We start from the raw sequence: 57,671 nt of genomic DNA on the forward strand, positions 1-57,671 counted from the left end.
GTGAAGTCGTAACAAGGTAGCCGTATCGGAAGGTGCGGCTGGATCACCTCCTTTCTAAGGAGACATGGTTCATGCAACTACGGTTGAGATGAATCAAATCTTTAGGTCGAAGATAAATGACAGAAAAGCTTGAGCGAAGCTCGCTTGACTGGTAATCATTATCTTAGAGTTTCTTTACAATCACTGTTTAGTTTTCAAAGCCCATGCGAATGGACTTTGATTTTTATGGGGGTATAGCTCAGCTGGGAGAGCACCTGCCTTGCAAGCAGGGGGTCATGAGTTCGATTCTCATTATCTCCACCATGGCTTTTAAAAAAGCCGAAAATACCAGTTGACATAACAATGAAAACTGATATAATAAAAACTCCGCGGTCAGTGTGGAAACACAAACAACTGCGAGGTTTGTACCTTGAGAACTGAATAATGTTATTCAAAGAATGCGTTTCAAACGAAAGTTTGAAATACGTTTTAAGAAGATGAGAAGACAAGAGATATATATTAATTATGTATTTTCTGAAAAAGTAATAAGGGTAACATGTGAAGAAGGAGAAATCCTTTGAAACACGTAAAGCAGTTTACGTTGGAAACATGCAACTCTTAGGAAATTAACTCATTGATAGGTTAAGACAATCACTTTAAATCAATTACAATGTAATTGACATTGAGAATCTGATCAATCGAAGATATTCGATATATAAAAACTATAGATGCGAGTAATACAAGAAAGATGAGTGCCGAGGAGCAGAGCATACATAGGTATGTGAGCACCGCAGGACACGAAATCTGACGAAGTAGGACGACGCATGTAGAGTTTTTAGAGGTCAAGCTACTAAGAGCATAGGGTGAATGCCTAGGCACCAGAAGGCGATGAAGGACGTGACAAGCTGCGAAAAGCTACGGAGAGGCGCAAATAGCCATTGACCCGTGGATATCCGAATGGGGAAACCCGGCCGAGTTAAACACTCGGTCATCGTAACATGAATACATAGTGTTACGAAGGCAGACGTTGGGAACTGAAACATCTAAGTACCAACAGGAGTAGAAATCAAAAGAGATTCCGTAAGTAGTGGCGAGCGAAAGCGGAAGAGCCCAAACCAAAAGATAGCAATATCTTTCGGGGTTGTGGACTAGCATAATGATCCTTAAGACATAGCAGAATGAGCAGCTGGAAAGCTGAGACCATAGAGGGTAAAAGTCCCGTAAGCGAAATGTTAAGAGGCAGGCTAGAATCCAGAGTACCACGAGGCACGTGAAACCTCGTGGGAAGCAGGGTGGACCACCATCCAAGGCTAAATACTAACTGGTGACCGATAGTGAAGCAGTACCGTGAGGGAAAGGTGAAAAGAACCCCGGGAGGGGAGTGAAAGAGAACCTGAAACCCTATGTTTACAAGCAGTTGAAGAGCGTTAAGGCTCGACAGCGTACTTTTTGTAGAACGGTCCGGCGAGTTATTGTATGCAGCAAGGTTAAGTACTAAAGGTACGGAGCCGAAGGGAAACCGAGTGTTAAGAGCGCGTTAAGTTGCATGCTATAGACCCGAAACCGGGTGACCTACCCATGGACAGGTTGAAGCGGGAGTAAAATCTCGTGGAGGACCGAACCACATGACCGTTGAAAAGGTCTGGGATGAGCTGTGGGTGGCGGAGAAATTCCAATCGAACTCGGAGATAGCTGGTTCTCCCCGAAATAGCTTTAGGGCTAGCCTCAAGGGAAAATCATACGGAGGTAGAGCACTGAATGGGCTAGGGGCCTTACCGGGTTACCGAACCCTATCAAACTCCGAATGCCGTAATGATGTTACTTGGGAGTCAGACTATGAGAGATAAGTCCCATGGTCAAAAGGGAAACAGCCCAGACCATCAGCTAAGGTCCCAAAATCACAGTTAAGTGGAAAAGGATGTGGGCTTGCTAAGACAACTAGGATGTTGGCTTAGAAGCAGCCACTCATTCAAAGAGTGCGTAATAGCTCACTAGTCGAGTGAGCCTGCGCCGAAAATTACCGGGGCTAAACTGTGTACCGAAGCTATGGATCAGCGTGCATCCAATAGTATCGCCTAGCAAGTAAAATAGAGCTAGGTAATTTCACCAAATGTATCATATGAAAAATGATTCAAAACATTTGGTCAAATTATCTCATAGCTAAACTGTGTACTAGGAGATAGTATTGGATGCACGAGGGTGGTAGGGGAGCTTACTGTTGTAGGTTGAAGCAAGATCGAAAGGACTTGTGGACGAAGCAGTAGTGAGAATGCCGGAATAAGTAGCGAGAGTAAAGTGAGAATCTTTACCGTCGAAAACCTAAGGTTTCCTGGGGAAGGTTCGTCCGCCCAGGGTAAGTCTGGACCTAAGCTGAGGCCGAAAGGCGTAAGTGATGGACAACAGGTTGAAATTCCTGTACTACCGTTAATCGTTATGAGAGAGGTGGGGACGCAGGAGGATAAGTCAAGCGATCAGCTGGAAAAGATCGTGCAAGCGAGGTAGATAATCCGGTAGGCAAATCCGCCGGATGTTTCGAAGACGTGATGCGGAGGGAAAACAAGTACCGAAGTGACAGATTCCACACTGACGAGAAAAACCACTATCCAGATTAAAGGTACCAGTACCGCAAACCGACACAGGTAGGTGAGGAGAGAATCCTAAGACGAGCGGGAGAAGCGTTGTTAAGGAACTCGGCAAATTGACCCCGTAAGTTAGCGAAAAGGGGTGCCTCAAGCAATTGAGGCCGCAGAGAATAGGCCCAAGCAACTGTTTATCAAAAACACAGGTCTCTGCTAAATCGAAAGATGAAGTATAGGGGCTGACGCCTGCCCGGTGCTGGAAGGTTACGGGAATTGCTTAGGGGAAACCCGAAGGCATGAACTTAAGCCCCAGTAAACGGCGGCCGTAACTATAACGGTCCTAAGGTAGCGAAATTCCTTGTCAGGTAAGTTCTGACCCGCACGAATGGCGTAATGACTTGGGCACTGTCTCAACAACGTACCCGGCGAAATTGTAGTACTTGTGAAGATGCAAGTTACCCGCGACTAGACGGAAAGACCCCATGGAGCTTCACTGTAGCTTGATATTGGGTTTCGGTATTTTTTGTACAGGATAGGTGGGAGACTGAGAATTGGTGGCGCCAGCCATCAAGGAGTCGACGTTGGGATACCACTCTAAAAGTACTGGAACTCTAACCTGAGACCATAAGCTGGTCTAGGGACACTGTCAGGTGGGCAGTTTGACTGGGGCGGTCGCCTCCCAAAGAGTAACGGAGGCGTCCAAAGGTTACCTCAGCGCGGTTGGAAATCGCGCAACGAGTGCAAAGGCATAAGGTAGCCTGACTGTGAGAGAAACACCTCGAGCAGGTACGAAAGTAGGGCTTAGTGATCCGGTGGTATGAAAGTGGAATTGCCATCGCTCAACGGATAAAAGCTACCCTGGGGATAACAGGCTTATCTCCCCCAAGAGTCCACATCGACGGGGAGGTTTGGCACCTCGATGTCGGCTCATCGCATCCTGGAGCTGTAGCAGGTTCCAAGGGTTTGGCTGTTCGCCAATTAAAGCGGTACGCGAGCTGGGTTCAGAACGTCGTGAGACAGTTCGGTCCCTATCTGTCGCGGGCGCAGGATATTTGAGAGGATCTGTCCTTAGTACGAGAGGACCGGGATGGACGAACCTCTAGTGCACCAGTTGTCATACCAATGGCACAGCTGGGTAGCCAAGTTCGGCAGGGATAAACGCTGAAGGCATCTAAGCGTGAAACCCACCTCAAGATGAGATATCCCACTAGCAATAGGTAAGACCCCATGTAGACTACATGGTTGATAGGTCAGGAGTGTAAGCATAGTAATGTGTTAAGCTGACTGATACTAATAGGTCGAGGGTTTGACCCAAAGAAAACAGGTATTCAAAAGTAGAAGGTCTTAACTAGACAATGAGAGCTTCACATCTTCTTAGAAGAATAACATTAATCAGTTCTGAAGGTACAAAGTACCTAATAATTTTCTGGTGGAAATGACGAGATGGCCACACCCGTTCCCATACCGAACACGGCAGTTAAGCATCTCAGTGCCGATAATACTTGGCTGGAAACGGCCCGGGAAAGTAGGTCTCCGCCGGATTTATATTCCTCAATAGCTCAGTCGGTAGAGCATGCGGCTGTTAACCGCAGGGTCGTAGGTTCAAGTCCTACTTGAGGAGCCAAAAAGATCCTTTAAGGGTCTTTTTTTGTTGCTCCAAATCTGTTATTGATTGCTTTTTTCTCTAAATGTTCTGGTGAGAAATTTTTTTCATCGAATAAAATAAAACTTATTTACATAATGCTTTTATATGATAAATTCTGCTTTATTACAGTATAAAAATATAATAAATTCCAATTATATTGGTAAATTTGAATTTCTCTTTGACATTATTAAGAACATAATATACAATAAATGTAATAATTTGCCACATTCTTGTCTTAGAATTTCTATTTCCGTTGGCTCGATATTTGGTAAGTTCTGTTCCCCTAAGCAAATAGGGCTTATTTACTTGTGACCGCATGGGGATATTTGCTTAGGGAGATGTTTAAAGAGGAGGTTTAGTATATCTTAAATCATAAATTCCCCTAATTATATTAACAAAAATTTAAAACTTAAGGAGAAATTTTATGAAAACGATTTTTAGGACTATAGTGTCAATTTTTGTGGTAGCGGTATTGCTAAGCAGTTCGCTGACTGTTTTTGCTGAAAGTGGTGATAATGCAAATACGGCCAATATAAATATCGCAGATGTGAATATAAAAAGCCGTGTAAATATAGACTATAGTAAGCCGGCAATAAATTTAAAGTCAAATAAAGCAGCAAAAGCAGTTTCTAATGTGAGTGCAAATATGACATTAGAGGCAGTTTCAAGTACTGTGTTCTTACAAAATAATCCAAGACTAATTCAAAAAGGAATATTAACAGCTGAGAAAAATACAAATTACATTTACTTTACTGTAACGAAAGATACCTTTATTTGGGCTAAATTAGTTTCAAGTAATGCTGATTATAAAATAAGTCTATATAAAATTGATGATATTACTGGTCTAGCTTTACCTACTGATATTGTTGAGAGTTCAAACAACATAATAGCAAATAGTGGACTGGAGCAGGGCGATTATTTATTTATGATATCTTCTAATGGTTCTGTAGGAGATAAATATGACTTACAAATCAATGCTACTAATCCAGCAGGCGAGTTTAGCAGTATCAATGTAATTACTCCTTCTTTACAACAATTGGTTATATCATATGCAGATCAAAAAGTTTATGCAAATGGAATATATGTATTTAGTTGGGATTCTGCAGCATCTAACAATCACTTAAATTGGAAAAGAGATGTTATGGATGTGAAAGAGTTAGTTACTGAAACAAAAAAGATGATTCTAAAAAATGTTAAAGTTAGAACAATTTCTGCTCCTGTTACATATACATCACAATTTGCTTCTTCTAATAATGCAATATTGATATACTTAAATGAAGGTACAACATATACATATTACGAAACAATAATTGAAAATTCCAATTCTTTAAACTATTCAAAATCTTTTGTAGATCCAAATGGAAGAATTACTCCCAGAGATCTTGACTCATCTGACTTTGTAAATGCCAATCATATTCTGGTTTTTGATTTAAATACCGGAAAGCCTATTGATTTCTTCAGTTCTCTTAACTATTTCTATAATGATAAAAATTCTGATAGGGAAGATGCACCAACAATAACCTATAATGATTAATAAAACAAAATAAATATATTAAAGGCTTGCTTTATTGATTCATTATAAAGCAAGCCTTTAATAATTTAATGCTGATAATTATCTTTGTTTTAAATATCTTACAGTTGCAAAGACAAATGCCAATAGTCCAAACAATAAAAGTGCTGCACCTGTGTAAAGGTTTAAAGTCCAGGGGCCTATATAATTAGTATTTGTTAACGTAGAATAAATTAATCTGCCTCCCATAACAGAATATATTATAAAGCCTGCAAGATTTATTATCAGATTTTTATTCCTGCTTAAACTCCAAGCAGCTAACAAAAATAATATTGAGGATTCCAACGCTGGTACCCACTCGACTCCGCCTACACTTATTCCAAAAAAACATATTAAAATCTCAAAATATAATGGTATTAGCAATGTAAAAAACATAGCTTTGCTATTCTTTTTTAGCATAAAAAATCCCCCGTTAAATTAGTCCCCTGAAAAGAGTTACTACTATATCAATATACAATATCTTGTTGGTAAATATCAATGTTTTCAATAGGGTACGATGGTAGGTAGATGTAATGAGTGTGGGGTAATTATTTCTACTGTTACAATTCATGCAACAGGTCATAACTGGTATTATGTTTATAGTACACAAACAACCCGCTATTATTATTGTTCAAATCCCGGATGCCAATGGGTTCATGGTGTACCTAAGTAAATCGTATGAGTAATCTGCATACATAATATTACGGCTAAACATCTCCCACTTAACATAATACTATCTACAAAAGTAAATGGAATAATTATACAATATTTTATCACATTTAATGGAAATTATTGTATAATAAGTAAAAGTATTATATTATCTCTCGCAATATATTAAACAGATAGTATAATAAATGTAAATATATTACATAGGAGGTCTTTCGAATGAAAAGATTAAAAAAACTATTAGCAAGTGCACTTATTGTATCTTCAATCTTAGTAACATCTAGTGTAGGTGTATTTGCAGAGGTAAATAGTGCACCAAGTTTTGCCCAACAGCAGTTTTCAACACTGGGTGGATTTTTACCTAGAGGAGGTTTTGTTGGGGATATTACAATAAATGAGGGGGGGAATTTCATTACATGGGATGGAGATTATAGTTATTATCAAGTAGCTGTAAAAGAGTGGAGCTCTTTAGCAGATTTTCAATCAAATCCACAGACTGGGGGATCTCCTACACAAACCTTGAGTACCACAAATAACTATATTGATTATCAGTTTACAAGTGGGTGTGTATATAGAGTATATGTTTATGGAATGTCAGGATCAAATAGAACTACTATAGGTGCATACGAATGGGAACAACCGTAAGTTCTTAATTAAAAAGGTGACTAAGCAATAAAAATAGTCTGACAGAAAGCATACTAAAACAGCTTTGTTGTCAGACTGTTTTTTGTTGGTTCACAAAAGTTTAATTCCATTTATTCATTTATGAATAGTTTTGGTATAAAATAAAAGAGCTGGATATAGTTGGGGTGGTTGTTGATTCAGGAGGGAAAAAAATTGAGTGAACTTATTAAAAGATTATCGGGTGTAAAGCTAGTAGGAAAAGAACTCCGTTATAATATGGAAGCACATATGAAAGGGGATAATCGGTTGCCCGCTTTTTGGGATAAATGTTTCGCTGACTATACTTTTTTACTTCTTGAAGAACAAACCAATTATATCTATAACAGTTCATACGTGGGTATAATGCTTGACTGGGACAAAGGAGATGGAGAATTTTCGTATGTCATTGGTATGTTAATGAAAGATGGAGTAACTGTTCCGGAAGGCTACTACTATAAGGATATAGAAGATACTCGATATACTATACCCGATGAAAATGGAGATATAATCCTTGATTATTATATCCCTATTAATGATAAATAATTAGTGAGACAACTGATAAAATGCATATTCAAAAATGAGTATGCATTTTTATTAATTGAATAAACTCTCAATATAACGTTTGCATTCAGTGGTAAACAAGGACAGATGTAGTATTCCAAACGGTAGTAAATCCTCCATTATATCCCGGAAGCTAATAGTGAATTTTGCTCTATCATGTCTGGGAGGTAAATAGATTTAGCCCTTGCAATCAGTGAACGCCATTCACATATCAATTCACCATGCAGACGAAATTCTTGGTTGTTTTCTTCAATGCAGTATTCCAGATTATCTAATAAATGTGCACCTATCATGGTATAGTTATCATTAAAACCTATTAGAATTTCATTTATAATTTGTCTTAGCCGCTCTTCTCTTTCTTTTTTTGAAGCTAAACTTTGAGAAGCTATATAAGTCCCTAATTCTTGAATATATGAATCAGTTATTATGTTTGTGCCATTGTTTTCGTCCGGATTCTTGGGTATATCTAAATACAGATTAAAGTAGTCCGCAAACTTAAGCATACCTTTCCAGTAATTTATTTTACTTTGTAAGTTAAACCTTTCGGAATGATATTCATGGAAAACCTCTCTTGAATGATGGAGAAAAGGCATACCTATGGAAGCAGCCGTATCAAAGGGAAAATAATCGGCAGAAAGCGTATATTTTCCAGGAAGAGCGGGTATATATTCATGAAGCTTATAAACAGCTATATTACCACAATCAGGATAATACTCACTGTTTACAGAGGTAACAAGATTGATTTTGTCCTTAAGCTTTAACGGCTTGTCAAATTGATAAGCTTTTGTACATATATCCTTAACGGCATCCTTTGAAAATCCTAATATTTCATAAAGTCTATAAATATAATCATAGGATTTTTTTGCAAAATCCTTTAAATCAAGGTTCCATTCGCCGAAATAATTTCCTCCGATAACCCATATCTCTTTATCATCAATTCTTGGATCAGTTTTTTTAAGACCCATTTGCTCTTTAACGTAAGAAACAGTTTTTTTCAGGTATTTTAACTCAATCTCAATGGGATACATAGTTCCGGCATGTTTTATTTCGTCGGAAATCAAGCAAGTATCAGAATCTCTCCTATGAAACATGTCCACATTAAAGGAACTGGCAAAAAGAAAAAGTTTGTTCATTGCAGTACCGTAATTTTTTTCCTTTGATACAAATAAATTTTTTAGTTGGTTAGATTCGTTTTCAAAAAGAGTTTGAAAGTATTTATTTTGGTGTTCCATGGTCATATGAATTATTTTAACTTCGGGATACTTATGTTTTAATTCTAATATAACATTGTTGTTATGTTTTACAAATTCCTCATCTGTTGTTTCTGCAATCACGATGGGAATATCAAGATTATAATTTTCTTGAGCAAAGGCTACTTCTTTTATATAGCTCCTTAGAGATTTTTCAATACTTCTGTTGGTAGGTATAAAATAAACTGAATTCATTAGTCAACTCTCCTTTGACTGTAATTAATTTTCATTTATATTTTCATTATTTGGTAAAGCCCTCTTCTGACAACAAAATCAGCCACTTAAAACATAGGCTTTTATAGTTTTGGTTTCATATGGGAAACATTTCATGAAACTATTGCTGAACATAAAAAGAAAGTAGTGATAAGATAGGAATGAAATTTTAAAGATTATATTAAGAGAAAGTATAAAAAACATATAAATACCTGCTTAAATGCCAAAATTTCCAACTAATTACAAGATTATCATATTAGTTTTTTAGCGTCAAGCAGCAAAGGCAGGAGCAAAATTTATAAAGAAAGCAAAGAGTGTTGCTAAACAAGTAACAGGGGGTATTATCAAAGCTTAGAAAGAGATTTGATGTAGATTTTGTAAAAATAATAATGATAATATAAAATGAATTAGTAAAGTAATTGATAGTAAAAACGCTGACAACATTTGTATTTACAGACCCCCAAATACTACCCTGAAAGAAGAAAATAAATCATTTCATTGGATGGAACTAAGTTCATTCATCCCATTTAACTAACGGAACTAACAGTAAGTTTGTAGCCAAGTGTATTGTAAAAACAAAAGTAATAGCTAAGGCAACATCAATTATATTTCTATAATCAATATAATTTGATGCTGTTATAATAAAGGCTAAAAAGCAACACATTTCAATAATAATAGACCAATAAGGGACTGAAACGGTTTTTTTACACGAGGTACAGATTACAGTATTTCTTGGGACAAAAAGTTTTTTTGGTCTGAGAGATAGCTTTGTTCGTAATGAAATAGTTCTTTGGTTACAATGTGGACATTTAAACATATATTGCTCCTATTGATAATAATAATCAATTATACTATACTTCTAAATATTAAGCAATTTGTAGAAAAGAGGGTATTCATATGGGCGTTTTGGCCGGAAGTGTACACACTGGGTTATTTGTTGAAGATATCGTAAAGATGGTGTCGTTTTATAGAGATATACTGGGCTTTGAAACAGATTGGGATGGAGGACCATTTGCAAGCTTCAAAGTAAAAGATGGCGGGTTGTTTATGTTCGATAGGAAACAATTTGCCGCTTCTATGAATCAACCTTATTACCCACCAAAAGGATTTAATCAGACAATGGAAATTGGCATAGGTGTTCCTACTAAAGATGATGTGGATAGAGAATATAAACGACTAACGGCACTTGGTGTTAAAGCATTGACAGGTGAGCCAGTTACCCAACCATGGGGACAAAGAAATTTTTGGATAGCTGACCCTGAAGGTAATTATATTGAAATTGGTTGTTAATTTAGCTGAATGCTATATTAAGAAGGAGCTTCTTCACATTTGTAGAAGCTCCTTGACATTTATGGTATAATTTGATAAATTCAAACCATAAATATTTTTTTTTACATTCCGAAATTAGCTTAATATCTTTTGCAACTGTCATGTCTAAATCTCAACAATAAAAATTTAAATTTTATAGAAATTATCGGATAACCAAATATATGGAGGCGATAATAATGAAGTGCTTTAAAAAAGTATGCATTACTCTGGCTGCTTTGCTTATCAGTACAGGTTTTGCTGCCGGTATGGGGACCCAATCTGTAAAGGCAGCTTCAACAACTATTCCATGCAGACAGCTTGAACGGCTGGATAGAGGAATTGTAGCAATTAATCAGGGAAATGGGAAGGTATATGTGGGTTGGCGTCTTCTTGGAACAGAACCCGGTAATATTGCATTCAATCTTTACCGAAAAACCGCAGGAGGAAGTGAAGTTAGACTTAATAGTTCCCCCCTAACTTCCAGTACAAATTATGTAGATAACGGTGTTGATACTACAAAGGATAACACCTACATAGTGAAAACAGTATTAAATGGAATTGAGAGTAGTGAAAGTGAACAATACACCTTGACTGCAAATATTCCTGTCAGACAGTATATTCCGATAAAGTTAAAAACCCTTCCCACCGGATATTATACAATGCATATAAATGTGGGCGACCTTGATGGGGACGGAAAATACGACTATATAGTAAAGCGTATGAACGATAACAGGTCTCCTGTGCAGGTAGAGGCCTATAAATCAGATGGAACATTTCTATGGCGTATTGATTTAGGACCAAATATTGAAACATATAATACAGCTATGACTTCACCTTTGGTAGTATCGGATTTGAATAGTGACGGTAAAGCAGAGGTTCTTATAAAGACCGGTGAAAGCACGAGATTTGGTGACGGGACCTTAATTGGAGACACAAATAATGACGGAATAACTAACTACTGTAATACGTCTTCAACCAGTTATCAGGTTCTGTCAGGTCCCGAGTTTATTTCTGTAGTTGATGGAATGACAGGTAAGGAGCTGAGCAGAGCAAATTTTATCGCAAGAGGAAAAGTTACGGACTGGGGAGACAACTACGGAAACCGTGCAAGCTTTATTTTTATGACAGTTGCGTATCTGGATGGTATTCACCCTAGTGTGGTAATGTCAAGAGGCCCCGGAAATGTTATGAAAGTTGAAGCATGGGATTTCAAGGATGGAAAGCTTAGTCAGCGGTGGAAATGGGATGCAAGAAATCAGGCATTGCCTTCCGGCAAGAATTTTCCTGATTTTCATGCAATCCGTGCCGTGGATGTGGACAAGGACGGAAAAGATGAAATTTCATGGGGAGGCTCAATGCTTGATGACAACGGTAAATTACTGTACGCAACGGAGCTGACACATGGAGATAGGTTTGTAATCGGGGATATTGACCCTGACAGGGATGGGCTTGAGTGTTATGCAATACAGCAGAACAACCCAAGTCTTCTTGGCGCAGCTTTATATGATGCAGGTAATGGTACAATAATTAAAAAAATGTATATGAGTGCAGTCGGCGATGTAGGAAGAGGGGATTGTGCTGATATTGACCCCAATTACAAGGGTATGGAATGCTGGTCTACATTGGAAAATCTATATAACTGCAAGGGAGAGGTTATCGGTTCTGAAAAATCTTTTCCATTCTTGAGCATATGGTGGGATGGAGATTTGCTCAGGGAATTCTTTATTGGTGCTGACTCAAAGGGCTTTAATGGGGCAATCAACAAATGGAATTACAATACAAAAACCAGCAATCGTCTATATTCAATTTATCAGGAAGGGGTTAAGTCTACATATGCAGGAAGACCGCCTTTCTATGGAGATATTATGGGTGACTGGCGTGAGGAAGTTATTCTTGAAACTACAGACAATACAGAACTGCGTATTTACACTACAACTATTCCTACAAACTACAGGATATACACCCTGATGCATAACCCTGCATACAGGAATTCTGTGGATGTTAAGGGATATCTGTCTTCTGTTTATCCTGATTATTATCTTGGTGAAGGCATGTCAACGCCACCTGCTCCAAATATTTCAACAGGAGATGGAGAATTAATAAAATTACTAAGGGTAAATGATTCCAATAATGCGGCTGACTGGTACATTCAATCAAATTTGCAGGTTGGTGATACTGTTTATGGGGACAGAACATATAAGTATACAAAAATTCCACAGAGTTTTGTCGGCTCTGAATGGATAAGAACTGCATGTGATTCTAAAAGCTTTTTGTCTGAGGAAGCGTATTTTACTGCAAAATCTGATATATCAGTTTATATAGGTTTGGATTCCAGAATGACCGCTATTCCGTCATGGCTTAGCGACTGGACGAAGACAGGCGAATCCTTAAGCGATGATAACACAATTATCTTCAACCTGTACAAAAAAGACTTTACTTCCGGTTCTGTTGTGAGACTTGGGACTAATGGAGGGTCTGCGACTTTTGTGAATTATACGGTTATTGTTAATCCAAATACAGCACCTGCTTTTATTTATGGTGATGTAAATGGAGATGGTATTGTGGATGTTCTGGATTACAGTACAATGCGAAGTTATCTTCTGCAGTTAACAAATTCGATGCCTGCTGAGTATTGGCAGAAGTCAGGAGATTTAAATTCAGACGGTGTAATAGACAGTATGGATTATTTGTATCTGAAAATGTACTTGTTAGGTACAATTAATTCTCTTCCTGTTTCGACATAAATATATTAGCACAATTCAATGGGGGTGGGAGCCTAAAAGCTGCCTTCCCCTTTACTCTAATACCTTGTTTTTATTATTTATGAATCAAAATAACCTTGATAGAACACAATAATGTAAAAATAATTGCATTAATAAACTTCGAAGGAAGGGTTTTTGTGGATATAAATAAGGAATTCAAAAAAGTAGGAACTCATAGTGGCAGATTTCATGCTGATGAAGTAATGGCAACGGCTATACTTAAACAAGTATTTGAAATTGAGCTGACCAGAACCAGAGACCCGGAGATACTTGAAAAACAGGATTTAATATATGATATCGGTAACGGAGAGTTTGACCATCATCAATTGGAAAAAGAGTATCGGGACAACGGTACTCCATACGCTGCTTGCGGACTGATATGGAGACAGTTCGGAAGGCAAGCAATATTAACAAAGCACTCTGAAGTATCAGAAAATGAAGTCGAAATTATTTTCAGATATGTAGATGCTGTACTGATAGAGGGAATCGATGCAGTGGATAACGGTATAAGAACAACGGAGAACATTATCCCTACTATGTGTATATCTTCAATCATTGGGGGATATAACCCTACATGGGATTCTCCAGAGTCAGTGGATGCGGCCTTTAATGATGCTGTAGGGTTTGCAGAAGATATCCTGAAAAATTTAATAGATCAAAAGGTTTCAACACTTAAAGCGAGAACTTTTGTAATAGAAGCATACAATAATCGTAAACGGCCTGAACTGTTAATTTTAGATAACTCATATCCCTGGGAACGTACATTAAAAGAGATTGATATAAATAAAGATGTTTTGTTTGTAATTTATCCCAAAGAGGAAGGCTTTTATATACAAACAGTTCGTGAGTACGGTGAGGTACGCAGAGACAGAAAGCGTCTTCCTGAGGAATGGGCCGGTAAAAGGGAAGAGGAACTGGGCAGTATTATAGGTATTAAAGATGCGATTTTTTGCCATTCATCAAGGTTTATAGCCAAAGCCAGTTCATTTGAAAGCATATTGAAGATGGCGGATATAGCAATCTCAAAGCCTGAACCGATAACAGAAAACAGAAAAGCAGATAAAAATGTCTTTGATATTTTACGATTAATTTTACAAAATAAATTAGTTATTAAAATAAGAAGACATAGATAAAGAGCAGAAAGGCCGGCGTCTTTCGGCGCTGGCAAATCAACCTTTGTTTACTTTTACTGCTTTAAAAATAGATTCTTCCGAGCACGCCGGACATTTAAGTCTAAGCTCGTAAATAATAGCGGTTTTAATATTATAGGTAGTATTTATATACTCAGAATCACAAATGCTTTTACAATTTGTACAGCGTAAAGTATATTTTTTTGTTAATGAAGAGTTCCATCTAAATATCATTAGAATAGAAATTATGCTTCCTAAAAGAATAAGTGCGCCTGATATTATTATGAAAGTCATAATGAACTCCTTTTGTAAAACTTCATTTCTTAAATTATTACACATTGTTTACCAATAATTCAATAGTTTGGATAAAAATATACTCATTTAATTAAACTTAAAATATGAAACTTGACTTATAAACATGCCATATGTAGTATTATTTATAGACTTGGGAACATCAGGTAAGTTCTTTTGTACGTATATTAATTCATATGGGGTGTTGAAATGAATAAATACGAAATTGATGCTAAAGCAATTATATCAAAAGGTCATGTTGTTACAGATGTGAAAAGAGAAATGCTGTACATAACAACAACTAGAAGGTTATCTACGGATTTCGAAAAAGAAAACATGTCTCTGGATTCTTATGTTTACGTTCCCAAAACTTTTCATTTACCACTACGTATTGACATAAGTGTGAAAATTGATGCTCCGGGACTATACTTGCTTTTTGGTAATGGACATATAAATTTTGGAACACCTTTTTCAGATAACAGGCGGATTGATGATTTGGTTGTACCTAATTGTAAACCCAGATTTTTTCACAATCATATTCCGATGAATCAATTTACGGATATATCTGTAATTTATGGTCTGTCTTCAATGCAAATATTAATAAATGGTGAAGAAAGATTTTATTCAGAAAAAGAAAAATATATGAAATCAAAAATATTGAAAGAGTTGAATAATGCGGGTTTTACGCTAAAAATATCCTGCAGCAAACGAACAAATTTATTAGTTAAATCATTATGTATTACCGAATATGATGAAGACCTTAATATAGTTCGCTCAAATGCTGATTTGCCAAAACCATTGACAAGTAATGAGGCTGTGGAGGTAGGGCAGAAACCGAAGTTTGATAGTTGCATATCTTTACTGCCAAACGATATACGGAATGAAATAATAAAAATGGACAGCTTTTTACTTTCATTAAGGCCATTAAAATTCAAAAGGCAAATAGACAAGTATGGTAATAAAATTTCTTATTTAGCATCGGATTATGGATTCTCATATGCTTTGTACACAAGCAACGATGTTATGTATCATTCGTTAAGCTGGTATATAGTAACGAACAGTAAACCTGAGTTCTGGCACAGAAAAGCTGACATGATGGAAGAGACCTTAAATAAACTTAATGAAACTTCACCTGAAATTGCAGAGAGAATGTTTTTAAACTTAAATGAATGTATAGCTTGCCGTCCGTGCTCAGTTAAAACATTATACGAATTTAATAGTAAAAAAAAGGTGGCCTGTCATGGAAAAATGGAATTTAAAATGAGTGTTGGCGATTTTGAGGATGTACGAGCTTTTATTAATACTGTAAATGATATTGTTTAAAAAATGTAGTTTTATGTAGATACATGGTTCCGAAGGGTTATTAATGCTGATATAGTTATAGTTTGTGAGGTGGATTTATATGGGGACTGTATATATTTTTAGAGGTAAGGCTGCAACAGGCAAAACAACATTATCAAATATGTTATCACAAAAATTATTAATTCCTGTTTTTCGTAAAGATGATATTGTAGATGCTTTGAAAAGCAGTAAAAATATACATAGTGAAAGCATTAACAACGAAGTATGCTATAACATTTTATATCGAATAATTCAGACTAATCTGGATTTAAATGCTAATTTTATTTTAGATATTGCTCTTGGCGATAGGAAAAATGCAAAGGCTTTTTTTGAAAGACTGGATTTTAAGGATAATAATGTTTTGAAATTTTTTATTGACTGTAGCGATGAAAATGAATGGAAGGCAAGACATTTGAAAAGACTTGAAAACCCTTTGCCTCATCAATCCTTTAAATCTATTGAACATGTAGTTGAGTATTATCAAAACGCAGATGTGCATCCATTTGCGGATGAATATATAATTGATAGTTCCGATACATTGGAAAAAAGTTTCGATATCATTTGTGAAATTATCAGATGATTATAGAAAAAGGTTTATAATATTGAGGTAAAAAAGTATAACAAAAAGCTAACTTCCTGATAGTTGGAAGTTAGCTTTACTACGGATTTTATCAGTGAAATAACTATCAATCTTGCTTATATAAATCCTTTTGATTGGTTGTAAAGAACATTGAGAACAAGGCAGCCATAAGGCCAACAAATCCTGTCACCCAAAATCCTCCGGTCAATCCGGCAAAGTCACTAAGAAAGCCTATTACTAACGGACCTACAAACATTCCTAATCCGTAAACTGCTTGAAAGAAGCCCATTGCTGTTGCTCTTTTATCAGTCTCTATATTTCGGATACTGATACCCATAAGTAATGGGAAAACTCCGCCCCACGCAAACCCGCCAAAAACCTGAGTGATATATAAGACGCTGATATTCTTAATATAGGGTATCACCGTACAAAAAATTGATGTTAAAATAAATCCCCATATAATCGTCTTTCTTTCGCCAAATCTCTTTGCAAAAAATGAACTGCTTAGTATCGAAGATACAATTCCCGGCATGGTTGAAAGGGTGGTGAGGATAGATATCTGAAAATTATTTGCCCCTATCTGTTTTGCCAGTATAGGTGTGAACCCGTATACTGTAGCAAATATAATAAACTGAGACAAAACACCTAAAAACGATATTTTCAATAAATTTTTATCTTTAGTAATTGATATAAGATCCGATATTTTTACTGACGTAGATTTTAGATTATTTGGTTCGTATATATATATACTAAAAATTAGTCCCAATATTGCACCGAATACAGCTAATAAAAATGATATTTTAAGTCCCAAATAATTGGAAAATATACCACCTAAAATAATTGCGAGCATAATTCCCGTTGAGTTGAATGCGTTTATTACACCTATTGCACGAGGTGTGTCCTTGACGTCAAAATAACTAGTATACTGTATAATAAATACAACCCATCCTGCAGCTGATACTCCGGATAATCCCCTGGAAATTAATACCATACTGGGACTATCAAAGAACCATAGTCCAAGCCCGGAAAAAAGTGCTATCAGAAGGGCTCCTATAATAAAAACTTTTCGCTTATTAAGACGGTCCGATATTATACCTATAGGAATTCTGAACAACATCTGTGTAAAGCCATAGGAACCGATAATCAACCCAACCATTTTATAGGATGCACCAATGGATCTTACATAGATAGGTAGTGTAGGCACGTATGTATATAATGAAAACCAATACAAAACAGTTGTTAAATAAAAAAGTGGAATTTTCTTCTTCAATTCAGTAGTGCTAAGTGCATTCATTTACTACCTCCTAGTACAATAAACCCGCAACATAATTACTTATACTTTAAAGAGTCTCTCCATAATGGTACACGTTTGTAGAATTTCGTCATATGTTATGTCATTAACAAATACACAATTCCCGATTGAATCGGGTAATGGAACTCTTTGTAGTCCGTCTCTGTGATGTGTCCTTTCAATAAGACATTCCCACAAAAGGTTTGGAATAAGGGATTTATGGCAATGGGGCAACTGCAACTTTTTAATTAAAATCAGTATACGATTTTGCTCCTCTAAGGATAGAAGTGAATGCACGTTTGCTAATACTGTTGAAAATGCAACATCAATTGCTACTGCTTCGCCATGAAGCATATTATCAACATTGTGCATTTCAAGGGCAAGACTGAAAGTATGTCCAAAGTCAACGGAACGTTCAAGGTTGTCCTCGTACAAATTAGGCTCCAATTCTTCCAGCATACCTGAAATTGATGCATCGAGTATACTGTCACCGGCAGAATTCTGAAATTTTGCTTCAATGCATTCCGGGCCATTATGTTCAAGGTATTCAAAGAGGTTGATATCCTTAATAACTGCCAACTTGATTATTTCACCAACACCATTTAATATATGGCGGTGTGGGAGGCTTTTAAGAAAGCCTTTATCCAGTATCACCGCTTTTGGAGGTTCAAAGCTTCCCATACGGTTTTTGTTTCCGTTAAAATTAACACCTACTTTAATACCAACCGATGCATCAACATATCCCATTAGAGTCGTTGGAACTTTGATGTGTGGAATACCCCTTCTGTACGAGCTTGCTATAAAGCCTATAACATCTGTTACAACCCCTCCACCGATAGCAATTATTGGTTCGCCTCGGCGGTCTATGGGGAATTTATCCAGTTCTTTAAAAACTTGAATATAGTTTTCAAGTGACTTATTCTTTTCGCCGCTATCGAAAGGCACAATTTTGCTATGTATTTCATTTTTCTCAAAATAAGTCTCCAGCTCATCCCTATACATATTGTATATAAACCGGTCTACCACAACAAAACGTCGGCTTCCATTTTTTCTTCCTCCTGCCAACAGCATTTCATTATACGGATTCAGAACTTCTTCTGTTAAAATGATATCATAGTTAATTTCCCTTTGACTATTTACAGTCCATTTTCTCAAACCTAAATCGACATTTGCCATATAAATTCATCTCCTTTGCTGTATAAATAACTTAAGTTAACTTTTGTTTAGTATCACTCTTAAAAAATTCTGGAATAAATTATTAAGTATAGTTAGTTTTCAAATATTTTTAACCATGAAGTTTTTTGCTCAAGTATTTTTTGAACCAATATTTTGGCACCTTTCAGGTCATGGTGAGATGCTTGTCCACATTCTTTGTCTGTGTTATATGGAACTTCATCCATCATTAGAATTTCCCTCAATACTCTTTCAAAAGTAGAGGTTATATGTTGTACATTACTGGAATTCAGCGTAATCAGGTAAAAACCGGTCTGGCAACCCATAGGTGAAACACTTATAAATCCATCCAGATATTTTCTGAACCCTGCCAGTAATAAATGTTCTAAAGAGTGTAATACTCTTGTTTCCATATAAACCTTGTTAGGTTGAGTAAAGCGTAAATCATAAAAGAAAACAATATCCCCTTTGTTTCCCTTGGTGTACTGCGATAACCGAATATATGGTGCCTTGACCAGCCTATGATTAACTTCACCCAGCCCCTCGGAAATCCATCCATATGTTTCTTCCTTTGATGTTTTAGCCTCATTTTCTGCATTCATGCAAGCCATTAGATACTTGCGACTTTCGGGAAGCACTTTTTCCCAAACATCAGAGTGGTTATACAGTTCAACAGTTACATAACCGTTGTAGCCGTTATCTTTGAGTGCTTTGAGAACTGCATGAAAATCGATTTCACCCATTCCCGGGAATTCATGATAATGTACTTTGCCATTGACAGTGTTGCAAACCGGCTGCTGAATAATAGGATTGCAACATTCATCATGTTTGCTTCTTAGATATTTCAGTATCGGATTGGCTTTTTGTATGATATCAAATCCAATTCCGCCTACTGAGCCTAAATACGCTTTGATTTCAAGTTCAATACTTTTTTCACTTTGGATGGCTATGTCATCAATCTTCACAAAATCAACCCTTGAGTGGTAAGGGCTCACAAAACTCACAGCTTCAGCTTTTTCAACGGATTTCAAATCGTTTTGATAGAAGTAAATACAATGCTCTGAATCGATAAAATAAAAGCAGTTCTTGTCTTCCACATGTAATAAATAACCATAACGTTCTAAATTCAGTTTTACCGACAATCTTTGCTTTTCACTCAATGATTGCAGCTTGAGATTATAGCCTTCCTTTATGTCTGCCAGATGCATATACGATACATGGGGGATTGCTTTTGAAATGGCATTAACATAATTATCTTCTGTACAAAATGTATGACAAATGTCCAAATGCAAACTAAAATTGGGTGAGTTTACTTCCTTTATAAGTGAGATAGCATCGTCGATTGTCTCAATGTACATGCCCGGCTCAGGTTCTATAACCAGAGTTACATCTCCGATATTTTCCAAACATGATTTTATGCCGTCTATTAGTAATTTCCTTGGGTCAATTGAAGGATTATCAACGTGTTCCTGTCTTAAATACCCGCTTTGAAAACTGACAATCGGTATACCGATTGTTTTAGCCATTGATATGCCTTTTTTTATCAAATCAATCCGCTGCTGTCTTTTTTCGTGGGAAAGAGAAATGATTGAAGGCTCATGTGGAATGTCCGATAGAAAAAATGTTGTTGCGGTTGAAATACAAATTGGCTTTATCCGTGATCCCTTGAAAAAATCCCTGATTTTCATCAGCTCATCTTCACTAAGTGAAAAAGGATCAAATTGTTTGTACTGAAAAGATAGTTCCACCCCATCAAAACCAGCTTTTTCAGCTTCAAGTGCAGCTCGGTAAAAGTCCAAATTCGTCAAACCGTTCATACTGTAGCTCAATTTAAACATACTGACCTCCTTATTCTGTTGTTTTTGTTATTTCAATGTATTCGTAAAAACTGTGTACTATAATTTACAAATACTGTTGTACTGAATTTAGTCGTTATTTGCTTGAAATTATTTTTAATGCTTGGAATAGTACTCAATAATATCTTTAACAGACAATAATGTCATGGAATTTTTAATGGCGAACTGCACTGCTTCATGAAGACGTGTCATTGAACCATCTGAATTTGTTAATTCGCATAGGACTCCGGTAGGCTTGAGCCCGGCCAATTTCATAAGATCAACTGTGCCTTCTGTATGTCCGGCTCTTTCCAGTACACCTCCCGGACGTGATTGTAATGGGAATACATGACCGGGTTGTGCCAAATCCTCCGGTTTAGCATTATCTGATATAGCTGCTAATATTGTCGTCGTACGGTCTGCAGCCGACACCCCAGTGGTTACACCTATCTTTGCTTCTATAGATACGGTAAATGCTGTGCCATATCGACTGGAATTCTGTTGAACCATAAGTGGAAGTGCTAATTCCTTACAGCGCTCATTTGTGAGACATAAACAAACAATCCCGCTGCATTCTCTGATCAAAAAGGCCATTTTTACTGGCGTCATATACTGAGCCGGGAAAATAATATCCACTTCATTCTCCCGGTCTTCATCGTCGGCAAGAAGAATACCGTTTCCATTCTGTAACTGGCTGATTGCCATAAGAACACGTTCGTTGTAGGTTGCACCAAAATAATCAAGTAATCTTTCTCTCATATGCATAATCCTTTCAGAAAAAACATTTTACTAAGCTATAACAGTATACTAATTCCATATGTGTATTAAAGAGGCATTTATAATTAATATGGTAATAATATACTTACGCCTATTAAAATGTATATGTTATTTTTCTCCAATAATTTCATTATAATTTATGGAATTATTGGAAAATTTTACATATAATTTTTTGAGCATTTCGGATAACCTTAAATTAACACTTCAAAGAAGTGTTAGATAAAATAATATGTGTGGATTATTTTAAGAAAAGCATTTAAGAAAAAGTATCTTTTGCCTAGGGTAAATGTAGATTTTTACAAAATTTGGGTGTATAATTGAATGTATGTTTATTTTGGTCCTAAATTTTTACATTGTAAACCTATTTGTTAGCCGATATATGTTTGAGAACTTAACTTATAAAGTAGAGGGTGGATCATTTGAGAGACAGGATTAAGTATTCTTTGCCTAATTTTTTAACACTAATAAATCTATCACTTGGAGTAATTGCCTTGCTGTTCGTAATGAAAAATGATCTTTTACAGGCATCTCTTATAGTTATGGTAGCAGCCTTAACTGATAGATTCGATGGTAAGACTGCCAGAATGTTGGACTGTACAAGTGAGTTGGGCAAGGAGTTAGATTCTCTGTCAGACTTAGTTTCTTTTGGAGTTGCACCTATAATAATCACTTGGAAAATCAGTTTTTTTGGTCTTCCAGTTATAGGCTGTTTGCTGGCAGTTATCTATCCTATTGCAGGGGCTTACAGGCTAGCACGTTACAATTTATCAACATTTAATAATGTTTATTCTGGTGTGCCGATTACAATTGCCGGAGCCCTTTTATCAGTAATTAACCTGTTTAACTACTATTCCATAGAGCATCATAGGTATAACAGTATATACACCGTTTTTACTGCTGTCATTGTTATTTTGCTTTCTTTTCTTATGGTCAGCAAAATCAGGATTCAGAAAAGGTAAATAGTATAAATACCTATTTGGTATATTGGTTTAAGGAGTTTAATTTAGTAAATGTATATACTGTTCATCTGAAGCCGTTAAAAGCCGTTCGAAAAATAACGGGCATGTGAAAAATAATTCCTTTATAATTGTGTTCAAGGAGGTGAAGTTTTGGACTGGGTTGATAGGATGAATCAAGCAATTCATTATGTGGAAGACCATTTGAACAACAAAATTGACGAAAAAGAAATAAGTAGGATAACAGCTTGTCCGTTTTCTTTGTTTCAAGGGTCGTTTACACAAATAACGGGTATACCGTTATCTGAGTACGTCCGTCGCCGTAAATTGACATGTGCCGCTTATGATTTGCAAAACACTGAAGAAAAAGTTATTGATGTTGCGTTGAAATACGGTTATCAATCATCCGATGCATTTAGTGTTGCTTTTAAACGTTTACATGGTATTACACCGTCAGATGCAAGAAAAGACGGTGTTAAGCTCACATTCTATTGCCGTCTTGATTTCGCCCTTATAATTAAAGGAGTTGATAGAATGGATTACACAATTATTGAGAGAACACCATTTAATGTTATGGGAATAAGGCGTACAACACCATACGGTGGCGGCACATGGGCAATCGTAAAAAGTGACGGCAGTAATGAGGCAATCAAAGAAACAACAGGACGTTTTTACGATTTGGGATTGTGTTTCAGTTTTGGAGAAGACGGTAGCAACGATTACATGTGTGGCATCGAATGGGATAAAGAACCGATTGAAGGACTTGATATTTTCAAGTATCCCGAGGCAACCTGGTTAAAATTCGAAGCGAAGGGCAGCATATCCAGCCAAGTTCTTGGAAGCGTATGGCAAAGAATCAATAACGAGTTCATGCCTCAAAGCAAGTATAAAAAAACCGGGCTCCCCACAATAGAAAAGTATGTCTTGTGGGATGACGCTGCCGATATTTGTAATGTTGAAATATGGATTCCTGTTGCACCTAAATATACTGTATAAAATTAGCAAACTGCGGTTTAGATTACACTTTGACTACTTTTAGAGAGAATTAAAATAAGCACAAAAATTTCTTACCCAACAACAAAGCCTCTTACCGCAAAATTAAACCGCGGCAAGAGGCCTTGTTGTATTGTTGCTTTTTTATTTCTTGTCATACTCGGGATTAAATGCGTAAAAATTCTTAGCATCTAAACTATCCTGAACTGTCCTCAAGGTTTCACCGAACCTTTGGAAGTGAACTACTTCTCTTTCACGGAGGAACTTTATAGGTTCTTTGACATCCGGATCATCTGCCAACCTAAGTATATTATCATATGTTGTTCTTGCTTTTTGCTCTGCTGCAAGGTCTTCTATTAAATCTGTAATTGGATCGCCTTTTGATTGGAAGTATGTTGCTGTAAAAGGCATACCTGAGGCAGCAATAGGGTACAATGCTGTTGTATGATCAACAAAATAGGTATCAAAACCACTCTTTTTAATTTCTTCAATACTTAAACCTCTAGTCAACTGATATACTATTGCAGATATAATTTCCAGATGCGCCAGTTCTTCTGTGCCTATATCTGAACCGAAATGACGATTTGAATTATTCTATTGACTAAATTTAGTACCAAATATAGTATAAATATAATGGTCTTATGTATTAATGCCCAGTAGTTTAAAAGGGCTAATAAACAATTTTAATGTAACACAGTGACAAAAAAGGGGTTCATGGAGAAGGTAACAATATGGAAGAATTGTTTTTAGTAAAAATTAAAAAAGAAATGCTTGAGGAGTGTGTGAATTTGTATATAGAAACATTCACTCAAGAGCCATGGAATGATATTTATGAATCGAGAGAACAAGTAGTGAAGTTTTTTAATAATCATTTTGATAATAATTACTTTATAGGTTATGCAGTTGTTTTAAATGATAAGATGGTAGCCTTGAGTATAGGTATGAAAAAACCATGGATAAAAGGTCTTGAATATTATATTGATGAATTTTGCGTTAGCTACGAAATGCAGGGCAGAGGTATAGGCAGCTGGTTTGTAAAGGCAATAGAGGAAGATATCAAAGAGCAAGGATTAAATGGCATGATATTAAACACAGAAAAAGATTATCCATCGCAAAAATTCTATGAAAAAAACGGATTCAGAACACTTGGAGACTTAATAGTTCTTGGCAAATAATACACGTAATACAAGGAGGCTTCGTTATGAAAAGAATTATCCGAAACAATGGTTATATTTTCTCAGGTCGATAATTCTAGTGCTACGAGTGGAGGATTTAATATGAAAATCACGATGATACATGGGCAAAACCATAAAGGAAGTACTTATCACATAGGAAGGTTATTGGCCGATAAGCTTGCAAGTGAGGACGAAATTACAGAGTTTTTCTTACCGAGGGACTTGAATCACTTTTGTATGGGTTGCTACCAATGCATTGAAGATGGTACAAAATGCCCATACTACACCGAAAAGCAAATCATCACCGATGCTATGGAAAAGGCAGATATGCTTATTTTTACGACGCCAAACTATTGCATGGGTCCATCTGCATCCATGAAAGCTTTCCTTGACCTGATGTTTACATATTGGATGCCACATTGTCCAAGAGAGTGGATGTTCACAAAGAAAGCTGCCGTTATTTCAACTGCTGCCGGAGCAGGAGCTAAGCATGCAATTAAGAATGTGAAAAAGTCTCTCTTCTATTGGGGTGTTCCTTATATAAAGAGCTATGGTATTAATGTGCAGGCTTCAAACTGGGCTGGCGTAAAAGAGGATAAGAAAATAAAAATCGATAAAGATATGAATAAACTTGCCCGAAGATTTGCGCATATTGAAAGGCCGAGAGTCTGTATAAAGACAAAATTAGTATTTTTTATCATGGCTAAAATGCACAAGGCGGGAGGGGACACTTCTCCTGTCGAAAGGCAGTATTGGGAAGAACGGGGCTGGCTAAATAAAGAGCGACCTTGGAAAAAAAGGTGATGAGCCAATATATCAAGAATTAGTATATTACTGCATACTCTATAATTGAAAATGTTAAACTGTCTCATTGCATAAAAAGATGGGGTAGTCTATGCTTAACTGCAGGAGGTGCATTGGTATGGCAAATGAACAGAACAAAGATTTTAATACAATGCTTCATAATAATAAGGATATGCCTAAATTAAAAATTATTACCGATGAAAAAAGTATTAAAAAGTATGGCGGCGAGCGAATGTATTTTGCTCCACCCATTGATTATGACCGGATTATGAAGAAAGTACCATTAGGTAAGGTAATTACAGTAGGACAGATTAGAGACTCCTTTGCAAAGGCAAATAATGCAGATTTTACAGACCCAATCACCGCAGGAATTTTTGTTTCTATCGTAGCATGGGCGAGCAACCAAAGAAGCAGCGAGAAAACACCATACTGGAGAACACTTAAAGCGGATGGTGAGTTAAATCCAAAATACCCGGGTGGTATTGAGGCACAAAAAGAAAAATTAGAAGCAGAAGGTCACATAGTTGTTCAGCGAGGCAGAAGTAATATCAGATATTATGTACAGAATTATGAATATAGCTTGTGTCAGCTATAACAATATGACAGATACTATGGCTATTTATCTTTTATATGGAGATGAGAATATGTTCAATGAACTTGAAAAATATACTGCGAAACCACAATTATATGCTCCAAGCACAAATAAATTTTGGGATGATGAACATATCTCCAAAGGTATGTTGGAAGCTCACCTGAATCCAAGTTGGGATGCGGCAACTCGCAAATCCGAATTTCTCGATGAATCAGTAAAATGGATTTCAAAAATTGCACCACCGCCTCAATATAAGTTTTTACTTGATTTAGGTTGTGGACCCGGATTATATGCTGAGCGGTTTAATAGCGCAGGATTTTCTGTTACTGGAGTAGATTTTTCTAAACGCTCCATTGCATATGCAATGGAACAAGCGTTACTTAATAAAAGCAGTATTGAGTACCATTATAAAAACTACTTAACAATTGATTATGTAGAAAAGTACGATGTAATAATATTGATATATTGTGATTATGCAGCACTATCAAATACGGACAGGCTCACTTTATTGAAAAAAGTATATCTTGCATTAAAGCCCAACGGAAAGTTTATTTTTGATGTATTTACACCTCAGATGAGAAAACATGAAAGTCGTTCATGGTACTACTGTGAAGAGGGTGGTTTTTTGTGCGATAAGCCACATATTTGCTTGGAATCCGTTTATCAATATAATGATGAAGATAGTACTGAATTAAGGCAGTCTATTGTGATTACCGAAGAAACTGTGAATTGCTATAATATATGGGACCATTTTTTTACTAAGGAAGCCTTGCTATCAGAGGTTCAGACTACAGGTTTTAGTACATTTGAATTTTATGGCGATATCGCCGGTAAGGAATTTTCAGATACAGGAGAAACTATCTGTGGCGTTTTTACAAAATAGTAGCAAAATAAATGTATCCACAATATCAGGAAAACTAAGGATAGGCGTTAAAAATCGTGATACCGGTACTTATGTACTTGAACTTACAGAATGTACAAAAGACAAATATAATCAGGTTGTTTCCATAGAAAAAACAGGACAGTATAGTATTGTTCTTGAGATTTCAAACCACACGGGGAGTTATGAAGTTGTAGGCAAACCTATAACTTCATAAACATGCCTGTTCGGTAAAAGTGTAAAACATTTATTTGAAAATAAATAATGTGGTAGTGATTGATATTTGATTTGATTCCAGATATAGTATTAGTATTAAGGTAATATATGGATTTTAAGGAAGGGAATTAAATATATGCCAAAAGGAGTAATGGTATATCAACTCACTATTATAGGATTAATTTTTACTATTGCATTATTAAATGTTATATGCCCTAAATTAATGTGGAAGACTTTTGAAAGCTGGAAGGCCACGAAAGAGCCAAGTAATGCTTATTTTATTTCAAGAAGAATTATAGGTGTCATTATAATTGCAGTATTATTAGCAATGTCTTTATTGCCGTACATAATGGGATAGTATTAAATAAGCTGACTTACTAAATTACACCGCAGTATGTATTTGAAAGAGAGGATTTTGCATGGATGGAGTAAAGAAAAACTTTGGATTTGGATGTATGAGACTCCCTATGAATGGTGAAGATGTGGATATTGCACAGATGAATGAGATGGTGGATACGTATCTGGATAATGGATTTAATTATTTTGATACTGCACATGGATATTTACAGGGCAAAAGTGAACTGGCTCTGAAAGAGTGTCTTACCCGCAGGTATGCCAGAGATAAATATATCTTGACTAATAAACTTACAAATATTTATTTCAAAAAAGAAGAGGATATTCGTCCTTTTTTTGAAAATCAGTTAATTTGGTGTGGAGTAGATTATTTTGATTATTACCTGATGCATGCACAGGTAGCAGAAAGTTTTAAATTCTTTAAAGACTGCAACGCGTACGAGACTGCATTTGCACTGAAGGCTGAAGGAAAAGTGAAACATGTGGGAATTTCTTTCCATGACAGGGCTAAAGTATTAGAGCAGATTTTGACAGAGTATCCGGATATTGAAGTCGTACAGATTCAGTTCAATTACGCAGATTATGAAGATCCTGCTGTTGAAAGTCGCAAATGTTATGAGGTATGCAGAAAATACAATAAGCCTGTACTTGTAATGGAACCGGTGAAGGGTGGCAATCTTGTAAACCTTCCGGAAGACGCAAAAAAAATTCTTGAAGATTTACACAATGGAAGTTCTGCAAGCTTTGCAATTCGCTTTGCCGCCGGGTTTGAAGGAATAGAGATGGTATTATCCGGCATGAGTTCTTTGGAACAGATGCAGGATAATATCAGTTTTATGAAAGAGTTTGAACCACTCTCTGAGAAGGAACTGGAAGCGGTCTCAAAGGTACAGGAAATTCTTCATAACATGAATCTGATTCCCTGTACTGCGTGCAGATATTGTACAGACGGATGTCCAAAGAACATTTCTATTCCGGATTTGTTTGCTTGCATGAATACCAAGAACATGTACCATGACTGGAATGCTGATTATTATTACAGCGAAGTACATACTAAGAATAACGGTAAAGCGTCCGATTGCATTAAGTGTGGTAAATGTGAAAAAGCATGTCCACAACATATACAGATTGGAGATTTGCTTGTGCAGGTAGCAAAAGAGTTCGAAAAATAGCTATGAAGAGGGGAACTGTTGTTGGAGCGAAAGAACCGCAAGAACCGCAAGTAAACATTGACGCCAGCAGGAGAACATTACTATAAAAAGAGAAAAATAAGATAAGAATCCAGTAAGATTGCTCATGCAGTAACAGTGTGAATTATTTTGAGTATTTCATCAGGGCTTTTTTAAAGTCGCCTTTTACTAAAACGGCTACTTTTTCAGCAATTTCACCGGGATTTTCTTTCATACCTGTTCGAATCCAATCCATACCTATTGCCACAACTGCCAGACTATAAAAATGCGCAATAAACTCTTTATATTTGTCATCAACAATCAATCCCTTGGATTGGTCTTCGACAACGGGATATATTATTTCATACAAAACCCTGTACATAAACGTCTCAAGATATTCGCGGCTGATTGAGCGGTAAACGTTATAAACAAAGTTCCTGTTCTGACGCATTCTTTCAAGTATATTATGATAACCTTGCTGCCATGTATTAATATCTTTGTTATCAGCCAATGCTTCAAATGTTTGCTCTTTAAATATCCATTCGACGAGCTGGTAAATATCATTAAAATGATAATAAAACGCTTGACGGGATACACCACAGTCTTGAACAATATCTTTTACCGTAACATGATCAAGTGTCTTTTTTTTCAGCATTTTCTCTAGTGATTCCGCAAAGACTTCCTTGGCATTTTTTAGCATTTATATCACCTTCATTTATTCTAGATTGTAATTATGGTATCATTTTTTTGACTTTTTAACAAATCTAATAAGATAAACTTAACAAATTGTTACAAATGTAAAAATTTTTGACAGTTCGGTCTATTTGTAAATTTTCGTTTAAAGATCATTGTGTTTTAATTTAATAAAAGCAATCGGTTTTATTAAATTTCATATTGAAAGGATGAAGACAATGAATATTTATTCGACAATGTATCACCCCAAAAAACCGGAAGGTATTGAACAGAGAAAAGCATATATCGTTGGTGGCGGCCTCGCAGGGCTGGCAACAGCAGCTTTTTTGGTAGATGACGCCGGTATACCCGGAGAAAATATAACCATTTTGGAAAAGCGTGATGATGTGGGCGGCAGTATGGATGGTATACGCGGAGAATTCGGCTATCTTTGCCGTGGAGAACGTGAAATGGAGCCGTATATGGAATGCCTCTGGTATCTGTACAGTAAGATTCCATCACTTGAAAACAAAGGACGTACCGTACTTGATGACATAGTTGATTTTAACAGGGAGGAGCCAATCCATTCGGAATGCAGGGTACTCGTTAACCGTGGAGAAAGATACAGTAAGGTTCACGACTACCGCTTTTGTCCCAAAGACATGGCGGATATGCAGCGGTTTCTAAGCCTTCCGGAATCTGCTTTGGAAGATAAGAAAATATCAGACTTTTTTGATGAATCATTCTTTAAAAGCAGCTGCTGGATAAACTTTCACAGTTGTCTGGCCTTTAAAACATATCACAGTGCTTTGGAGTGCCAACGATATTTCCAACGGTTTGCTCTTGAGGTTCGCCATGAGTACCTTGAAGGAATCATACACACAAAATATTGCGAATATGATTCCATGATCAAGCCTCTTATGACATGGCTATGGAGTAAGGGCGTCAAAACTGTGTACGGCTGTTGGGTATATGACATTGATATGGACGATGCCTGTAATACCGCTAAAGCATTGCTTCTCAGGCAGAACAATAAGGAGGTAGTTATTAAGATGGAGCCGAAAGATTTTGTATTTGTTACAAACGGCTCCATGACAACTAACAGTGCATTCGGCGACAATAAGACAGTTGCACCGACCAACTATGATACAGCTGACCTAGGTGCTTTTACGCTTTGGCAGAACCTTGCCGGAAAGAACGAAAAGTTCGGACACCCGGAAAAATTCATCGGTCACATAGACAAGACAAAGTGGGTTTCCTTCATGCCTACAATAAAAGGCTATCCGGAGCTTGTCAACCGAATTGAAAAGCTAACCGGAAGCAAGGCAGGAACAGGAGGGGCCATCACGATTTTGGATTCTAACTGGGATATCTCATTTGAGTTACATCACAACCCATTTTTCTTAGACCAGAAGGATGATGAGCAGGTAATGTGGGGATATGGGTGCTATGGCGAGAATGTAGGCAATTATGTTAAGAAGCCGATGCATGAATGCACCGGTGAAGAAATTATGACAGAGCTGTTGTATCATCTGAACATGCTGGACATCAAGGATGAGGTGTTGTCCCATTCCTACATCTCGACCTGTATGATGCCCTATATCACCAGCCAGTTCATGCCTCGTAAGGAAACCGATCGACCGAAGAATGTACCGGAGGGCTGCACAAATATCGGCTTTCTTGGGCAGTATGTGGAGGTTCCGGAGGATGTGGTGTTCACAGTTGAAATGTCAGTCCGCACAGGGCTGGAAGCCGTATACAAGCTTACCGGTCTTGAGAAGGATGTATTAGAGGTATATCCTTCCAAATACGATATACGCTATACTGTTGAGCGACTAAAAAAGTTCGCCGGAAAAACAGCTGCGGAAAAATTAACAGAGGATGATTTGCCGTCAATCAAATCGTTGGATGCCAACCAGATGAAACAGATGGCCGTTAACATGTTGAACTCTTACCCACCGTACTATAGCATGTATCTTGGGCGCGACAAGACTGTTTCCCTGAAAGTATCTGTGTTACATCCTGAGGCTCCAATGAGTAAGTAAAGGATATTATCTGATTTTCTAAGGATTAAAAGATATGAAAAGCTGAGATATTAAGGATTATTTATCTTGATATCTCAGCTTTTTAAGTATTTTTTTAGTTCAAAAACGTAGAATGATTATTAATTTGCCGGATAAGCTGTACCTGTAGTCGGTTTATTAAATGTACAATAGAGCATACCACAATCATCAGCTGCAAGAACCCAGTTAAAACCGAATGATGTACTATTCGGAAGTTTTATAGATATGTAACCAGGTTTTTGTACGCTTACTGTCTTCCAAGTTGATGTGTAAGGGTCACGTATTGTATAAAATTGATAATTATTATATGTAATATTGTCCCAATCCGGAACTAAGTAGAGTGTCTTATTGGCAGCATTTTTCATTATGATATTATACATAATCCCATAGCTTCCTTGAAGCAACCCAGGGCTGACTGGAGGTCTGGGGCTGACTTGTGGGGCATTAGATTGCCATCCACTATAGGGTAAATATTGATCAGGTATTTCAAATTCATTTTCATTATACTTCGAAACATAATCGCTAAAACAATCTAAATAAAAAGATTTATAAACTGAAGTATTATAATCAAATGTAGCCATTCTTCCGTCATGGCCATATAACCCAGTACCTGTTGCTTTACCAGTACCAGATCCGTTTGAACTGCCTGTATTCATGCAATCGAATACTGGAAGACCTAAAACTGTTGCCAAACTAGTTCCTGTTTTGAAAATTACTACTTTACATTCTACATTTGAAGTATTTGCTTTAAGAAGAATTTTACCTACTCCTGCTGAAGCATTAGCAGAATTCAAGTCTGATCGTAAGTAAATTTCTGATGTACCAGCATTAAGATCTTTGGTAGAATATTTTGCAGTGCTCCAATATTCCGTTTCAACTGCTGAACCCATTACATAGTACGATCCATTAGCAGCGGAGGAATTATTCATTTTTGTTATCGTAGCGCTGCCAGGTCCTTTATTAGTTAATATTACAGCTACTGTTAATGGAACACCAGAATAATTTGCATGACTGTATTCAACATCATAAGATTTATTAGCCGTTAGCTTTACTTTAATAGTATATGCACCAATCCCATTTTTAAGGTAAGATGAATAGATTTTTTCAGGGTTATTTGAATAGATGTAACTATTGTTAGTCTGAGTGAAGGACAGTGAATCATACGAACTACTATATACTGCAAATACTAAAGTTGGTAATAGTGAAATTGATATGATTAATGCTAAGCAAATCAATTTTTTAATATAATTTTTTTTTGACATAATTTACAATTACTCCTTATAATTTATTATATTATTTTTTATTCATTCCTATTTATATTTAACCAATCTTTTTCTATCTCGAGCTAGGAGAAAACTGGATAATATCTTTTAATAACATAATTATAGTATACCTAACTAGGTTGTCAACCACTATTTTACATTATTTACAACCATATACTGTTTTTAGAGCTATGGGCTTTAGGAAAAATAAGATGTGCTGTGAAAATGAATTAACCATTTTTTTAATTTCGAATAGAATGTATTGGGAGTTGATAGAATGACTATTAAAAATAAAAGGATTGAACTTACTACAGAAGAAAGTAACATATTTACTCGCCAGTTTAAAATAGGAGTAATCAAGCAGCTGTATAAAGAGAAGCTGCTGACGGGTGAACAATGTGATAAGGTGATTAAAGCAATTAATAGCTATTGATTTATACATCAGAGGTATAGGTATGAAAGTAAAAGTTGGTGCTTATTGCAGAGTTTCAACAGAAAAGGATGATCAGGTAAATTCACTACAGAGCCAAAAGAAATATTTTGAAGAATATATAAGGAATAGACCTGACTGGGAATTTGCTGACATTTATGCTGATGAGGGAATTAGCGGGACTCAAGCCGAGAATAGAATGGAATTTCAGAGGATGATTTCTGATGCTAAAAACAAAAGGCTGGATTTGATATTGACTAAAGAGATATCAAGATTTGCAAGAAACACTAAAATCAGTATTGACTACACACGTATGCTTAAAGAGGTTGGAGTAGGTGTTATTTTTATTAATGATAATATTAATACTCTTGACGGAGATGGTGAATTGAGGCTTACAATTATGTCGGCCATTGCGCAGGATGAAAGCAGAAAAACATCTGAACGGGTAAAGTGGGGACAAAAAAGAAGAATGGAGCAGGGGATCGTTTTTGGACGTGAGCTGTTAGGATACAATTTGTATAAAGGCATTTTAACGGTTAATGAGGAAGAAGCTGAAATAGTAAGATTGATTTTTTACAAATATACCATCGAAGGAAAAGGTACTCATATAATTGCAAGAGAGCTTTATGAAGACAATATACAATTTGAAAGATATAAAAAAAGGTGGTCAAATACCACAATACTGAGACTTCTAAAAAATGAAAAATATGTTGGAGATCTGACTCAAAAAAAGACCATAACTCCAAATTACTTAAATCATAAAAAGAAATACAACAGGGGAGAAGAAGAGACTGTATATATAAAAAACCATCATAAACCTATCATATCAAGGGATTTATGGGATGCAACACAAGAACAGCTCAGTCAGCGAGCAGCACAAAAGGAGCAAAAAAGTAAATACAGCAATAAATATTGGTGCTCAGGGAAGCTGTATTGTGGGGAATGTGGAAATAAATTTGTGGGAAGAAGTAAAAAATTAAAAAACGGGGAAGTTTACAAGGCTTGGATATGTAGTCAGGCTAAAAGCTATGGCACTCTCAAGACTGATTTCAATGGAAATAAGGTTGGCTGCAGCAATAAGAGTATAAATCACATAGTACTGTGCGAAATAGTAAAAGCTGTTATGGACTCAATTAATATAAGTAAGGAAAAAATAAAGTCCGAACTGGTATCTGAAATCAGGAAATTGAACGATTTAACTGATATAAAGAGTACATATTTATTTACAAGAAAAATAGAAGACCTGAACCGTAAAAAGCAGGAAGTAATCAATCTAATGCTTGAGGGAAGCATATCTAAGGGCGATATGTTTTTAATGAATAAAAAGTATGACTTTGAGATAAATAAAGTTAAAACGATTATTAAAAATATTGAAGATATAAATATTATAAATAGCGGGAATGCAAATAAGCTGCAGAGATGTATAGACAGGATAAATTCTCTGGTTAACCAGATTGAAGGAAAGGATTCCGAGGAAGTTTTTAAACTCACAGTTAAAAAGGTTATCCTATATAAAAATAATATATTGGAACTATATTTAAACTGTATGTCGGAGCCAATAAAACTAAACTATAAAAGCAAAGGAAAAAATGGAAACTATAGTTTTGAATACAGCTTTACAGACAATTGATTTACACATTCACTAACCCAAGCCGTCATGATTTCTTTAACAATAAAAAATCTTCCGTACATATGTACAGAAGATTTTTTATTAGGCGACTTAGCCGTTTGTTTCTATTTATGGAAACTAGCGTATTATTTTATGTAGCATCAACGCGGACTCAGCTTTTGTAACGGAGGCTTTCAGATTAAGCTTCTTTGCATCACCTGAATAAAATCCGTTCTTTACGATAGTGGCTACACTTTCAACAGTATTCTTTGAAACTTTTGAAGCATCAGAAAATTGTTTTAGATTGTCAGCATTACCTTTAACCAAATTTTTATTTACTAATTTCAGCGCTTTATAGGTTAATACCAACATATTCTCTCTGCTTATAGCCTTATTAGGATTGAATTTATTATGTCCGACACCGTTAGTAATACCAAGTGCTTTGGCGATACCCAGTGAATTATAGTAGCTGTCTTTCTTATTAACATCACTGAAATTTGTAGTATATTTTGCATTTAAATCTAAAGTTTTAACAAGCCACATAATATACTCGCCTCTTGAAATGCTCTTATTGAAATTGATTTGTTTGGCATCAGAGTTTTTGATAATACCTTTTGATACCAACATCGCAATAGCATTATTAAGTTCACTTTTGCCGTCATTTTCATTTTCAAACCTGACATTATCCAGATACATCGTACCGGCGTAGTCACTGTTAACGTCTGCAACAACGATTGTGATATCACGTAGGACAGTATCAGCAGTAAGTACTTTTTTATCATTTATTTTATCCAAATCATATTTTGCCTGAATGTGATACAATCCATCTTTGGTTTTTTTCATTTTGCTCAGGCTTGCTAAAGGTATATTGATATCAACCGATGCCTGTGCCCAGTAACCAAGGGTTGGCGGAGCAAATGCCAGACTTATGCAGAGAGCGCCCTTGCTTGCTTGTGCAGGCTTCAGATATAAATCAAATGCAAGATATTTGTTACTTCCGCGTGTTGCGTTTATTCCGCCAAGAGCGATACGTGGTGCTGAAGCCCATCCGTCCGTCGGCTTTACCTCAGGATATTTTACTTCCCAAGAAATAGCTTTTGAGCCGTTAGCATCTTTTATTGCCAAAGCACTCTGAACTCCAGAGGTAGCATCCCAGGACCATCCCTGACGGGTTGAATCTTCAAAATTTGAAGGAAGTGTTGCCTTTCCTGGCATAGCATGCTCAACAGTTGCTTCTGCGGCAGCTCGGTTTCCTGATACTGTTATATTGTCAAGTGAAATAACATTCGTATCTGCACCCACAAACAAAATTATATTAGTCATTGTACTATCTTTGGTGTCTTTTGCTATAGAATCAAAATTAGGTGAATCAGCAGGAGTTATTGTCAATACGGCTTTATATGTGCCGTCTGTCTGTTTTACAAAGTCAGAGGGCTTCACCGCAATGGCACGTGTAGGATTCGCCCAACCATGGGTTGAACTCTGTGGTATTGCTGCTATTGATACTGTGGCAGGAGCAGCTGCAATAACGTCCATTGTAAGCTTTTCTGCACCGAGAATGTTCGGTTTATTACTTGTACCATCAGCTGAAAGACGAACGTTTGCCCAGTAGTTTCCTTCTGAAAGATCCTTGCTGTTTTTTAAGCCTGTGATTTTAAGAGCATTTTTATCATTTGTAAGAGTGATACTATCAGCCTTTACGGGGCTATCAGCGTTTATACCAAAACCTTGAGTCGTTCCATCATTGAAATCCCATATATTTGTTGTAAACTCTTCTTTTTCAGCACGCTCAATAGGTTCATATTTAATACCTTTAATTCTGGCACGGGCGTATTCACCGGATATACTCAGCTCTTTTGGTGACCAAACCTGATCATCTCCGGGGTCTAAACTTGTGGCTTCTGATTTGCCGGAAATGAAAGGTATGAACGAGCCTGAGGTTTCATTCTTGTTTGACAGTGACCAGTTAATCCAACTGATATTGTTTGCATTGAAGAATTCAAGCCATTCATCGGCTTCTTTTAAGTAAGGTCCGTTGTTTCCGCTTGCTTCACTGGATCCCCATTCTGAACAAAAAACTGCTACACCATGCTCAAGAGCATATCTTACATTACTCATTACATTTCCTCTGTCTGTACTGTTAGGAGAGGTTTTATGCGTACCGCTATAGAAATGAACAGTATAAATAGTATTATTATCATTAATGGGGTTATTAGCAGCCAAATCAGGACGCTGGCTCCAGTTTGGAGTTCCAACGACTACAAGATTCTTATTACCGCTGTCACGGAGCATCTTTATTATTGGTTCTGCGTAGCTCTTTACTTTTGCCCAACCTGCCGCATCATTGGTAACACCGGGATCGTTAGGGCTGGGCTCATTAGCCAGTTCATATATTATGTGCGGATTATTGGGATACTTTTGGGATATTTCCTTGAAGAAATCCATTGCACCCTTATATATGTCTGCATTTGGGTCACCCGGAGTAAGTACATGCCAATCCACCATAGCGTACATATCATTGGCGATTGCAAAATTTATCCCATCTATTACTTTTTTCTTGATAGTTTCAGGGTCTTTTGAATATCCGCCTTCAGCAACATACATTGCCAGACGGATTACATTACTTCCCCAGTCCTTGGAGAGTGCTGCAAATGCATTATTGTTAATTATTTCAGGGTACCACTGAAGGCCGTGGGTACACATACCACGAAGTTGTATAGGGTTCCCGTCTTTGTCACATAATGTTTTAGTTCCATTCTTATCTAGGAGTTGAAGAGCACCGGCAGTTGAAGGCTTTTTAGCCTGACTGGTAATGAGGTGAGAACTATTCGGCTCTGCAGCGAAAGACATTGTTGGAATGAAAGACATTAACATTGCAACAACAATAACAAAAGCAAGAATTTTTTTATTGATGTTTCTAAACATGATAATCCTCCTTTTAGTATAAGGTTAAATAATTGGAAATCAGATGTGAACGCTACCGCCCACACAGGTCAAACAGAAATGAGTTTTGTTTTGCCTCCTCTCCATATGATATAGCAGTGTATAACCTATGATTCATTTACAAATCCCGGTCATTCCTTGCATGATTTATATTTCGCTGCGTGTTTATTGATACTCCGCACACAGAAATATGTGATATTAGGATTAATTACTCTTCTGCAGGAGTGGATTATAAATTAATATGGCATATATGAAATGACTTTACATTTTTAAGAAATATGTTTATTTATTCTATTTTTTTCCGTTCCATTATATCATTGTGATACCAAGGCAATCAATATAATTTGGAATGTAAATGAATTTTTATTAAAAATATAAATTATTGAAGAAGTTTTATGGACAATTAATTCAAGATGTGCCTTACAGATACAGATATACCTATATCTGTAAGGGTACCCTTAGGAATATTATATAAATGTATATGAAAAATATGTGTAACCAAAGATGGCAGAGATTTGTGTGATATCAATTGTATTCATACTGCTGTATTGACAAAGCGCCACATAGACTTTATAATATAGCTGTCATTTAGAAAAATTTCAAAATGAAGAGTCAAAGGTGATAAAGTGAGTTTACCAAATATATTTAAGGCACTAAGTGATTCCGTCCGACGGGATATATTACTGAAACTTAAGCAAAAGCGAAAAATGTCTGCTGGGGAGATTGCTGCTGAGTTTGAATTGTCCAATGCTACAATTTCCTACCATCTGTCTATTCTTAAAAATGCAGACTTAATTTTTGAAACTCGATATCAGAAGTATATTTACTATGAAATTAATACTTCTGTATTTGAAGGTGCAGTTATGTGGCTCATGCAATTTCGGGAGGATTAATATGAAACAAAAAGACATGCGCACGTTAATTATATCGACAGTTCTATGCGGCGTGCTGTTTGGAATAGCCGTAGTTATTAATAAATTGAGCGGAGGTAACGCAGATACATACATTCCACTTTATGTAATAGCGGCTATTCTTAATGCTGTTTTGAATTTGGGTTTAAGCTCTAACATTGTCATGGCTAATGGAGCAAAGAAATTAGTGGCTCTTGGTAAGTGGATTATGCCAATTACCGGACTGGCATATTTAATTCCACAAATCTATCTGCTGCTGTTTCCGGCGCAAAGTATCATGGAAACTTTTGTTTATATTTTTTTAGGCATTATATTTATTATCAGCGGAAACTATTTCCCCAAAAATCATATAAACCCCTATATAGGTTTAAAGTTTCCTTGGCTGTTTCATGATGAAGAGGGGTGGTATAAAACACATAAATTAGGCAGCTATACTTGGGTATTATCGGGAGCGGCTATGATATTACATCCTCTGCACAACTTGGCGTATGTAACCGTTCCGCTAATCATTCTGTTAGCAGGTGTTGTTCCATTTATCTATTCTCTTATTCTTTATTTACAGAAAAAAACTAATTAGGAGGAATTGCGTATGAAATCTTCAAAGAAACACATTATTATCAGCACCGTATTGTGTGCATTGACACTGGTGGTTTTCCTTGCTTTTTATGGTAAGCTGCCTGATTCTATCCCCGTCCATTTTGATTCTGAAGGAAATGCCAACTCTTACTTCCCCCGAAACATGATAGTATTTGGCGTTCCCGCAGTCAGTGTCTTGCTCAACTTGCTTGCAGCATTTAAAGTCAATAAACAGGCAGATAAGGCAACCTTTATGTTTTACATTATGCCTGCTGTAGCAGTAGTAACGTCAGGGATTATTATTTATTTAGGATTGAAATGAGAATTGAAAGCGGAACGGTTTTTTTTATCTGCTATTTTGAAATTTTTCGAAATGACAAAGGAGTAGACTATGTTAGAAATTAAAAATTTATCCAAAACCTATGGTACAAAGGTAGCTGTCAACAATCTTAGTTTTTTGGTTGAGAATGGCGATATTATGGGCTTTATTGGAAAAAACGGAGCAGGAAAAACAACAACATTAAAATCCTGCCTCGGGATAATAGGAATTGATAATGGGGAAATACTTTTAGATGGTGTTTCACTGATGGAAAATCCAATTGCATGCAAAAAGAAAATGGCATATGTACCGGATAATCCACGTCTTGATGAATACATGACAGGGGTGCAATACCTTAATTTTGTCTGTGATATTTATGAAGTTTCTCGTAAAGAACGTATACAATCCATTGATAGATTGTCTGGTGTATTTCAAATGAAGAAACATTTAAGTAATTTAGTTTCCTCGTATTCCTATGGCATGAAGCAGAAACTTGCGTTGATGGCGGCATTCTCACATGTCCCTAAATTATTGATTTTGGATGAGCCATTTGTAGGCTTAGACCCAGATGCGTTTATTACCCTCAAAGAACAGATGCGCTTGCTTTGTGACAGTGGAAGCTCGGTCTTATTTTCCAGTCATATTCTTGATGTAGTTGAGAAAGTATGTAATAAGGTGTCGGTCATTAAAAATGGTATGTTGTTATTTACGGGCTTGACCTCAGATTTGATTGGCTCAAAAGGACTGGAAGAAGTATTTATGGAGGTGAACAAAGATAATGAAAATGCTGTTGACCTTTTGGAAAAATGAATTATTAAGAGCAAGTAAAATCAACCAACTCCGATATGCAGATACAAAACAACGCAGGAAAACAGGAATTCTATATGTGGTTATCTGCATTATTGTAGTTGGAATGCTTGTTTTTTTTGTACATAAAATGAGCGGTATCTTCTCCTTTGCATGGACGGTGGATGATATCATAAACAGCCTTATTGTGCCTGTGGTGTTTGCGTGTTTGGCAATAAATATTGTAATCAGTATCTTTTGGGGAGGCGGTCTGCTCCTGTCCGATGTAAATGCTGATGCGCAGCTTGCACTGCCTGTTCGTTTATCCTCGCTAATTGTTTCAAAATTATTTATATTGTATGTGTTCTTAGTCTTTTTGGATATGATATTACTCTTTCCTGCGGATGTTCTGTTTGGGATAACAGCAGGAACAGGGATAGTATTTTATTTAATAAGTATAGGGAATCTTTTGTTTTTTCCAATCGTACCTTGCCTTTTGGGGGCGATTATCGGGACGGAAATTTATCGCATTTTAAGAAGTACATCTGTATTGATTGCACGATTAAAAACTATCCTTACAGTATTGTTTTTGTTTGCGTTTATCGTTTTTATGTTCCTAAAATTCCCTGAGATTTCAAAGGGCACGATTCATTTTAGTTCTAAAGCAGCTACTCTATATATTGCTGCTAGTAGGTATGTGAAATCATTTCTGTATCATAATGTGCTGTCTTTAGCTGCATATTGGGGAATAATACTGCTTGCCAGTTGCCTGCTGCTGCATGGTTTAATGGTTTCTTATCAAAACTGGTATTGCATGTCTAAAGGTCAAAAAGAGAAATCTATGGATATAAGTTCAAATATGTTTATAAAATACAGTATGATTTCCACATTAGCTACAAGGGAACGTCGCAGATATTTTTCAACCCCTGCTTATTTCACAAATACCTCTATGGGATTCATGCTTGCAACCGTCTTTGTAATGATTGTTGTTATGGCAAATGAGAAGATTGCTCCATATATTAATTTATTTAGCAATTATTTTCAGATTGCTCCCGCTGCAACCGATATACTTTATATCTTTGCGTCCACGATACTTATTTCTTTATCCAACACAACCTATGCCAGTATTTCGATTGAGGGGAAGCACATGGAAGTGTTAAACACATTTCCCATAAGTGCCAAAGATGTGTTTAAAGCAAAAATGCAGTTTTATTTATCTCTATCCATACCGATTATATTAGTTTTGAATACCATCATGGCATTGATCCTACGCTTTCCTTGGTATATAACCTTGTTGGGATATATTATGCCATTATCATTTACATCTTTTTTAGGAGTGGCGGGATATATATTAAATCTGATTTTCCCCAATTTTGAATGGGATAATGTTACACACATTATCAAACAGAGTTTTCCTGCAATCATGAGTGCAGTGATTGGAACTTTTGCATCTTGTGGTACGGCATATTTGTTACTAAAGCATTTCGCCAATATATTATTATTTGGCAGTTTCATGGCATGTTTAGTTATCTTTTTTGCAGTGTGTATGATGTTGTTTTGGCTCAAAAAATATGGTAAAAATATTTATCCAAATTAATAAGGAGATAAGTAAGGACGCAAATCAAATACTTAGAGGGAATTGGGCTGGTAGAATGTCCAGAGATACAAGAGGAAATGCAGAAAGCCATGAACAAAGAGACGGAGATAGTAAAGGAGCAGGAACCAATAACTAAAGGATGTATTTAACCTCTACATAGGTTAATATACTATTAAGTAAATAAGGGAGGATGGATGCATGAAAAACACAAATTACAAAATAATTTTTTCATAACATTTTATTTATAGCACTGATACCCCTAATTGCTAAAATGTTAACTAAGTTCGTTGTAAAATCTGGTAGCACCATGTTTGATTATTTAATACAATATTGTTCGAACATATTATGTTTAGTCATTATTGGGATATTTATTGCTGTACTATGTATAAAAAATATTAGAGAATAAAATTAAATATTCTTATTCATTGTAACGCTGTAAAAAAAAATTTTTAAAAAGCTCCTTTGTGATTCACAAAGGAGCTTTTATTCTTTACCAAAAGAATTAATTCAGGAGAAAAAATAAGCTTTTTACCACGCTAAGGATTATTCCTAGAATTGATATTCTTGGCAGTATTTTTGAGTAAAATTACTGTTTTACTTCCTAGAACCTGAATAGTACAGTAATGAGTGAAGCTTGACATGACAAATTTCCGGATGTAGTATTATTTACAAAATTACTAATACATTTGTATTGTAAGAACTTAACTGATTGTAGGGGGAAATGTGAATATACAATATGTGAATAATTCATTAACAGCCGAGATGCTATCAAGTTTTCGAAATACGATTGGGTGGGGAAATACATTGTTAGCCAAAGCTGAAAAAGCTGTACAGAATACTCTTTTTTCCATTGTCGCCTTTGACAATGATAAAGCGATTGGAATAGGACGTTTAATTGGCGATGGTGCTCTAATTTGGTATATTCAAGATGTTATTGTTCTTCCAGATTATCAGAGAAAATCTATAGGTACAGCTATCATGCAGCAACTTTTGGATTATATAAGGAAAAACAGCTTTCCAAATGATAGTACAACAATAGGATTAATGTCTGCAAAAGGCAAAGAACCATTTTATCAAAAGTTTGGCTTCCGCATGCGTCCAAACGAGAGAGAAGGGATGGGAATGGTAGTTGATATAAAAACAATATAATTAAATAAATTGGCATTACGTTAACATTGCATTCTTTATAATCAATAATCTTTCTATTACCGCACATTCATTAAACTGAACAGCGGTTTTTTTTGCAGATAGAACGGGATAGCAAAATACCAAACTACTTTGAATTGAGGGTCGTTTTATATAAAGACTTAAAGATTTTTTATAACAGGAGGATATTATAATGCAAATGAAGTTTGAGAATATGGGCATAGAACACCAAAAAATTATAATGAAAATATTTAAATTACTATATTGAAAATAGTACAGCAGCATTTCCAACAGCTACTTTACCAGAACAATTCTTTCCAATGCTTATGGAAAAAACAAAAGGATATCCTGCTTATGCAATCCGAAATGCTGAAACTTTAGAAATGATAGGATTCTGCTGGCTGAGTGCTATAACCCTTATTCAACATTTAAAGAAACCGCTACTATTAGTTATTTTATTGCACATGATAATGTTGGAAAAGGTATCGGTGAACAGTGTCTTAAAAGACTAGAAACTGACGCAATACAATGGGGCATAAAGCATATAATTGCAGAAATTTCATCAGAGAATCAACAAAGTTTGAGATTTCATGCCAAACATGGATTTAAAACTTGTGGTGCACTGAAAAAAAGAAATATTCAGCATTATGGGTTTAATGTATAATGAGGAGTACAGTAAATTAAAAAGTACAAACTAACGATTATTATATTAGGTGCATTTAAGAGGTAAGACTAATGAAAGTATCGGTACAAGAAATAGAGCAAAATCGGTCTGAGCAGGTAGTCATACAATGTTATAGAATAACAGACAAGGTGAATAGTATTATCAGTTTTATAAAATCAACAGACACTTCTTTAGTTGGCTATGAAAATGAAAAAATGGTAGAACTGTTTTTAACTGAAATTTTTTATGTTGAAGCCGTGGATAATAGGGTATTTGCCTATACTGAAAACAAAACATACCAATTGAGGGTTAAGCTGTATGAATTTGAGGAAACCAGCAAGTTCATGCGGTTTTTTCGTTGTTCAAAATCAATGGTAATAAATTTGATGAAAGTCGACAGCGTATATCCCATTTTTAACGGAAGGTTCTCGGCAAAGCTTTTTAACGGGGAAGAAATTATCATTTCACGCCGTTATGTTTCCGAGTTGAAAAATCTGTTGGGAGGTGGAGAGGCATGAGCTTCAGATCGTTTTTGCGTGATTGCGCTATAAGGTTCTTTATAATCGCTACTTGCCTTAATGTGGCAACGGCGGTTTTCGGATCGGTGCTTCAGCCGGACGCAACACTCGGCTTCGATTCGTTCTATTCACCGTTAATTGGTGCGGCGTTAGGCACTTTGCCTTCGTTCATCCTATACTCGCGCAAGGAACTAAACTTGCGCCAAACAATCATCCGTAAAGTTCTGCATTTGTTGGCATTAGAAATAGTCATCATAGGATTTTCATTTTTGTTAGTAAAAAGCTTCAGTTTATTTCAGATTATGTTTTTCGTTGGGATTGTTCTTGTCGTATACCTTGTAGTTAACCTTATCGACCGGCTTCTTCAAATAAAGGATACCAGAGAAATAAATTCGGGGTTGAAAGCATTGCAAAATCGAAAGTAATGTAACTTACATCGTTATAACGCAACTTACCCCCTTGTTCGTTGACGGTATAGCCTGTTGCGGTTATATTGAATTTATTAACGAAAAGAGGAGCGGATATTTTATGAAAATTGCGTTTTCACAAAAACACCCATTTGGGGCAGCGATACTAGCAGGTTTACTTTGCACTCTGCTTACCGGGTTTGGAACGGCGATTCCACAGAGAATTGGTTTGAAAGATATACCTACATTTATTGTTATGGCAATAGCAGTTTCGGCTTCAGCCTTTATCGGAATACTTATAATGATGCAGTCGCGGTTTACAATTAACGAATACGGGTTTCAAAAACATTTAGGTAAAAACGTAAGTAAGGCATGGTTTTTCATTCCCCTTATACTAATCGAACTCATACCAATTATTACAATCGGGTTCAGCACTGAAATAAGTCCTGCGCTGTATGTAACGATTGCTTTGTTTACAATTGGTGTTGGCTTTAACGAAGAAATATTTTTTCGCGGTCTTGCCCTTAAATTTATCAGAAGCAGGGGAATGAAAAAAGCCATTATATGGTCGTCAGTTATGTTTGGCATTCTGCACGCAGCGAATGCTTTTAACGGAAAAAATTTATTATATATTATTTTGCAAATCAGCTTTGCGTTTTTGGTAGGCTTTGTATTTGCGGAGGTTGTCTGTATAACAGAAAGCATATGGATAGTGATTTTATGTCACGCCGCACATGACTTCATATCATTGACTACCGAGGAAGCATTGGACACCAAGGCTATCATCATTTTAGCAGTTCAAACTGTCATTTTACTAATTTATGCTATTGGCTTGTGGAAAAAACTCGGTGTAGAAAACCGATAATTTATATATAGCAAATTGATTCTAGTATCGTATTATTCGACAAATGAAATTTGTGCGTTGAAAAATGAATAGTGAGGTAATGAGTGAAGCTTGACATATGTATCTTCCCAATGTAGGATTATTGTGATAAATTGCTTTAGAATCGTTGGTATTACATAAGTAACAAACAGATTAAAACTCAATTTAAATGACAGGGGGATTGCTTTTTTTATGAGAGAATGTAATTTTAAAATTAAAACAACACTTGATGACGCAAAGATAAGATATCTAAATTTAATGTCCCTTGAAGAAGAGTATAAATGGGATGAAGTTCAAAAAAGTTTACATATTGGCGAAGTATATGTTTCTGAAAAGGAGGGATATATCCTTTTTGAGGATATGAAGGGGGAAGCCTTCTTTGGATTGGAGACATCTACATGGCTTGCCTTCGCAGGCGAAGATGAATTGATTTATGCTTATTATGATGAAGATGGAAATGCAGAAATAGTCTGTGTAAAGGACGGGTTTTGTATTAGAGATTTCAGAATATATGACTTTGAAATTGATACAGATGAAAGTCAAACAGATTTCGAATATCCCATTACAGACTGGAGTGATGTAGCTTCCTTCCTTGATGAAAAGTTACATTAAAATTCTTATTTCCTCATATTGTTTACATATCAAGATTTTTCCTATACCGCACATTCAGTTCAATCGGATGTGCTTTTTTAATTGCAAAAATCTGCCCATACTCCTTCAAGACAATTTGTATATTGTTTTGTGAAGTATTTACTGATATAATAAATGTAATATATATACATATAGTGTAAAAATTTGAAATATATACATATATTTATAAATATATTGTTTTTGTTTTATAGATTTTAATCTAAATTATTTGTGTTTTAATAAATTTAAGAAAAACTTATCTACGACGACTGTTTAGTTGTTGTATCGCTGCGCAAAATGGCACCGTATAAAGTAATTTTAGCTGTACTTGGGATTTCCAGTGGATATGGATCAAGGGTTACAAGAGGAAAGGGTGAATTCATTTGGCTAGAATATTAAGGCCTGACCATCGATTAACTCAAGAGGATAACGGGTGTTTAGTACTTAAAAATGTCCATTATGAGAACGTAGTTTACCAGCTTCAACCGATTGTTGCCCTCATCTTTTCATTGTACGACGGATTAAGAAGCGATGAAGAGATTAAAGAAATAGCAAAATATTTGTTCGGTTCAAAAAAGGAAAGTGAATTCAATCGATTTATGGATAATTTCTTTCTTTCATATCAACGTTTTTTAATCCCTGTTGAAAAAGCGGAAAAATTTTTTCCCAAACCATGGCCAAGCTATGCTCCTGAGGATTATGCAATAAAGCAAAATTTAATGATAAAAGATTCAAGGCGGTTACCGGCTCCTCAATATTTAGTTTTATATCTGACAAACAATTGTATTCGAAAGTGCCCATATTGTTATGCCAAAGCAAAACAAAAAGAAACGGTTGAAGAAAATTCGATGGATACAGAAATAGTCATGCGGATAATTCAGGAGGCTTTTATGCTTGGGATTGAAGGCATATTGCTGACAGGGGGAGAGCCTCTTCTTCGTCCGGATATATACAAAATCATTGACTGTGCGGCTTCATATCATATATCTGTTGGGTTGAGTACAAAGGGTAAAATTAACACAGATATTTTGCAAACCATTGATTTCTCCTTGCTGAATTTATCTTTGAGCATAGACTCGCATATTCCGGATGTCGCTAACGCATTAGCTGGTTCTCCTACCTTTTACAGGGATATGCTGGATAATATCACAAATCTGAAAAGGATAAATGTCCCCTACTCAGTGACAACTGTGATCACCAAGCTCAATCAAGGGCATATTCGGGACACGATACAATATTTTATAGATCAGGGTGCTCGTAATATTTTGTTAGAACATAATGTATGTTCCGATAAAGAAAACAAACTTTTTGTTTGCGAGGATGAAAAAGTTACGATTGACAATTATATAAATGAACTTAAGAATATCCCTGAATTCAGAGGAAAATTGACGCATTCCGCATACGATAAGGGTGTTGTAAATGTGACTAAACTAAAATGCAGCACCGGCCGCTCAAGATTGAGTATCCGGTATGACGGCAAATATATTTTTTGTGAAAAGCTTGCAAATGCAGATGACATCGAGTTGGGAAATATTTTTGATAAATCTGTGTTGGATGTGTGGAATTCCGAGGAATTGCTGGCATATATAAACCCTGAGAGAGATTCATATAAGGAGACTGTATGTTTCGATTGTGTTGAATTTGATCACTGTACGGGGAAAAATTCATGCATTTCTCAGTCTAAAAATCAGCATGGGACTTACTTTCGTCCTATAAAGGAGGCGGAATATGCTTGCACTCAAAGATGACATTGCCGTCGGCTATAGCTCCCAAAGAGCTGTTCTGGTCGATATCTCAGATAGATTGCCGACCAAATATCTAAATACAAAATCTTCTCTTGTACTTTTTGCGGTTTTAAACTTTGATGATGATAAAGGAAGTATAGATTTTCTGCGGGAGTATGCCGTGTTCCCCGACAAAAAAGATATCCAAGATTCAATTGCAAAGCTTGTCGATGAATTGAAGGATTATTTAGTAAGGATTGATTATCAGGAGCCGCGCAGTAATATTAGTTTACAACGGTTAATCGGTGAGAAAACCAACCAGATTGCAAACAAATACAGACTGGACTATCCGGTGAAGCTTGTTTGGGTGCCTACATGGAAATGCAATAGAAACTGTCTGTATTGCGGGGTTGCAAAAGTCACCCCTTCGCAGGTTGAGGAGCAAATTCCGTTGCCTGTTATGCTTGAAAGATTTCAAGAGGCAGTTGACCGGGGTGTAAAACTGGTCAACATTCATGGGGGAGACCCTCTCTTCTGCTATAACGACGGAATTTATGAGATTATTCACCTTTTGACAGAGAATAACGTAAAAGTCAATCTGTCTACAAAGAATCGTATTTCGGAAGAAAAAGCTCTACACCTGAAAAATGCAGGGCTCAAAAGAATTCAATTAAGCATTGACACCACAAAAAGCGGTTTACTGGAAAAGTTATATGGCGAACCGAATTATCTTGCCGGATTTGAAGAGTCCATAAGAAATTTAAAAAATACCGGGATTGGAATCACTGTCAATGTTGTGATCTCCAATCTCAATTATAAGGATGTCCCTGAATTGCTGACATATCTCAGTCAACTTGAAGTCGGACAGGTTTCCCTATCTAACTTCAGAAAGGGACAGATCAATTCTCAAGATTATAGTCTTGACAACAAACAGCAAATGTGGCTGTTCAAGGAAATAAGAAAAATAAGAAAAAGCTTGAATTTTTTTGATTTTACATATACACCTTTCACCCCACCCGCCAAATCAGCTGCGAAAAAGCCGGTCTGTGACAGCGGGCGCATATCGTTGATGTTTCTGCCGGATGGAAGAGGGTGCTATTGTGACTTTTTAAGTGAAGATGAAAGATTCCTATTTGGGAATTTAAAAGAACAGACCATTGAAGAGGTTTGGAATTCGGATGCATTGAAAAGCCTGTTAAACCCTCCGCCAAAAGTGCTGGAGGAAAGCGGCTGCACTGGATGCGATGGTCTTGAATATTGTATTGAACGCGGGTTTTGTTTTCTGACTTCCGTCAGCAAAGAGATGTTCAGTCCGGATTTTAAAAGTATGGAATGTTTTGCCAGAAAGGTAGATGCCTAATGCGACTAATTCTTAAGCCTGATTTGAGATTGGAAATCATAAACAAAAAACCATATATCGAATCGCACGGTTATCATATTCCTGTCAGCAGGAGCGGAGCACTTTTTCTTTGCTTGCTGGACGGTGAACGTACAGCAAAGGAAGCGGTAGGGTTAATGGTCAGTATTGGTTTATGCAATCCTGAAAATGAAGAGCAAGTTACAAAAACTCTAACTTTGAAGTATGGGCCGTTTATCATGGAGTATGACGGCTTTGAAGATAATCCGAACAAAAATTATGATCCGGCGATTTTTCTCCGGACGGAAGATCATGTGTTTGACCCATATAACTTGGAGATTCCAAAAACCATTTCATTTCATGTGACAAGTACCTGTAACAAGGAATGTCGTTATTGTTACCTGGATGCTAAGAGAGAAAATCTTGAAAAGGATGCACTGACATTTGAAGAGGTTGTCAGAATGATAGACGAAGCTGCGGCTATTGGGGTGTACAAGATTTTATATACCGGTGGAGAGCCTTTTTTAAGAAAGGATCTATTGGATATTATTGAATATGCTTCTTCCAAAGGAATTTTTAACGATCTGATAAGCAAGTTTTATTTGAGCCAGCAGCAGATTGAAAGACTGAGCAGGATCAATAATTTGAGGTTATGTGTAAGTTATGACTGCCATTTGGAAGAAATTGCTTCGTACTTGACCGGAGAAAAAGATCATGTACAGAAAATGGATGACTTAATTCAAAGATTGGCAGCCGGTAACGTGGATTTTACTGTTAATCCGGTGATTACCCAATTGACGGTACAGCATTTTGAAGATTTTCTGATACATCTCCACAATTTGAAGGTTAAAAAAGTTATTATCAACAAATATTCAACATCATTGGGTAGAAACGATGATACCCTTTTAGTTTCCGATGAGCAATGGATACGTGTTGTTGACATAGCAAAAAATTGTTCATTTCTTGATGTGGAAATTCTGATTGGTGAGTCCAGTGAGGTGGTGCAGGAGAAAGCAAATCATCCTCATGACTATCGGATTATCTGCACGAATGGAAGGACCTGCCTTCTGGTACTGCCGAACGGAAAGACCGTTTTGTGCGATCAGATACCAAACCGGATGGATTTTTGTTTCGGGGATCTTAAAAAGAATTCGATTATGGAAATATGGTCGTCCCGCGAGCGACAAAATTTGCTGTTTCCTCCACGGGACCTGTATAAAAATACCTCATGTTACGGGTGTAGTGATTTTGACCAATGCCATAAGAAAGTGGCATGCACCAATACCTCACTGATTGAATTCGGCACTGCATATATCCCAATCCAGGCTGTAAGAAACAGCTGTGTGAAATATGGAAAGGAGATGGTTTTATGAGTAGGAATGAAATCAATCAGGCATTGCAATCCATATTCAATGAAAGGCCGGAGCTGGCTCAGAAAATATTCGGCAGCGACAAGCTCCCTGAGAATATGGAAGAGGCGGTCATTCATCTGTCTTCCTTGGATTACGTGGAATTAATCATTGAACTTGAAGAGCGGCTGAATATCGAAAGCATACCGGAAACGGTTATGGAACAGGGAATACCCATAAAAATTTTGGCAGACAGGATCTATGAACATGTACAACAATAATTATGTATTCAATTTAGGACAGAGCAAATATGCTCTGGATATAAATAATTTGATTTTTTGTGAGTTGGATGAGCAGACGGCGGAGGTTTTCGAGCTTATCTCCAAAACAGGTACGCTTCCCGAGATAAGCAGTGATTCCTCCGCGGCTGATTTAAAGTATTTTGTAAAGAGAGGCTACTTTTTTAATGAGAAGCCGGAGGAAATGCGGATATCCTACAGTTTTGATACTGCCAATGTATCTTTTCCCCCAGTTCATCGATGCAATCTCAACTGCCAGTATTGCTTTGCAGGCGGCGGAAACAACTATAGCGGTGACAGACCGGAATTTGACCGGGAGAGAATAGACAGGCTCCTCCATTTCGTATATGAGGACTATTTTAAAGACTATAAAAAGTTCAGGTTTGATTTTGTAAGCGGTGGGGAGCCATTGCTGAATTTCGAGGCGATAAGATATCTTGTTGAACGGGTCAGAGAGATTGACGGCAGGAAGCAATCAAAGTCCTCCTTCTTTTTGGTTACTAACGGTACGCTGATCACGGATGAGATTATCGATTACCTTGACCGTGAAAATATTGATTTAGGCGTGAGCATCGACGGAGACAGAGAATTACATAATATGCACCGCCCATATCGTGACGGTACGGGTTCCTACGAGGATGTGACCGGAGCAATACGGTGCATACAAAATTCAGCATGCTCGGCCAGATTGAAGGATATATGGGCATTAAGCGTTATCACAAAAAATACAGAAAGCCTCTGTAAAGTTTTGGAGCATCACAGCTCGTTAAATATTCAAAGAGTCCAGATGAAAATACTCAGGGTGAATTCCGAGCATAAGTTAGGTTTCTCCCAGGCAGACACTGAAGTATTACAAAATAAATATCTGGAGCTGATAGAATATTTTAAATACCACATTGACAGGGCGGATTTAAGCAAATTACTGATGATTCTCAATGACAATGACTCGTTTGGAAAGATGATCAGACGTTTATTACTTCGTGAAAAAGCTTTTTTCCGCTGTGGTGCCGGTAAAAACAAAATCAGCTTTACGGCATCCGGAGAATTTTATCCCTGTGACAGCTTTTGCGGCATGCAGCCTTTTTTGCTGGGAAAGATAGGAGAAAGTACTGAGGGAAATGCTAAAGCTGCTTTTTATAAGGGGTCTGTATGTGAGAGGGATACATGCAGTAAATGCTGGGCTAAATTTATATGCGGCGGTGACTGTTATCATAATTCATATTTAAAAAACCGCGATATGATGATACCGGATTCTTTCATGTGCGAAATGAATAAATTTTTTATAAAACAGTCGGTGGATTTAATATGTTACCTATATAAAACTAATCCAAGGCTTATAGCAAGATTACAAAAAAATTTATCGAAAAGAGAAAAAATATTATGAGTGGTAATCCGGGCGAAATACTAAAAAAACAATATGACATTGATTCTATGGTGAGAATTGTAGATTTTAAAAATTTTAAAATCTATTTTCATCATAAGAATGGCAGATGGTATAAGCTGCCCAATATGGTTCACCAGTTTATTACAAATAAACTGCAGGTTGCGTCCTTTGAAAACGACAGAGAAATTGTGCATTATTTCAGCTTGATTATCCGAAAGTTGTTGGAACAAGATGTAATTACGGAATCCATCCGGGATAAGAAGTTGGGTCGTTTGTTTTTCCTTACTAAGGACGAAGAAGATATTAAAGGACTGTATGAAAATATTATAATGAAACACATTGTTTTTGATCCGGAATCGCTCCTTTTATACGATACAGCCAAGGAAAGAAAATATATCTCCAGCGATTCTAAAATATATGTTGTAGTCAAAGAAAACGATATCCCTGCTCCATTAATACAACTGGCCCTAGAGAAGGCAGACAGAATATTCATACGATCGCTTGAAGTACTGAAAAAGTTTGCCGAACAAAAAACACAAATAAGGAAGCCACTTATGCTGGAAATGTCTGATGGCATACATGATGCCTGCGAGGAATTAATCGACATCATAAATACTTTACACCCGGATATCCGGATTGCAATACCCTATTCCAGCCCTGAAATATGCTCCGATCTGCTGGATTATTTGCAGGCTAAAAAGCCGGAAATACCTTTTTATTACACCTTCTGCAATTTTACCGGCTCCAAAAGCCAGTCAATGGAAAGTCTGGGTGGAATAGGTTTGAATTCTGGAATAGAGGACATTGTATTTCAAAATTCAAGGCTTTCCTGCGGAGGCGGAAAATATAAGTTTTATATTGATAAAAACGGAGATATATATCCCTGCATCAGGATACAGGACAAATCGAAAGTATTGGGGAATATCACCACAAACAGTATTGAAGGGTTTATTCTCAACAGAAAACAGGAATTTGTCAAAAATGTTGAAACAATAGGAAAATGCGCTAGCTGCAATGTACGGTATTTCTGTGGGGGCGGATGTATGGACGAGGTTCAGAATGATGAATTTATCTTTTGTGACTTAGTTCATAAAAGGCTCAACAGTATAATTAACGGGGGATAGCGAGATATGAATAAATATATACTCTGTGACAATGGAATAGAATTCATATTTGAAAGAGTAGAGGGAGCGGAATTTAACTCCATTGAGGTATGGTTGAAATTCGGTTCCGCAAGTGATCCGGAAGAAAACAGCGGATTGGCTCATTTGATAGAGCACTTGCTTATTACGGAGGATATGAAAGATGTAGACTTATATGCATATTACAATATACACGGAATGACTTCGAAAGAACGGATACGGCTAAATACTTCCTGTAAGAAAGAAAAGACGGATGTGGTTCTGGAAAAGATTTTAAAAAATATCATGAACTTCAGCCCGTCAGAATACTATTTCGAATACCAACGACAGAAGGTTCTCTATGAAATACTTCATTTACGGAAATCGCCTATATTACTATACCTGGAAGAAGCCGAAAAACACCTGTTTGCGGGTACTGGGTATGACCGGACGGTGACCGGACTTGAAAACGGAATCAAAGATGTTTCTGTAGCTTTTGTGAGAGATTTTCTAAACCGAATGCTCCAATCTAATGGGATGATTATTTCTATTGCAGGTGAAGGGGATTTTAACACGATAAAGTCTTTAATTGAGAGCCATTGTTCAACCGTTATGGGGAATCATAATATGCTCGACAGAATAAACTTTAAATCCGGCACGGTTTTATCCGGTTTACCCCATCAAGGCGTATTGCATATGTATGATACCTATAACACAAATTTTGAACCGCTGGTTAATTTCGCGATGAATAATATACTGGAGGAATTTGTGAAGTATGGTTTATCGGAATATGTAACGTCTGTCAAGACGATTGATCATAACTTTTATAATTTGTTTTCAGTGCTGATACCGAAAATGAATAACTATAATGACGCTACGTACGAACTGGAAAAGATAATTTCGGGCGATATTGATGAAGCTTTGTTTCAACGGGTCAAGGCATATGTCATTGAGCAGTTTCTAAATAGGCTAAAGGATCCGCCGGAGGTTTCTCATTATAATATCAGGCAGCATTTTTGCAATAGAAGGATGGGGGTCGAGGATTTGCTGCAGGTACTAATAGACATTGATGTCAGTGACTTCAGAAAACATCTGGAACATGCTGCAGATAAACTTAACCAATATAAGGTCATATCCGTAGCCATTTGATTTTTGTCCAATAATACGTAAACGAGGTGTTTGATATTAAAACCGGTAAAGCTGTTCAATTCAATGTAAATAATATCGCTAAGATACCTGAATTCATGTATTTATGCGAGCGCAACGCGATCAGGGTATTGCTTGAAGGCTCAGGTGTCGGGAATCCTCTGCTCCTCATGCAAAATGGGGTATTTCTTAAAGATGTGGCGTTTTTGGAAAAGGGGATTTTTTCAACCGCTTTTCGGCGCAGCATACTGCCGGATTCTTTTTCGGATTTTATCGCGAGTCCGGTGTACCGGCTGGATTGGGGTATCATTCAGGAACAGCTTGGCCACGGTTTACCGGTCATGATATACGTAGACGTGTATTATATGAAGTACAAAACATTTTATCAAAAAAATCATGCCGGACATTACGTATTGATTATCGGTTGCTGTGAAAATAAATACCAAATCTTTGATTGGTATGAGCCTGATTACTTTATGGGATATATTTCTGAACAGGAATTGGAGCTTGCCAGAATTTCTGAAAATCCTGTGGATGGCACGAGTGCTTTTAGTGGTGTTCCTATCCGAGCTGAATATAGACTGCTGAACTATGAAAGGTTGAAATACTGCGGGGAAATCAATCATAGGGATTTTATTATAAAGAATTTGTGCAAAATATTTTTTTCCTTTATTGAAGAAAATGATCCAACCAGGGGGTTGAGCTTTATAAAGAAATTCGGAAATACCCCCCGCTTTGTTGAAAATTATGACAACAGCTCCTATGTGAATGCAATGCAATCCTTCTTTTTTCTGGAGCTTGAACTGAACATTTTTATTCGGTATATAGATGAGATTATTTCCAACGGCTTGTTCCGGGCAGATTTGTTTGACCCGCTGAACGAACTTTCAATAAATTTAAGAAAGAATACTATTGCAATTAAAAATAAATGCCATATGAGTTACCGGAGATCTAAAGGTATGCCGGTTGAAGAATGGATGGAAATAAGTAAAAGTATTTCCGAGGATCTTCATATGTTTCCTCAAAAAATATATGATATTTTGACATTTATCAAATGTCAGAAGGTTGGAGAGGTATGATTAACTTCTTTTTAGGAAACACAAAAAAATATTTTTTGATAATAGCGTTGATCAATGTTTTGTCGGGGCTAACGGTTCCTTTGAATATATTCCTGATCCAGAGAATCATTGATACTGCCGTCGTTTCGGGCAAGTCGGGTTTCGGGAATGACTTTACCTATATTCTGTTTTATCTGGGACTACAAATAGTAACGGTATTATTAGCTCAGTCAGACAAGCTGCTAAGAACAATCTTTGGCAATACGCTTGAAATCAACTGGGGCAAAGATATACTAGAAAAAAGTGCAAAGGTTCAATACAAGTACTTTGAGCAAACAAAAAGCTATGAAACCATTCATCGCATATTGAGCGGTTTTAAAGAGAATATAACAGGGATAACCGACATAACTTCTTCCGTTACAAAAATTACTATTTCCATGTTCGGCGTATTTTACTTTATTATGCAGACCGAATGGTGGATTTTCATCGCATTACTTATTACGACATTTCCTGTATGGCTTTTTTCCATTATTTCAACGTTACGCGAAAGAGATACTTATACGGAAATTTATCCCTATTTTTTAAGAGCGAACTACCTTTCTAAAATGATTAATTCCAGGGAAAGTATTAAGGAGGTTCGTTTATATAATTTTTTCAAGCATATTAACAAATTATGGTCGGAAGTGTTGTCCAAGTTCCAAAGAGGGCAGCTGCTGTCCAATCTGAAGCCAAGATACATAGCCGGAGCATTTATATTTTTGCAGTATTTTGTTGTAACAGTGATTATTTTTATGTTGGTCTACCCACTCAGAAAGGGATTGATGACAATAGGCGTATTTGTTGCTCTGGCACAGGCTATGTGGAACTATGTCGGAAACTTTCAATACGAGATCATCAATATCATACAGAAAATTAACCATCTGAGAGTTTTTGCAAAAGATTATAAAACATTTATGGCATTGGATGAAAACTCATCGGCATTATGTGGCGGAGATGCAAATAATATCAATTTCACAAGCATTGAATTCAAGGATGTATGGTTCCGTTATGACGACAGCAGCGAGTATGTATTAAAAGGAGTAAACTTTAGCATATCGAATAATGAATTAATTGCATTGGTCGGTTTGAACGGATCGGGCAAGACAACCATCATTAAGCTTCTTCTGGGGTTGCTGCACCCTACAAAGGGAGACGTGCTTGTAGACGGTATGCCTGTATCTGATATTCAAGTGACAAAGCGGAAAAAAATTTTTTCTGTTATCTTTCAGGATTTTGCGAAATACAATATTTCATTACGTGAAAATATAGCCCTTTCAAATTTGGATTTTATTAATAATGAAAAGGAAATGATAAGAATTTTGAATTCTTTAACCAATCAGGCTGAGCTTGTGCAAAATCTCAAGGATGGCTTTGATACCAGTTTGGGCAAAGATATTGACGGCGGAACGGATTTATCGGGCGGCCAGTGGCAGACGGTTGCCATAGCAAGAGCTTTGTTTTCCGATTCGTCATGTATCGTGATGGATGAACCCACTGCGGCAATAGACCCTATTGCCGAGGTTGAAGTATATAACCAATTAATCTCGGCAGCTAAAAATAAAGCCGCTGTTTTTGTTACCCACCGCCTCGGCTCAACACGCCTGGCACACACCATATATACCCTCGATAAAGGCATTATCGTCGAAAAAGGCTCACATGAGGAACTGATGGAAAGGAACGGCATATATGCGGAAATGTTCAACACGCAAAAAAGATGGTATGAAAAATAAGAATAATGATACAGATCCGTTTTTGGCCTCCAATCATAAATCTGGCTTAATCCGGACATTTATACGGCTTCTGTATATGATGGTAAAAACAAGCAAGGTGCGGTTTGTTTTACAATTATTCGTCTCGGTTATCGGCGGATGTTTACCAGTTCTTGTTGCTTTATTATGGAAAAATTTGCTGGAAAAGATTACGAACCTGCCCACCGCAGCGAATAATTTATCTCTGCTGTCCGATTTTTTTGTTTTTGCTTTGGTAGGAGGTTTGTCGGTTTCATTTTATTATTTTTCCGAGATTGTGGACACTTTTTTCCGCAAT

Annotated in this window: 52 protein-coding genes, 2 tRNA genes, 3 rRNA genes and 1 pseudogene (2 of these 58 only partly in view); 48 read left to right on the top strand and 10 right to left on the bottom strand. The window is 36.5% G+C overall.

What is annotated here, in order from left to right:
* The 6 genes from P0092_RS07075 to P0092_RS07100 all read left to right on the top strand — a co-directional run.
* Positions 1-54, top strand: a 16S ribosomal RNA gene (locus P0092_RS07075) (it extends 1,600 nt beyond the left edge of the window).
* Between the two features lie 173 nt (positions 55-227).
* Positions 228-303: transfer RNA gene (locus tag P0092_RS07080), tRNA-Ala, on the top strand.
* Between the two features lie 516 nt (positions 304-819).
* Positions 820-3,872 (top strand): 23S ribosomal RNA (locus P0092_RS07085).
* Between the two features lie 111 nt (positions 3,873-3,983).
* Positions 3,984-4,100, top strand: a 5S ribosomal RNA gene (gene rrf, locus P0092_RS07090).
* The 16S, 23S and 5S rRNA genes sit together here with 2 tRNA genes alongside, the layout of an rRNA operon.
* Positions 4,101-4,106: 6 nt before the next feature.
* Positions 4,107-4,182: transfer RNA gene (locus P0092_RS07095), tRNA-Asn, on the top strand.
* 445 nt (positions 4,183-4,627) lie between these two features.
* Complete coding sequence (locus P0092_RS07100) at positions 4,628-5,737, top strand: hypothetical protein (protein WP_004620965.1); 1,110 nt, start codon at positions 4,628-4,630, stop codon at positions 5,735-5,737.
* Between the two features lie 78 nt (positions 5,738-5,815).
* On the opposite strand, the gene P0092_RS07105 is transcribed toward P0092_RS07100, so the two are convergent.
* A complete protein-coding gene (locus tag P0092_RS07105) occupies positions 5,816-6,172 on the bottom strand; it encodes a hypothetical protein (RefSeq protein ID WP_004620966.1) in 357 nt (118 codons plus the stop codon).
* A gap of 465 nt (positions 6,173-6,637) precedes the next feature.
* On the opposite strand from P0092_RS07105, the gene P0092_RS07110 reads away from it, so the two are divergent.
* The gene (locus tag P0092_RS07110) at positions 6,638-7,063 is read left to right on the top strand and encodes a hypothetical protein (RefSeq protein ID WP_004620967.1); all 426 of its coding nucleotides are present in this window, start codon (positions 6,638-6,640) and stop codon (positions 7,061-7,063) included.
* A gap of 192 nt (positions 7,064-7,255) precedes the next feature.
* On the top strand, positions 7,256-7,624 hold the full coding sequence (locus P0092_RS07115) for a GyrI-like domain-containing protein (protein WP_004620968.1): 369 nt from the start codon (positions 7,256-7,258) through the stop codon (positions 7,622-7,624).
* A 137-nt stretch (positions 7,625-7,761) separates the two neighbouring features.
* Here P0092_RS07115 and P0092_RS07120 read toward each other — a convergent pair whose 3' ends face one another.
* Positions 7,762-9,087: a DUF6271 family protein gene (locus P0092_RS07120; RefSeq protein ID WP_004620969.1), complete on the bottom strand. Its 1,326-nt coding sequence runs from the start codon at positions 9,085-9,087 to the stop codon at positions 7,762-7,764.
* 915 nt (positions 9,088-10,002) lie between these two features.
* On the opposite strand from P0092_RS07120, the gene P0092_RS07125 reads away from it, so the two are divergent.
* The 5 genes from P0092_RS07125 (at position 10,003) to P0092_RS07145 (ending at position 16,517) form a co-directional block, all read left to right on the top strand.
* Entirely contained in the window at positions 10,003-10,395 is a 393-nt protein-coding gene (locus tag P0092_RS07125; RefSeq protein WP_004620971.1) for a VOC family protein, read from the top strand.
* Positions 10,396-10,610: 215 nt separating this feature from the next.
* Positions 10,611-13,157, top strand: coding sequence for a rhamnogalacturonan lyase family protein (locus tag P0092_RS07130; protein ID WP_004620972.1), 2,547 nt, complete (start codon positions 10,611-10,613; stop codon positions 13,155-13,157).
* A 155-nt stretch (positions 13,158-13,312) separates the two neighbouring features.
* Positions 13,313-14,308: an MYG1 family protein gene (locus P0092_RS07135; RefSeq protein ID WP_004620973.1), complete on the top strand. Its 996-nt coding sequence runs from the start codon at positions 13,313-13,315 to the stop codon at positions 14,306-14,308.
* A 498-nt stretch (positions 14,309-14,806) separates the two neighbouring features.
* Positions 14,807-15,919, top strand: coding sequence for a hypothetical protein (locus tag P0092_RS07140; protein ID WP_004620975.1), 1,113 nt, complete (start codon positions 14,807-14,809; stop codon positions 15,917-15,919).
* A gap of 79 nt (positions 15,920-15,998) precedes the next feature.
* Entirely contained in the window at positions 15,999-16,517 is a 519-nt protein-coding gene (locus tag P0092_RS07145) for a P-loop nucleotide/nucleoside kinase family protein (RefSeq protein WP_004620976.1), read from the top strand.
* 106 nt (positions 16,518-16,623) lie between these two features.
* On the opposite strand, the gene P0092_RS07150 is transcribed toward P0092_RS07145, so the two are convergent.
* The 4 genes from P0092_RS07150 to ribB form a co-directional block, all read right to left on the bottom strand.
* Entirely contained in the window at positions 16,624-17,811 is a 1,188-nt protein-coding gene (locus tag P0092_RS07150; RefSeq protein WP_004620977.1) for an MFS transporter, read from the bottom strand.
* A gap of 39 nt (positions 17,812-17,850) precedes the next feature.
* Positions 17,851-18,984 carry a sedoheptulose 7-phosphate cyclase gene (locus P0092_RS07155; RefSeq protein WP_004620978.1) on the bottom strand — a complete coding sequence of 378 codons (1,134 nt, stop codon included), beginning with the start codon at positions 18,982-18,984 and terminating at the stop codon, positions 17,851-17,853.
* Positions 18,985-19,076: 92 nt separating this feature from the next.
* Positions 19,077-20,819, bottom strand: coding sequence for an S-ribosylhomocysteine lyase (locus P0092_RS07160; protein ID WP_004620979.1), 1,743 nt, complete (start codon positions 20,817-20,819; stop codon positions 19,077-19,079).
* 114 nt (positions 20,820-20,933) lie between these two features.
* Positions 20,934-21,575 (bottom strand): 3,4-dihydroxy-2-butanone-4-phosphate synthase, encoded by a 642-nt coding sequence (gene ribB / locus P0092_RS07165; protein WP_004620980.1) that lies wholly within the window; start codon positions 21,573-21,575, stop codon positions 20,934-20,936.
* Positions 21,576-22,003: 428 nt separating this feature from the next.
* On the opposite strand from ribB, the gene pssA reads away from it, so the two are divergent.
* Positions 22,004-22,552, top strand: a complete 549-nt coding sequence (pssA, locus tag P0092_RS07170; RefSeq protein ID WP_242831791.1) for a CDP-diacylglycerol--serine O-phosphatidyltransferase — start codon at positions 22,004-22,006, stop codon at positions 22,550-22,552.
* Between the two features lie 150 nt (positions 22,553-22,702).
* Entirely contained in the window at positions 22,703-23,545 is an 843-nt protein-coding gene (locus P0092_RS07175) for an AraC family transcriptional regulator (RefSeq protein WP_004620982.1), read from the top strand.
* A gap of 141 nt (positions 23,546-23,686) precedes the next feature.
* On the opposite strand, the pseudogene P0092_RS07180 reads toward P0092_RS07175, so the two are convergent.
* A pseudogene (locus P0092_RS07180) lies at positions 23,687-24,112 on the bottom strand (manganese catalase family protein); the annotation flags it as partial.
* A gap of 161 nt (positions 24,113-24,273) precedes the next feature.
* Between P0092_RS07180 and P0092_RS07185 the strand changes: the two are divergent.
* The 7 genes from P0092_RS07185 to P0092_RS07215 all read left to right on the top strand — a co-directional run bounded on the left by P0092_RS07185 (position 24,274) and on the right by P0092_RS07215 (position 28,735).
* Complete coding sequence (locus P0092_RS07185; protein WP_004620983.1) at positions 24,274-24,717, top strand: GNAT family N-acetyltransferase; 444 nt, start codon at positions 24,274-24,276, stop codon at positions 24,715-24,717.
* 102 nt (positions 24,718-24,819) lie between these two features.
* Complete coding sequence (locus P0092_RS07190; RefSeq protein WP_004620984.1) at positions 24,820-25,521, top strand: flavodoxin family protein; 702 nt, start codon at positions 24,820-24,822, stop codon at positions 25,519-25,521.
* A gap of 118 nt (positions 25,522-25,639) precedes the next feature.
* Positions 25,640-26,116: an MGMT family protein gene (locus tag P0092_RS07195; protein WP_004620985.1), complete on the top strand. Its 477-nt coding sequence runs from the start codon at positions 25,640-25,642 to the stop codon at positions 26,114-26,116.
* Complete coding sequence (locus tag P0092_RS07200; RefSeq protein WP_276187120.1) at positions 26,091-26,996, top strand: class I SAM-dependent methyltransferase; 906 nt, start codon at positions 26,091-26,093, stop codon at positions 26,994-26,996. Before P0092_RS07195 ends, P0092_RS07200 begins: the two co-directional genes overlap by 26 nt.
* A complete protein-coding gene (locus tag P0092_RS07205) occupies positions 26,977-27,210 on the top strand; it encodes a hypothetical protein (protein ID WP_004620987.1) in 234 nt (77 codons plus the stop codon). The genes P0092_RS07200 and P0092_RS07205 overlap by 20 nt, the downstream gene beginning before the upstream one ends.
* Positions 27,211-27,345: 135 nt before the next feature.
* Positions 27,346-27,567, top strand: a complete 222-nt coding sequence (locus tag P0092_RS07210) for a DUF6199 family natural product biosynthesis protein (RefSeq protein ID WP_004620988.1) — start codon at positions 27,346-27,348, stop codon at positions 27,565-27,567.
* Positions 27,568-27,628: 61 nt separating this feature from the next.
* On the top strand, positions 27,629-28,735 hold the full coding sequence (locus tag P0092_RS07215) for an aldo/keto reductase (protein WP_004620989.1): 1,107 nt from the start codon (positions 27,629-27,631) through the stop codon (positions 28,733-28,735).
* Between the two features lie 142 nt (positions 28,736-28,877).
* Here the strand turns inward: P0092_RS07215 and P0092_RS07220 are convergent, their stop codons facing one another.
* Complete coding sequence (locus P0092_RS07220) at positions 28,878-29,432, bottom strand: TetR/AcrR family transcriptional regulator (RefSeq protein ID WP_004620990.1); 555 nt, start codon at positions 29,430-29,432, stop codon at positions 28,878-28,880.
* Positions 29,433-29,643: 211 nt separating this feature from the next.
* Here P0092_RS07220 and P0092_RS07225 point away from each other — a divergent pair, with 211 nt between their 5' ends.
* Positions 29,644-31,449, top strand: a complete 1,806-nt coding sequence (locus P0092_RS07225) for an oleate hydratase (protein WP_004620991.1) — start codon at positions 29,644-29,646, stop codon at positions 31,447-31,449.
* A gap of 119 nt (positions 31,450-31,568) precedes the next feature.
* Here P0092_RS07225 and P0092_RS07230 read toward each other — a convergent pair whose 3' ends face one another.
* On the bottom strand, positions 31,569-32,729 hold the full coding sequence (locus P0092_RS07230) for a hypothetical protein (protein WP_004620992.1): 1,161 nt from the start codon (positions 32,727-32,729) through the stop codon (positions 31,569-31,571).
* Between the two features lie 277 nt (positions 32,730-33,006).
* On the opposite strand from P0092_RS07230, the gene P0092_RS07235 reads away from it, so the two are divergent.
* Complete coding sequence (locus P0092_RS07235; protein WP_004620993.1) at positions 33,007-33,162, top strand: hypothetical protein; 156 nt, start codon at positions 33,007-33,009, stop codon at positions 33,160-33,162.
* 22 nt (positions 33,163-33,184) lie between these two features.
* A complete protein-coding gene (locus P0092_RS07240; RefSeq protein ID WP_004620994.1) occupies positions 33,185-34,789 on the top strand; it encodes a recombinase family protein in 1,605 nt (534 codons plus the stop codon).
* Positions 34,790-34,906: 117 nt separating this feature from the next.
* Here P0092_RS07240 and P0092_RS07245 read toward each other — a convergent pair whose 3' ends face one another.
* The gene (locus P0092_RS07245) at positions 34,907-37,693 is read right to left on the bottom strand and encodes a carbohydrate-binding domain-containing protein (protein ID WP_004620995.1); all 2,787 of its coding nucleotides are present in this window, start codon (positions 37,691-37,693) and stop codon (positions 34,907-34,909) included.
* A 644-nt stretch (positions 37,694-38,337) separates the two neighbouring features.
* On the opposite strand from P0092_RS07245, the gene P0092_RS07250 reads away from it, so the two are divergent.
* The 23 genes from P0092_RS07250 to P0092_RS07355 form a co-directional block, all read left to right on the top strand.
* Positions 38,338-38,604 carry an autorepressor SdpR family transcription factor gene (locus P0092_RS07250; protein ID WP_004620996.1) on the top strand — a complete coding sequence of 89 codons (267 nt, stop codon included), beginning with the start codon at positions 38,338-38,340 and terminating at the stop codon, positions 38,602-38,604.
* A 1-nt stretch (position 38,605) separates the two neighbouring features.
* A complete protein-coding gene (locus tag P0092_RS07255) occupies positions 38,606-39,199 on the top strand; it encodes an SdpI family protein (RefSeq protein WP_004620997.1) in 594 nt (197 codons plus the stop codon).
* Positions 39,200-39,211: 12 nt separating this feature from the next.
* Positions 39,212-39,520 carry a DUF1648 domain-containing protein gene (locus tag P0092_RS07260; RefSeq protein WP_004620998.1) on the top strand — a complete coding sequence of 103 codons (309 nt, stop codon included), beginning with the start codon at positions 39,212-39,214 and terminating at the stop codon, positions 39,518-39,520.
* A 69-nt stretch (positions 39,521-39,589) separates the two neighbouring features.
* Positions 39,590-40,327 (top strand): ABC transporter ATP-binding protein, encoded by a 738-nt coding sequence (locus P0092_RS07265; RefSeq protein WP_004620999.1) that lies wholly within the window; start codon positions 39,590-39,592, stop codon positions 40,325-40,327.
* A 157-nt stretch (positions 40,328-40,484) separates the two neighbouring features.
* Positions 40,485-41,900, top strand: a complete 1,416-nt coding sequence (locus tag P0092_RS07270) for a hypothetical protein (RefSeq protein WP_276187127.1) — start codon at positions 40,485-40,487, stop codon at positions 41,898-41,900.
* Entirely contained in the window at positions 41,875-42,036 is a 162-nt protein-coding gene (locus P0092_RS07275) for a hypothetical protein (RefSeq protein WP_276187128.1), read from the top strand. Before P0092_RS07270 ends, P0092_RS07275 begins: the two co-directional genes overlap by 26 nt.
* A gap of 587 nt (positions 42,037-42,623) precedes the next feature.
* Positions 42,624-43,049, top strand: a complete 426-nt coding sequence (locus P0092_RS07280) for a GNAT family N-acetyltransferase (RefSeq protein WP_004621001.1) — start codon at positions 42,624-42,626, stop codon at positions 43,047-43,049.
* A gap of 323 nt (positions 43,050-43,372) precedes the next feature.
* Positions 43,373-43,558: a hypothetical protein gene (locus P0092_RS07285; RefSeq protein ID WP_276187130.1), complete on the top strand. Its 186-nt coding sequence runs from the start codon at positions 43,373-43,375 to the stop codon at positions 43,556-43,558.
* Positions 43,504-43,710, top strand: coding sequence for a GNAT family N-acetyltransferase (locus tag P0092_RS22115; protein WP_422785457.1), 207 nt, complete (start codon positions 43,504-43,506; stop codon positions 43,708-43,710). Before P0092_RS07285 ends, P0092_RS22115 begins: the two co-directional genes overlap by 55 nt.
* Positions 43,711-43,781: 71 nt before the next feature.
* The gene (locus P0092_RS07290) at positions 43,782-44,228 is read left to right on the top strand and encodes a LytTR family DNA-binding domain-containing protein (protein ID WP_004621002.1); all 447 of its coding nucleotides are present in this window, start codon (positions 43,782-43,784) and stop codon (positions 44,226-44,228) included.
* Entirely contained in the window at positions 44,225-44,653 is a 429-nt protein-coding gene (locus P0092_RS07295; RefSeq protein WP_004621003.1) for a DUF3021 family protein, read from the top strand. The genes P0092_RS07290 and P0092_RS07295 overlap by 4 nt, the downstream gene beginning before the upstream one ends.
* A 103-nt stretch (positions 44,654-44,756) precedes the next feature.
* The gene (locus P0092_RS07300) at positions 44,757-45,500 is read left to right on the top strand and encodes a CPBP family intramembrane glutamic endopeptidase (RefSeq protein WP_004621004.1); all 744 of its coding nucleotides are present in this window, start codon (positions 44,757-44,759) and stop codon (positions 45,498-45,500) included.
* Positions 45,501-45,710: 210 nt separating this feature from the next.
* The gene (locus tag P0092_RS07305) at positions 45,711-46,130 is read left to right on the top strand and encodes a hypothetical protein (RefSeq protein WP_004621005.1); all 420 of its coding nucleotides are present in this window, start codon (positions 45,711-45,713) and stop codon (positions 46,128-46,130) included.
* Between the two features lie 401 nt (positions 46,131-46,531).
* Positions 46,532-47,896, top strand: coding sequence for a radical SAM/SPASM domain-containing protein (locus tag P0092_RS07310; protein ID WP_004621006.1), 1,365 nt, complete (start codon positions 46,532-46,534; stop codon positions 47,894-47,896).
* A complete protein-coding gene (locus P0092_RS07315; protein WP_004621007.1) occupies positions 47,877-49,232 on the top strand; it encodes a radical SAM protein in 1,356 nt (451 codons plus the stop codon). The genes P0092_RS07310 and P0092_RS07315 overlap by 20 nt, the downstream gene beginning before the upstream one ends.
* On the top strand, positions 49,232-50,602 hold the full coding sequence (locus tag P0092_RS07320; RefSeq protein WP_004621008.1) for a radical SAM protein: 1,371 nt from the start codon (positions 49,232-49,234) through the stop codon (positions 50,600-50,602). Before P0092_RS07315 ends, P0092_RS07320 begins: the two co-directional genes overlap by 1 nt.
* Positions 50,599-50,859, top strand: coding sequence for a hypothetical protein (locus tag P0092_RS07325; protein WP_004621009.1), 261 nt, complete (start codon positions 50,599-50,601; stop codon positions 50,857-50,859). Before P0092_RS07320 ends, P0092_RS07325 begins: the two co-directional genes overlap by 4 nt.
* Entirely contained in the window at positions 50,846-52,261 is a 1,416-nt protein-coding gene (locus tag P0092_RS07330) for a radical SAM/SPASM domain-containing protein (RefSeq protein WP_004621010.1), read from the top strand. Before P0092_RS07325 ends, P0092_RS07330 begins: the two co-directional genes overlap by 14 nt.
* On the top strand, positions 52,258-53,385 hold the full coding sequence (locus P0092_RS07335; RefSeq protein ID WP_004621011.1) for an SPASM domain-containing protein: 1,128 nt from the start codon (positions 52,258-52,260) through the stop codon (positions 53,383-53,385). The genes P0092_RS07330 and P0092_RS07335 overlap by 4 nt, the downstream gene beginning before the upstream one ends.
* A gap of 6 nt (positions 53,386-53,391) precedes the next feature.
* Entirely contained in the window at positions 53,392-54,531 is a 1,140-nt protein-coding gene (locus P0092_RS07340) for a M16 family metallopeptidase (protein WP_004621012.1), read from the top strand.
* A gap of 26 nt (positions 54,532-54,557) precedes the next feature.
* Entirely contained in the window at positions 54,558-55,607 is a 1,050-nt protein-coding gene (locus P0092_RS07345) for a BtrH N-terminal domain-containing protein (RefSeq protein WP_004621013.1), read from the top strand.
* Entirely contained in the window at positions 55,604-57,355 is a 1,752-nt protein-coding gene (locus P0092_RS07350; RefSeq protein WP_004621014.1) for an ABC transporter ATP-binding protein, read from the top strand. Before P0092_RS07345 ends, P0092_RS07350 begins: the two co-directional genes overlap by 4 nt.
* Positions 57,345-57,671, top strand: the 5' end (the start) of a protein-coding gene (locus P0092_RS07355) for an ABC transporter ATP-binding protein (protein ID WP_004621015.1). Its footprint extends 1,512 nt past the window's final position; 327 of the gene's 1,839 nt are visible here — the first part of the coding sequence; the start codon lies at positions 57,345-57,347; the stop codon falls past the right edge of the window. The genes P0092_RS07350 and P0092_RS07355 overlap by 11 nt, the downstream gene beginning before the upstream one ends.

Source organism: Ruminiclostridium papyrosolvens DSM 2782, from assembly GCF_029318685.1.
Classification (GTDB): domain Bacteria; phylum Bacillota; class Clostridia; order Acetivibrionales; family DSM-1351; genus Ruminiclostridium; species Ruminiclostridium papyrosolvens.

Coding starts and splice junctions, on each gene's coding strand:
- P0092_RS07100 (WP_004620965.1), top strand. CDS start 4,628: ATGAAAACGATTTTTAGGACTATAGTGTCAATTTTTGTGGTAGCGGTA.
- P0092_RS07105 (WP_004620966.1), bottom strand. CDS start 6,172: ATGCTAAAAAAGAATAGCAAAGCTATGTTTTTTACATTGCTAATACCA.
- P0092_RS07110 (WP_004620967.1), top strand. CDS start 6,638: ATGAAAAGATTAAAAAAACTATTAGCAAGTGCACTTATTGTATCTTCA.
- P0092_RS07120 (WP_004620969.1), bottom strand. CDS start 9,087: ATGAATTCAGTTTATTTTATACCTACCAACAGAAGTATTGAAAAATCT.
- P0092_RS07125 (WP_004620971.1), top strand. CDS start 10,003: ATGGGCGTTTTGGCCGGAAGTGTACACACTGGGTTATTTGTTGAAGAT.
- P0092_RS07130 (WP_004620972.1), top strand. CDS start 10,611: ATGAAGTGCTTTAAAAAAGTATGCATTACTCTGGCTGCTTTGCTTATC.
- P0092_RS07140 (WP_004620975.1), top strand. CDS start 14,807: ATGAATAAATACGAAATTGATGCTAAAGCAATTATATCAAAAGGTCAT.
- P0092_RS07145 (WP_004620976.1), top strand. CDS start 15,999: ATGGGGACTGTATATATTTTTAGAGGTAAGGCTGCAACAGGCAAAACA.
- P0092_RS07150 (WP_004620977.1), bottom strand. CDS start 17,811: ATGAATGCACTTAGCACTACTGAATTGAAGAAGAAAATTCCACTTTTT.
- P0092_RS07155 (WP_004620978.1), bottom strand. CDS start 18,984: ATGGCAAATGTCGATTTAGGTTTGAGAAAATGGACTGTAAATAGTCAA.
- P0092_RS07160 (WP_004620979.1), bottom strand. CDS start 20,819: ATGTTTAAATTGAGCTACAGTATGAACGGTTTGACGAATTTGGACTTT.
- ribB (WP_004620980.1), bottom strand. CDS start 21,575: ATGAGAGAAAGATTACTTGATTATTTTGGTGCAACCTACAACGAACGT.
- P0092_RS07185 (WP_004620983.1), top strand. CDS start 24,274: ATGGAAGAATTGTTTTTAGTAAAAATTAAAAAAGAAATGCTTGAGGAG.
- P0092_RS07190 (WP_004620984.1), top strand. CDS start 24,820: ATGAAAATCACGATGATACATGGGCAAAACCATAAAGGAAGTACTTAT.
- P0092_RS07195 (WP_004620985.1), top strand. CDS start 25,640: ATGGCAAATGAACAGAACAAAGATTTTAATACAATGCTTCATAATAAT.
- P0092_RS07200 (WP_276187120.1), top strand. CDS start 26,091: ATGAATATAGCTTGTGTCAGCTATAACAATATGACAGATACTATGGCT.
- P0092_RS07210 (WP_004620988.1), top strand. CDS start 27,346: ATGCCAAAAGGAGTAATGGTATATCAACTCACTATTATAGGATTAATT.
- P0092_RS07215 (WP_004620989.1), top strand. CDS start 27,629: ATGGATGGAGTAAAGAAAAACTTTGGATTTGGATGTATGAGACTCCCT.
- P0092_RS07220 (WP_004620990.1), bottom strand. CDS start 29,432: ATGCTAAAAAATGCCAAGGAAGTCTTTGCGGAATCACTAGAGAAAATG.
- P0092_RS07225 (WP_004620991.1), top strand. CDS start 29,644: ATGAATATTTATTCGACAATGTATCACCCCAAAAAACCGGAAGGTATT.
- P0092_RS07230 (WP_004620992.1), bottom strand. CDS start 32,729: ATGTCAAAAAAAAATTATATTAAAAAATTGATTTGCTTAGCATTAATC.
- P0092_RS07235 (WP_004620993.1), top strand. CDS start 33,007: ATGACTATTAAAAATAAAAGGATTGAACTTACTACAGAAGAAAGTAAC.
- P0092_RS07240 (WP_004620994.1), top strand. CDS start 33,185: ATGAAAGTAAAAGTTGGTGCTTATTGCAGAGTTTCAACAGAAAAGGAT.
- P0092_RS07245 (WP_004620995.1), bottom strand. CDS start 37,693: ATGTTTAGAAACATCAATAAAAAAATTCTTGCTTTTGTTATTGTTGTT.
- P0092_RS07255 (WP_004620997.1), top strand. CDS start 38,606: ATGAAACAAAAAGACATGCGCACGTTAATTATATCGACAGTTCTATGC.
- P0092_RS07260 (WP_004620998.1), top strand. CDS start 39,212: ATGAAATCTTCAAAGAAACACATTATTATCAGCACCGTATTGTGTGCA.
- P0092_RS07265 (WP_004620999.1), top strand. CDS start 39,590: ATGTTAGAAATTAAAAATTTATCCAAAACCTATGGTACAAAGGTAGCT.
- P0092_RS07275 (WP_276187128.1), top strand. CDS start 41,875: ATGGTAAAAATATTTATCCAAATTAATAAGGAGATAAGTAAGGACGCA.
- P0092_RS07285 (WP_276187130.1), top strand. CDS start 43,373: ATGGAAAAAACAAAAGGATATCCTGCTTATGCAATCCGAAATGCTGAA.
- P0092_RS07290 (WP_004621002.1), top strand. CDS start 43,782: ATGAAAGTATCGGTACAAGAAATAGAGCAAAATCGGTCTGAGCAGGTA.
- P0092_RS07295 (WP_004621003.1), top strand. CDS start 44,225: ATGAGCTTCAGATCGTTTTTGCGTGATTGCGCTATAAGGTTCTTTATA.
- P0092_RS07300 (WP_004621004.1), top strand. CDS start 44,757: ATGAAAATTGCGTTTTCACAAAAACACCCATTTGGGGCAGCGATACTA.
- P0092_RS07305 (WP_004621005.1), top strand. CDS start 45,711: ATGAGAGAATGTAATTTTAAAATTAAAACAACACTTGATGACGCAAAG.
- P0092_RS07315 (WP_004621007.1), top strand. CDS start 47,877: ATGCTTGCACTCAAAGATGACATTGCCGTCGGCTATAGCTCCCAAAGA.
- P0092_RS07320 (WP_004621008.1), top strand. CDS start 49,232: ATGCGACTAATTCTTAAGCCTGATTTGAGATTGGAAATCATAAACAAA.
- P0092_RS07325 (WP_004621009.1), top strand. CDS start 50,599: ATGAGTAGGAATGAAATCAATCAGGCATTGCAATCCATATTCAATGAA.
- P0092_RS07330 (WP_004621010.1), top strand. CDS start 50,846: ATGTACAACAATAATTATGTATTCAATTTAGGACAGAGCAAATATGCT.
- P0092_RS07335 (WP_004621011.1), top strand. CDS start 52,258: ATGAGTGGTAATCCGGGCGAAATACTAAAAAAACAATATGACATTGAT.
- P0092_RS07340 (WP_004621012.1), top strand. CDS start 53,392: ATGAATAAATATATACTCTGTGACAATGGAATAGAATTCATATTTGAA.
- P0092_RS07350 (WP_004621014.1), top strand. CDS start 55,604: ATGATTAACTTCTTTTTAGGAAACACAAAAAAATATTTTTTGATAATA.